The following is a 41,869-nucleotide window of genomic DNA, read 5'->3' on the forward strand; positions in this document are numbered from 1 at the left end:
AGTGAATATATAAAGAAACTTATTTGCTATGTATGTACAAAATGAAAGCCCTTTATTTTTATTACTTACTTCCGAGGCATATAATTCTCATCGTGCTTTGCAAATACTGTATCTGCTAAAAAGGTTCCATTGTCGAACATTTTACCTTGCACAACAACACCACTTTTTTCTGAAAACATTGGTGGAAGTACCCCTTGATATTTTATTAAAACGCTTTTATTAAAATCTGTCACCTGGAAGATTACTTCATTCTCGTTGTGTATTACACTATTCTCAACAACCATTCCACCGATACGAATTAACTTTTGATTGTTTGGTAAAACTATCGCTTCACTTACTGTATAAAAAAATGAGATATTTTCTTTGAGTGCTATTAAGATAAGAAAAACTACGCAGTTTAAAAAGAAGGAGATTCCTGAAGCTATAAGTAATCGCTTATGTTTTCTCTTCATTATTGTTTTTAAGGCCCTCCAAAGTTTCTTTACTCTTAATATAGCAAGAAATAGTAAAAATTAACTCCCCAGCAATTAATACAAAACTAATGAGGTAAGCAAAAATTACATACGTATTCATAGTGTATTACCAATAAACAATTTACCTGCGTCGAAATAAAGTAAACCTCCATCTTTTTGTTGTAGTGCCAACTTACCGTTTTTATCTATATCAATAAAAGTTCCCTCATACAACTTGCCAGCTAATTTTACGCTGATTTGCTTGTTCATTTTGAATGCTTTTTTTAACCACATGTTTCTTATAACACAAAACCCGTCAAATATCCACTGTTTTCTTAACTCATTAAAATTTATTATCAATTCTTTTAATAGATCTATGTTAGATGAAGACTCACCGTAACTGCTAATGCATGTTGTCCATGAAAACGGTGCATGATTAATGTTAATTCCAATTCCTATAACTAGCCAATATGAATTGGATTTTTTTTCAAGCAATATCCCGCTTATTTTCCTACCATCTACCAGAATGTCATTTGGCCATTTATATTGAATGTTACCGTCATCTATAGATGACGATAACGTGTTGCCAACAGCAAGAGCAGTAACAAAAGTTAATTCTGTCAATTTACTTAAGCTTTCTCTGTTATTCCAACATGTAATGTTGTAATTCATTATTGGAATGATACTAGTGTGATCATATAAAGAGTCTATGATTAAACTTACATAAAAATTGCCCTTTGGAGAAATCCAGCTTTTTCCAGTGCGTCCTCTACCATCTGTTTGCTTATCGGCAATAATAACGGCTTCGTTTGATATTCCTTTATCAATTAAGTCCAATGCTTTTCCATTGGTACTAGAGACTTCTTTATAATGATAAATATGAAAACCTTCAAATGTTTTAGGGAACACTTCATAATCCTTTAGTTACTAAATGAATTAACGAGTATAAATTTTCTATGTACATAAAAAGAACAATATTGATCAAGGAAGACGCTGAAGTGATGATTAATAGACCCTTAGGATAAGTAATCTTAATGTTACTAGCTTTATCAAAATACATAGCTTTTATAATACTTAAGTAATAGTAACATGATATAATACTTGCTACTACGAGGATCAAAGACAAACTGATAAAACCTGAGCTTATTAGACTTCTAAATATAAAAAGTTTAGCTAAAAAACCTGCAAGTGGTGGTATTCCCGCCATTGAAAGTAATAGTACAGAAAGATGAAAAGCCAAAATTGGGTGTTTTTTTCCAACACCAGCTAAATTAGCAACATTGCAATTGTCATCGTCAATTTGTATAAAACATGAGAATAACCCTATACTTGTAATGATGTATATCATTAAATACATCAAGGAACTATCTATTCCTGTCCGTGTAAAGGTAGAAAGTGAAACAATCATGAAACCAACATGACCAATTGAACTGTAAGCAAGCAGCCTTTTTAGGTTTTTTTGGCGCAAAGCCCCGAAAGTGGAGATAAGCACAGACAATGTTGAAAAGCATAAGAGAATAGGTTGAACATAATTTTTTACATTTGCCAACTCTTCATTCGTTAATCGAATTAAAAATGTTATAAGTGCAGCCTTTGGAGCGGTAGAAAAAAACATAGTTACTATGGTGGGTGCGCCTTGATATACATCTGGAGCCCACATATGAAAAGGAACAATGGCAAGTTTGAAACACAAACCAATGAGGATAAAAACTAACCCAAAAACTATTCCGTAAGTTACCTGATGGTTTTGTACAAATAAACTTAATTGAAAAAAATCGATTTTTCCTGTATATCCATAAAGTAGCGACATTCCATATAGCATAATACAAGAAGATAGTGCACTAAGTGTAAAATATTTTGCTCCTGCTTCAGATGAATATGCTGAATTTTTATTAAAGCTTGTAAGAACATATAGAGATATACTCATCAGCTCAAAAGCTAAATAAAAAGAAATTAAACTATTTGTTGAAACTAAAGTTATCATGCTGAATAGAGCAAAAAGAATCAGTACTGAAAACTCATACTTGTAGTTGTATTTTGATAAATCCAGTAGCAAAAGTACTAAAATTCCTATAATAAGGATTAACCCTTGGGCTGATCTGATATATAAATTAAGTTTTAATAATGAATTAAATGAAAAAACTTCACTGTTTTCTATTGAAAGAATTAAAATTATTAAAGTTGCCACTGTACAACTAAGTCCTAGTAAGTTAATAATGCGGCGGCTAGACATAATTCCAAGTAGCAGCAACACCAGTGAGGAGATAATAGAAAAAGTTTCTGGTAATACCTGTATGTAATTCATGGAGTATTATATTTGATTAATAAACTTGCCATACATGGCTTCAAATAATTTAGTGCAAAGGTTGGGTAAAATCCGAGCAAAACAATAAATACTGCAAGTAAAATTAGAATAGAAAATTCTATGTTATCTAGATGGTTATTTGACAATTTGGAACAGCTACTTCCCCATATTATCCGTTTGCATAAATTCAACATATAAACTGCGCTTAAAATAGTGCTAAGTGCAATAAGTCCTGTAAAAAACTTTATTTTTTTAAACATTCCAATCATAACCAAAAACTCACCTATAAATCCAGACGTTCCAGGTAGTCCTATTGAAGCCATTGAAAATAAAATGAACATAAAGCCAAATTTTGGCATTGTGTTTACTATGCCAAAATACTTTGCAATTTTTAGGGTTCCAGTTCTAGTATGTAGCATTCCTACGCATAAAAATAAAGCAGCAGAAATAAGACCATGGCTAACCATCTGGAATATAGCACCAAGTATACCCTCTTCGCAAAATGAAAAGAGACCAGCAGTAACAATTCCCATATGCGCTATCGAAGAATAAGCTATTAACTTTTTTATATCGTCTTGAGCAAACGCAACTAGTGAAGTATAGATTCCTGTAATAATGCTGAGTATAACAACGAAATTTGAAAAATATGAACTTGCCTGGGGAAGCATTGGAATAGAGAATCTTAAAAATCCGTATCCTCCCATTTTAATAAGCAAACCAGCTAAAACCACAGATCCAGAAGTTGGNGATTGTACATGCGCGTCAGGAAGCCAAGTATGAAATGGGAACATTGGTACTTTTATTGCAAAAGAAATAAAAAATGCGATCCATAACAATGATTGCACTCTAAAATCAAGGCTTGGCATTAACGTGATCAGTTTCTGTATGTCGTACGTTTCAAAAACGCTATAAATATATACTAACCCAAGCAGAAACAATAATGAACCGGTAAGTGTATAGAGGAACAATTTAAACGTTGCATATATTCTGTATTTCCCTCCCCAAATGCCAATAATAAAGAACATTGGTACTAAAACAGCCTCAAAGAATACATAAAAACTTATAGCATTTAGTGAAATAAAAAAACCGATTATAAAACTTTCAAGCAGTAAAAACAATGCCATATATGGCTTTAGAGTTTTATAACTTATTTTACAATTGTAGAGTATACAGATACCAAACAAGAAAGTTGTGAGTAGAAGGAAAAATAACGATATACCATCTACCCCTATTCCAACATTTCTAATCGGATAGCTAATAAACTGAAAACCAGCATTGGTATAATTGTATTTTATACAAGCCACAATGCTAAGCAAAAATGGAAGAGCAACAAAAAATAAGGCAAGGAACCTTAGGTATATAGATTTATGACTAATCTTTATTAAAGATAAAATTAATGCTCCCATTAGTGGAAGTAAGAATATACTAAGTAATAACACTTTCTATTTAATTCCAATAATATACAAAGCACTGATTATTAAAGCAATGAACATAATAAATGCATAATCAAATATGTAGCCAGTTTGTAATTTTATAGAATTCTTTGAACATTCATTAACTAATTTTACAACACCGCTTGGTCCGAGTGAATCAATGGTCTTGACATCAAATTTGTATAAAAGTTCAGATATAAGCCTCGTTGGTACAACTATAAAAAGTTCATATATCTCATCAAAGTACCATTTATTCTGCAGGAATTTAAGTAAAAATTCACTTTTAATTTGTTTAATCGTTTGATAATAATAGGTCAAGTACGCAAATGCTATCCCACTCAGGCTTATTAAAATTGGTAGTAGTTTTATAAAGAAATCATGAACTTCATGCTCATCAGCAACCACTAAGCTTGACCTCCAAAATACATTATTAGTTATGTTTAAAATATTTACTCCCCATATTCCAGAAAACGCCGACCCAAAAGTAAGTATTGATAACGGTATAAGCATAACTACTGGTGCTTCATGTATATCAATTTTACTTTGCTTGCGGCTATGAAATACCAGAAGTAATACTCTCCAAGAGTAAAGCGCTGTAAGGAATGCAACAACTAAACTTATTATAAAAGCAAAGCTGTCTGTATCATAAGCATGCTTAATTATCAAATCCTTTGAATAAAAACCTGCAAATGGAAATATTCCAGAAAGTGCAAGAGAGCCAATCCACATAGAAGCGTAGGTATAGGGAATTTTCTTCCAGCAATTTTTCATCTTTTGAATGTTCTGTTCATGATGCATTGCGTAAATCGCATTACCTGCGCTAAGGAATAGCAAAGCTTTTAAAAAAGCGTGTGTCATCAAATGAAAAACAGCAATATTGTAAGCAGAAAGGCCACACGCTATGAACATATAACCAAGTTGGCTACAGGTTGAATAAGCAATTACTTTCTTTATATTATTCTGAGTAATTGCAACGGTAGCTGCAAAAAAAGCAGTAAGTTCACCAACAATAACTATTAGTTCTCTTGCTACTTTTGATAGTTCAAACAGTGGAGAACATTTTGCTACTAAGAATACACCTGCTGTTACCATTGTTGCCGCATGAATAAGCGCAGAAACAGGAGTTGGCCCTTCCATTGCATCTGGTAACCAAACATGTAGGCCGAGCTGAGCAGATTTTCCCATACAGCCAATAAAAAGCAGTACACATATTACATCAATTATTTTTAGTTCACAGCAGAATGCCCTAATGTTCCTTGTACCAAGAAGATTAGCTGTATCAAAAATTTCAGTGAATCTCAAAGAATGAAATGTGTAATAAATTAGAAAAACTCCAATTAATAGTACAAAGTCTCCTACTCTATTTGTAACAAATGCTTTGAGTGCCGCATTATTCGCAGAATATTTTTGAAACCAAAACCCTATAAGCAAATAAGAGCATAAACCAACCCCTTCCCAACCAAAGAAAAGCTGTACGAAATTGTCACTTACAACTAACATAATCATACAAAATGTAAATAACGACAAATAAGAGAAAAACCTTGATTTTCCTTTATCGTGTTTCATATAACCGATAGAGTAGAGGTGAACTACTAGAGAAACAGTGGTAACAACAACCAGCATTAAAGATGAAAGAGCGTCCATATTAATTGCCCAATTCACTTTTAATTCACTTAATGAAAGTAGAGGAAATAAACTTAAGTGGTAATTTTCAGAGAAAGCAAGAAAAACATACCAAGATAAAACTGCAGACATTCCAACTCCTACAGTTGTAATTGACTGGCTAAAAGTATCCTTCTTAAAAAGGGCTGCAAACAATGAAGCAAAAAGTGGCAAAAACACTATTAATTTTAATATATTCGTCATATTTTTATTCCTTCATTAAGTTTACCTGCTCAACATCTATGTTGCCGTGATTTCTATAGTATACAACTAATATTGCAAGTCCTATTCCTGACTCAGCTGCTGCAACAGTTAATACAAACATGACAAAAATTTGCCCTATTATGTTATTCATAAAAGCAGAAAAAGCAACTAGATTGATGTTAATTGCTAGTAATAATATTTCTATTGATAATAATATGTTGATTATGCTCTTGCGGTTGATAAAAATACCACACACTCCAATAGTGAATAAAACAGCAGCAACTACCAAGAAATGATTTAATCCTATTTCCATTTCACTCCTTTTCCAAATTTAGCCTTAACTAATCTTACAGATGAGGACTGTGTTAATTGTTTCAACACATTTTGTCTTTTAATTCCTTTTTTCTTATCTTGCGAGGCAAGAGCAATTGTGCCTACAATTGCGGCGAGTAGCAGAATGCCAGAAAGATGAAAGGCGTACATGTAATCAGTATACAGCAAATCACCGATAGCTTTCACATTATTCATGCTATAGTTTATACCATTGTTTATATTTAACGCTGAGTTGAGAATTATAAAACTGATAACCAGAAAAAATACAACAGATAATATGGTACTAAGGACTAAGTGTTTCGTGAAACCCTGACGCAGTTTTATATAGTCAATATCGAGCATCATAACTACAAAGAGAAATAACACTGCAACTGCGCCTATATATACTATTAGTAGTATCATAGCAATAAACTCAGCTCCAAGAAGAATAAAAAGAACTGTAGAGTTAACAAAGGTGAAGATTAAAAATAACACTGCATGAACAGGATTCTTTACACTGATCACATAAATAGCAGATAGAATGCTGAGGATTGCAAAAAGATAAAAGAAAAAAGCCATTGATACTTTAATTGCAATAATAGTTACTAATTTAAAGTAACTATTATTATGAAGTCAATAAACTTTTCACATGGCATAAAGTTATTTCGTTTAACTTTTCAATTTTGGCAGATTAAAATGGTAAAAAGTTTATATTTAATGTATAACTGTTTAGTTTTTTATACTATATGTGCTTTTATGTTTTTATAAGTTCTTTTAGGTTTTGAGCTTTTATCTATATAAGCTAAAGTATACTTATTTATAAAGTGCTCAAGACATTATCTAACGCTAAATTTTAAATAGAGAATAAGATGATTAGCTTGTTGATTTTCTTTGCTTAGTAAGTTTCTTTTAATATTAGGGTTAGGGGCTAAAGGTCAGTTGCATTCAAATACAGTTGAATTGTAATATTAAAGGCTAAAAAAACGCTCTAAGTTTCTTCCTATTTTTTCTATTTAATAAATTTTTTAAATATTAATAACTAGAGTAGTACTAACAGCTTTTGCTTAGCTATTTATTAATGCCATAACGGCATAACATAAGAAAATTTAGCTACTAGTATAACATAAGATCAGCTGTTTTTTATGCTTGCTAAATCAAATCAGTTTACTTGTGAGCAAATAACCTTTTGGATACCTTCAGTAATTTAACTAGCTTTAACCTAATGTTTGGTTTTTTGTAATACAGAACAACTTTGAAATATTAAAAAAAATTGTGTTATTTTTTCAAATTCCTTACCATAATATTATTATCCATACCTTAAGCTACTACTCGATATGCTGAAATTTTTTTTTTAATGANNGCTTGATAGCGCTATAATGAACATTCAAAATACACACCATATCTAAAATATGGTGTGTATTTTCGCCAATTAGAATGAAAACCTTATACCAGTAAGGAAAAGCATTCCCTGATTAGACGCAGCGGTAAGCTTCTCTTTGTATCCTTTGTCATCAGTCATAAAATAATGAAGGACTGCATAAGGGACAAACTTACTTTTACTGCAAGTGGAGGAGAGATCATATTGAACGCCAAGTGCAATATCATGAAGCTTATTTCCATCACCTGCTTTACTACCAAAGTAAGTCAAGCTTGTGTAGAAGTTCTCATACTGATAACCAGTACCCGTAGTCCAATACATGGTGCTTTTATCATTTCTTTCAAATTTAGTCTCTGACTCTTCCATTTTTTCTCTATTGTCACCAATAGCACTTTCAATCTCAATTTTCTGGTAGTTACCATTAATTAGTTTTTTAATATTCTTTGGTTGGTCAGATTTGCCTAAATATGCAAAAGATGTAGCAAATTTTATATTTTTATCCTCATTAATTTTATAGTCAGCACTTACACCTAAATTAACGCCTATCAGGTTATTGTATTCTACATATTCATTATAAAAGAGTTGATTTTCATTTAGTTGTTTCGGTAGCCCATATTCACCAGTCATAGAAGTTTTAATTTTTACATTATATTTATTGAAATCATATTCATACGATACACCAGCACTTACTATATGCTCATAATTTGGACCGATATGTTTCTTATTCTCTATAACAAATAAACTACTATCATAGCGAGGTGAGTAGCCAATGCCGAGTTTTGCACCCATATAACTTGGCGAGTAATAAGCAACTCTAAACGGCAGTGTAGTCATAACATCTTTATGGTATTTTCCTGCCATGTAGAAAGAGAAAGTTTCACTTCCACTTGAAAAACTTTCAGTGTGAAGACGTGGTGTCACATAAAATGGAAAATTTTTGTTAATCCCTTCTAAGTTTACTTTTCTAAACCAATTACTATCTGCAGCTCCGTCAACGGTTGCAATTCTCGTTGCGTCAAGCCTCATCAAAGCTTCAGGACCAAACTGATAACCAAGTTTCAAGTCACCATATTTTGAATTCAAAAATAAGTGTGCACTTCTACCTCTTACCACATTAATACCTTGTGAAGCTCCTTTTCCTTCAGTAAGTGGAACTTGGAGTTGCACATCAGCACCATAAAGAAGTCCTAAATCCTCATTTTTATTTTCTGCTTTTAAGTGCAACATTGCATCTGTAATCATACCTGTATCATTGCTATAATCACCGATATTTTCTGTCTGCCCAAATATTGGATGCAACCCTGTTGTCTGATTATTAGGATTAGTATAGCAACTTGTCATATTGTTATAACACTTATAATCTTCACCACTTGGTCCTGTTTTGCCATAACCTTGGGCATCAACAGCACCACCGAAAGTTATTTTTAAACCACTTTTCCCTCGGTTGGTATTGACAATATCAACGTCACCGATTGAGACGACAGGATTTGCATTACCTTTTTCTCCTGTATGTTGATTAATAACTTTTATATTATCTTTTGTGACTTTTGCTTCGGTTTTAGTCTTCTTAGTTTTAGAGCTTTCTAAATTGGAATTCTCAACATTTATAACCTTTGCTTTTTTCTCATTTACTAGCTTTTCCTTCTCTTTCTTTTTTTTAGCTGCTAGCTTCAGTTCATCTCTCTTCTTAAGTTCTTCAGCTTCTTTTCTTGGATCAGAATTACATATCCGGTCCATTTTCTCTTTTAGTTTTTTATTTAATGTTTTCATAACCTCCATTCTTGCAGAAGTTGTTGTGCCCTCTTGCTTTTTTACTTCCTTCATATTTTCATTAGAAAAGTCAGCAGCAAAACTGCTGAAAGAATATAAAGCTAATAAAGAAGCTAGAGCAGTTTTAGTGTAGGTAGATTTTTTCATGAAAGTGCCCCCAAAAAATTTCAAAATCATTATTCTAAATGTAAAATAGTATAAAAGTGTTGAAAATTCAACTCAAAGCAACCTTATAGCTGAAACAAAAGTAAAATGCAACATCTTAAGAGCAACTTTTTTTAATATGCTAACGTAGTGTTAATCAAAATTCAATGTGAAGGTTAAATATTCTTTGCTTGTTATCTGTATTATAATCTAGCTGTCTACCTTGTAAAGTGAGACTTTTCATGATAGAATAATAGATTAAGAATGAAAAACTCTTATAAAGTACTTTAATAAGTATTAAAATATTAAAATAATTATTGATAATAACATAGGTTCATAGTCAGTAGGTAAAGTTACTTAGATAAATCCAGATATTTTATATAGGTTTTAAGCTTTTTATGAAATTAGTTTAATATTGCAAACACCAGTATAAGTTATGCAAGCTCCAAAATCAGATAATACTCAACAATCAAGCTCCATCTCATTAGATACCGGTAAATGCAAGATGAAAAATATGGTAATGAATTTGAGATTATTGAAGGTTATATATTTATAAATACTTATAACTTAAATCAAGTCATCCTTTACTTGTCTGGATTATTTATTGTAATAACAATCCGATATCTTCTAGCATAGGATACAAAATTAGAGCCAAGTTTATTGAAGAGGGATCATAATAGTATTATTCATTTTATTATAGTGGTGAAAAGTGTGCTAATTTTGTTTTTGTGAAAGATAGGAACATAATAGCCATAGCTTATTCTATTATGAAAAGTTTTAATTATATAATATCGATATAGGTGCATTTTTGCTATTCAGGACTTTCATCCGATTACAGAAGAATTCATTGTAATTTCTATAACTCACTTATAGATTTCCGGTCTAATTTCTTCATAATATCTTTAAATCTTAAGCTGAAGAATAAGGGTCAAAAATTAAAGATTTTAAAATGAATCTTATAGGAAGAGTGTTGCTAAAATAGCTGTTTTATATCTCAATGAAACCGAAGATGCTAAAAAGATGCTTATGTTGCAATTTTTGTAGATTTGATGGTTTTCGACTTTACTACTAGTGAATTTCATAATGACGTTCTTTTCAAGAACGAACTATTAGGTGGTAACTCAACACAGACAAGATCCAGTGCTAGTAGAGTAAATGCTTGGTTCACTTGATCACGCTTATGTAAAGTGTGTAATTAAGAAATTAACCTAAAATTAGAATAATATTTTACTTATAAGATAAATAATGGCCATTATAGAACTATTAAGATAATGCACGAAGGTGATTTTTAATCAAATAAATAGTGTGCCGTTTCTCTATTTACTAACCTCTGAGAATGCTAGGTAAAATTAACTGTCCGGCTTTGGGTAGTGCTTAATATTATGCATGCTATTAATTTAGTTGAATATGCTTTTGATTAATCAAATTTCTCTGAAAAAGTAAAAGGTAAGCACAAAAATTTCTTTCAAACTAGACAAGCAGAAGATAAACTTAAAAGTCTTGTTCAGACGGTAAGTAGAAGTTGAGTTACATAGAAGTTACCTGCTATGATGAGGCTAAATAATTAACATTTAAATATATGATTAAAATAACTCTTCAGAGGATGACATGGAGAGTTAAGTTTTTGTATCCTATGAAGGAAGGTAAAGCTTATTGTTTGCTTCTGTTGTGTATATGTTTAGCATAAGTTAGAAAATTGCACTATCTACCGTTCCAAGTTGAATAGGTATAAGTTTTTTCGTGGAATTTAGGGCACTGGAGGAAAAATTTTGTTTAGGTTGCCGTTCTCTATGGAAAATCTATATATCATTACCAATACTATAAGTGCTATATTATTATGCATTACAATATGCTCTCTAAAAATGTGCATGCTGCTTCATCAACATAACCTGAACGTTTGAGATCACATTCATATCAAAGTTTTTCATAGAGATCTCTCTATCTAAAAATCTATGGTTGTAAAAGTTACTATTTTACAGTATATTTCTCAATCCTAATCATAGGACTTTTTCATTAATTTCCTTTACCAGACTTTTTCCTATAACCTGGAATGCACCAGATCAGTATAAGTTGAGNNATAGGCAACAACACCGCTTGCAGCCTGTGATAATTTGTTTGGTATCACTATGAACAAAAAAAGTGAAAGATTATACGCACTTTTATTAGCTCTTTTTATTAATTGTTTAAGCAAGAATTCAATATCTCTATTATTTGTGGATTAGAGTGTTCAATTTTTACCTTTAGTTCCTCTATTTAAAGCACTTTAATTAAACAAACGTATGAAATCTTCTAGGGTTCATAAACTCGATATAATAAATCCACCTGGCACAGAGAGAGCTGCATGTCTTATATATCACAACTTTTTAAGTTATCCATAATAAGATGAGTCATCATTTAGCGATCATAGCAAGTTTCCTTCTTTATTTTTAATAATGAGGGGCTATGCTTCAGGCAATTTTCTGTTTAATGCTTTTGACCTGATTGATTGGCTAACCACACCATACAGAAAGCCAACTCTTAAACTCTTTTATGACACACTCTTAAGCTTTTTCTGTGTGACAATCACCATATAAACAATGTGAAAAACGTTAATGTAAGTCTACGTTAATTACTATAAGATCCTGATCTATTTTACACTAAGACCCATAGCTTTAGGTAGGTATCTTAAGCAATCAAAATTGTTTGATTTAACTTCCTCCAACATATTCTTTTGTATAGTTACAAAGTTATCTGGTACTGCATATTAATTTTTCTCTTTATTTTATACAAATTAATTAAATAGTGTGTATACAATATCCATACGACTAAAAAAAATGTTGCATAAAACATAGACATCACAACTAACGGCAATAGTAAGGAACCTTCTATTGCTATTCCACCACTTCTAAAAATGCTTGTTGGCTGATGGAGAGTAGCCCACAAGTTCACAGAAAATTTTACTACAGGAATATTTATAGTACTAAAGATGGCAAATACTGCTGCTGATTTTTCAGCTCTTTCTTCATTATCAAAAACACTCCATAGTGAAAGGTACCCAATATATAGAAAAAATAAGATTAACATTGAAGTAAGCCTTGCGTCCCATACCCACCAAGTACCCCAGGTTCCTTTTCCCCAGATACTCCCTGTGATTAAACATATTGCAGAAAAGACTGTTCCTGCGGGAGCAGCAGCATGTGCTAAAACACTAGCAATGCTATTATTCCATACTAAAGAGATAAAACTTAGCAATGCAACGAGTCCATATATTCCAAGAGAAAGCCATGCAGAAGGTACATGAAGGTACATAATTCGCACAATTTCTCCTTGTTTATAATCCTCTGGAGAGAAGATTAAAGCTAAAAATGCTCCAACTAAAAAACACGTGAAACACATAATCTCAAGCCAAGGTAGAGCTTTCTTAGAGAAATAAGAGAAATTTGTAGGCTTTAATAAAAACACTTGTTTCAATAATAATTATATTAAAAATTTATCAATTGGTTTAAGCTTTATCAACAAGTAGTTTTCCTCTATTTATGTAAACTAATAAATTAACACAATTTTAGTAGCAAGTTGTTTAAATCTGTACTATTATTTAGTATAATACCTATATAAATCATGGCTCTTAAAAAGAAGCTTAATCTATATTTAGTATCAGATTCAAGTGGTGAAACTGTTATATCAGTTGCAAAATCAGCTTTAAAGCACTTTCGTTCTGTAGAAACTATTGAATATGTTTGGTCTTTTGTGAAAAAAGAAGAACAAATCGATAAAATTTTGAAAGGAGTCAATAAGAAAAATGATGAATGCCATTTCGTTATATGCACTATTACTGATGATAAACTAAGAAAATATTTAAAAGATTATTGTATAAAATTATCAATTCCTTATAGAGCAATACTGTCACATATTATTAGAGAAATTTCCTCATATCTTGAAATTGAAAAAGAGGAGAAACTTGACTTGCATACTGAGATAAATAACGAGTATTTTCAGCGTATTGAAGTAATAAACTACACTATTAACCATGATGATGGGCAAAATATTCAAGACATCAATAAAGCAGATATAATTTTGGTTGGAGTTTCGCGTACATCAAAATCTCCTACTAGCATATATTTAGCTTATCGAGGCTATAGGGTTGCAAATATTCCTTTTGTTAGTGAGGTGCCTTTTCATGTCGACTTAACAAAATTAGAGAATAAACTGACAATAGGGTTAACAATAGACGTAAATAGGCTAGTAGAAATACGTAAAAATAGACTTACTTCAATCAATAACGAAGGTAATAATATATATGCTGATCCCAAGAAAGTAGAAAAGGAAATTAAAAAAGCAGAGGAACTTTTCAAACAAAATAACTGGCTAATTATTGATGTTACACAAAAGTCAATTGAAGAAGTATCAGCAACAATCATACAGCATTTTAATAAAATGCGAGGAATTTATTAATTGACTAATTTCTTGTAGGAATCCACAATGTAAGGTAAGCTATTTTAGTTCTTGTTATAGATATGAAAGTTAAAGGCTCACTAAAATCTCATCGCAGCAGGGATAGAAACTGTAAAGTTGTGAGAAGAGGTAGTAAAGTTTACATTATAAATAAAGTAAAGCCAAGATGCAAAGCTCGTCAGGGTTCTTAAATATGCTCCTTTGAAACAAGGAGGTAATTTACAATAATCACAAGTACAATGTGACAGCCCTATATGTTCTAATGTAAATGCCTACTGTGCAATAAAGTGGCTAAATTGCAGCAGATGTATTTAGTTTTTTGTTCATCTTCTTTTGTTACACGTTTTTTAGTTTATTATATGTAATAAGCACGGTAGTTATCTCTAGAAAAAAAAGAAAAAGTTGCTGTGTTTAGATACAGTTTTACTTATTTCTTCTTTTCACTATATTTCAGCATTAGTACAATTATAGGTAAACATAGCTTATTAGTATTAATGGACTTTTAAAAAAAATACAATAAGCTTTTGCTTAAGAATATCTCTTTTAAAAAGGAAAAGTTAAGTAATGAAGTGTTTTGCTTATATAAAAGAGCTCGGGTTTGGATTCACTTGATGAACAGGTAAAAAATACTTTAGGTTATGTGAGCTCTAAAGATTTAATGGTTATGCTTGTGATACGAAGTAGCAAAGAAGTTCTACCTTTAATGAAAGAAAAAAGCCGCTATAATCTAAATAAAAACATTATAAATGAGGTGAGAGTGAAAGATATTTTATTGGTGCTTTTAATACAGAGTATGTTTGGATTGTCATTGTTTGCGGCTGATCCTATTCTGATTAATTGTATTAAAACGCCAGAAATTTATAATCTTGACCCACAGCCGAGAAACTTTAATTTTTCAAATAACTTGAGAAGGAAACCTGGTTCTCCAGTTAGTGCAACAGGAGAATTAATAAATATAGTGGGTAGAGTTACTGATATAAACTGCCTACCAATACAAAATGCTGTGGTTTCTATATGGCATGCAAATTCATACGGCATGAGTCATTATGATGAAGATATAGAGGAAGATAAACTTGATCTGAATTTTGCTGAGTCAGGAAAATTTATAGTAAATAACCTTGGCTATTATAGTTTTATTACGATAGCACCTGGTAAATCTGGCGATAGAGCTCCACATGTTAACTTTTTGGTTCAGCATCCAGATTTTCCAGAATTCACAACTCAAATGTTTTTTGCTGACTATTATTGCAATAATTATGTTGATTCTGTCCTTAGTGATTTTATTGATAGTGGACTTGCGAACCTTTTAATAGCATCATTTGTTTATAATGACCAAGCTATTAAAACTTACACGTTTAATATTACTTTAGGTGGATATAATAGGTTTTCTGGTAAGAGATAAGACTTGTATTTTTCAGTCATTTTGGTAAATATTATCCTGGTTGTATAAAGCTATAAATAATGAAGATAATAATTTCTAGAATTCCACCTGATTTAAAAACAATAGTTACAGGTTTATTTGAAGGTAACGAAGTTGTGAATAGTAACTATAGTGTTTTGCAAGAAAAGTGGATTATAGACAGTATAAAACAATTTAGTGACTTCAATGGAGACTTTGGTGAATTTTTCTCCGTTACTTCATTAGAGGGGAAAAATATCATAATTATTGGTCTTGGTAAGAGGAGTGAATGGGACGAAAATAAAGAATTAAATATTGGTGGCAAGATATATTGTGAATTAAGCAAATTAAGAATTAAGCAAGCGGTGATTTCAATTGAAGGTAATGCAGCAAATATCGCATACGGTGCATTTTTACGTAGCTTTAAGTTTGATAAGTATAGAACTAAAAAGGATGGAAAAATTACAGAAGTAGAAAAGATCACAGTGTTAGTAAAAAATGAGCAATTAAGCAGTGCTGAAAAAGCGTTTGAATGTTTAAGACAAGAAGGTAAAGGTATATTTCTTGCGCGTTCTTTTATCACTGAGCCACCTAACGTTTTATATCCAGAGTTTTATGCTGACTGTATAAAAGCCGAACTTACTAAGCTTGGCCTTGAGGTTGAAGTACTTGGTAAAAAGCAGATAGAAGAGAAAAAAATGAAAGCATTGCTTGGAGTAGCACAAGGAAGTAGTAAGGAGCCAAAATTAGTAGTGATAAAATGGAATGGAGCTTTAGAACAAAAACCGATAGCTTTCGTGGGTAAAGGTATAACGTTTGATACCGGTGGAATATCACTTAAATCTTCACGCGGTATGGAGTCAATGAAATATGATATGGCAGGTTCTGCTGCTGTAGTTGGGGTAATGTGTGCTTTAGCAGGACGAAAAGCAAAAGTAAATGCAATTGGTGTAGTTGCGCTTGCAGAGAATTCAATAGGTGGTAATGCTCAAAGACCAAGTGATGTAGTTACCTCAATGTCCGGTCAGACAATAGAAGTGTTAAATACTGATGCAGAAGGAAGGCTCATGCTTGCAGATGCTTTATGGTATACGCAAGACAGGTTTTCGCCAAAGTTCATGATTGACATTGCAACTTTAACTGGTGCTATAGTAGTCGCACTTGGGAATAACGAGTATGCTGGTCTTTTTTCTAATAATGATGAATTAGCAAGTTATCTTATTAATGCAGGAAATGAAGTAAATGAAAAACTATGGCGTTTTCCTATGAACGAGACTTATAATAAAATTATTGATTCACCGATTGCTGATATGCAAAACATAGCCCCTGCAGGTTCTGGTGGGGATAGCATAATAGCTGCGCAGTTTTTACAGCGTTTTGTGAACGAAACTTGCTGGGCACATCTAGACATTGCAGGAACTGCTTGGCATGAAAAAGGCACTGACATTTCTCCAAGAGGGGCAGTAGGTTTTGGTGTAAGGTTGCTCAATAGATTGGTTGAGAAGTACTACGAAATGAGTAATTAACACCTTGGGTACTGGAAATTTAGGAAGGCTAAATTTCCAGTATGATTTTTTCATTGGTATCGTTTTTTAATAAAATGGTAAAATAAATTAGATAAGGTGACCTAAAAAGCTACTTATACAATAGCCTATCATATAACCAATTTTTTAGAATTTCTATTGCTAATCTATGACTAATTATTCATGGAGTTAAAAAAATCAGCATTACTTTTTGTTAAAAGTAGTTTATCACGCAAGAACTCCATTGCTTCAACTGATCCCATAGGATTAAGTATCCTACGCAGCACCCATATTTTATTTAATATAGCTTTATCAATTAATAGCTCTTCTTTCCTAGTTCCAGATTTTGTAATATCTATAGCTGGGAATATTCTCTTGTCTGCAAGTTTTCTATCGAGTATAATTTCAGCGTTACCTGTACCTTTAAACTCTTCGAAAATAACTTCATCCATTTTTGAGCCAGTTTCTATAAGAGCGGTGGCAATGATCGTTAAAGAACCGCCATTTTCAATGTTGCGAGCTGCTCCAAAAAAGCGCTTCGGCCTTTGCAGCGCGTTTGAGTCTACACCGCCAGTAAGAACCTTACCGGATGAAGGAATAACTGCATTATAGGCTCGTGCAAGGCGAGTTATGGAATCAAGCAAAATTACAACATTCTTTTTATGTTCAACCATTCTTTTGGCTTTTTCTATTACTATTTCAGCGAGTTGTACGTGCCGGTAGGCAGGTTCATCAAATGTGGAGCTCACTACCTCACCTTTTACAGAGCGTATCATATCTGTCACTTCCTCAGGTCTTTCATCTATAAGTAACACTATCAATTCTATCTCAGGATGATTTATAGCTATAGAATGGGCCATTTGCTGAAGCAATATTGTTTTTCCTGTACGAGGTGGAGCAACTATTAACGCCCTTTGTCCTTTTCCAAGGGGTGCAACTATGTCAACAGCACGCATATTTATATTTTTTTTATTGTCTTCACTGATGTTGTTTTCAAGAATTAAACTCTCTTCAGGGTAAAGGGGAAGCAAATTATCAAAATGGACGTACTTTCTTAGTTCATTTATCTCAGTAGAGTTTATGCTTTGAACCTTAGTTAAAGTAAAATATCTTTCTTTATCCCCAGGTGGCCTTATTTCTCCGCATACCATATCTCCAGTACGCAAGTTGAACTTTTTTATTTGTCCATTAGAAATATAAATATCATCAGTACTTGTAGCATAATTTGCACTTGCTGAGCGCAAGAATCCGAAACCATCAGGTAATATTTCTACCACCCCGCTTCCTGTAGTAACTCCTCCTTCTTCGCTCATTTTTTTCATTAAACTGAATATCATCTCTTGCTTCAGCATTCTGCCATTACTTTTACCATTAGTTGAGATTTTTCTTTCTTCAGCTAGACCCAATAGTTCTTCTGCTGTTTTTTTTCTTAGTTCACTCAAATCTAGCGTTTTTCTGTTTTCTTTTACACCTCCGTTTGTTGTTTGCTTTACTATATCATTGTTAGGAATTTGTTCACTTTTTTTTACTAGTTCTGGTTTAGCTGCAACCTTTTCCTTTGCTAAAATATCTTCATTGATTGTTACCATATACCATAGTCCTCCAAAAATTTTAATTGATGCTTACTAACTTAAAATGTGATACAAGATAATAAAATTAAGCTTAGTTAGCTTTTAGGAAGTATTAAACTTAATTGTCATTAAGTTTAATACTTTAGCTAGTTATACCAATATACATTAACAAGTCAAGTTAATTTGATGTTAACAAGGTATAAAAATAAATAAGCAATTTGAAGAGTGCTTCAATAATTTTCTTTTATATTCTTTAACCTTTCTCTTCTCTCTTCTTTTACTTTCGCTTTTTCTATTTCTGTCTCTAAATCTTCTTGGCTACATAAGCCAAGCAGCACAGGATCTTGAGGTTTTATATTTTGCATATTATAATGGGATCCATTTTTTACCTGCTCTACTGTATGACTTGTTGTACTGATTAATTTAGCTATGACATTATTATCCAAAATAGGAAATTTTCTTATTAAGTAATAAATTGCATCAGGTTTATCTTTACGTCTCACTACAGAGTTAAGCCTAAAAATGTTACCGATTGGTTTATTCCTCCTTTTTTTTAAGGTTTTTGTAACCAAGTTTGGAATACGGTCCAGATTTTTTTTGCAGTCATCAATTTCTTTTTCAGTTATTATTCCAGAGATAATAGGATTAAATCTTTCAGCATCTATTTTTTCATCAGCTATATCTTGCACTTCTCCAAGAGTTAACTCACAACATTGAGATATCTGGCTAAAAGTTAAAGCAGTGTTATCCACTAACCAAGCAGCAATTTGCATAAGAAGCTGTTTACTTTTATTATTATTTCTTTTAGAAAGTTCTGATGACATCAGGAAAACATCTACCATTTAAAATATTCTTTGCTGTTATATAGAGCTAAAATATAAGCTATTAAAATTAAAAAAGCATTAATTTTACCACTTAATAATTTCTTAATTTGCAATCCTTTGATTTGATCAAGTAACTAGGTTTCTTTTAAGAGACCTGAAAGAATATTAACTCTCTTTGGATGCAATTGCTTGACTTAAATGTATGTTTCAATTCGAGAAAAATTGAATTTTTAAGCTTAAGATATTATAATATTATACATTATAACTAATGAATTAGTAAATTTACAAGAACTAAATTTCTGTTATAATTAACATTAATTAACTTTTGCGTTTATGAGTGTTAAAAATTTTTTCACTAAAGTAACCATTGTCACTTTAGCCTGTTTATTAATCTTCATGGGGGTTGGTAGTTTTCTATTAGATAATAGTGAGAAAAAGGAAGTAGCGAGAGTTGGAAAAGAAGTTATAACATTAGATGAGTATAAGTTGTTATATAAAAATTATGAAAATAAAACTCCTGGGTCTGATATTAGTATAGAACAAACGAAAAGACTGAAATACGATTTACTTAATGCTCTTATAGAGCAAAAACTATTGTTCAACCTAACTGATGATCTGGGATTGGTAGTTGGAGAAGAATCTGTAAAAGACCATATTAGGAACATCAAGTACTTTCAAAACAATAAAGGGGAATTTGATAGAGAGAAATTTTATGGAATGCTAAATGATTTGCATATGATAGAGAAAGATTATATAGCAAAGCTGAAAAAAATTCTACCTGCAATGATGTTCATGACCTCATTATTTAAAAGTGATTATCCAATAACTTTTGGTGAGAAAATTGATGAACAGATATATAAAAGTCGCTATCAAACCAGGATAGTCGATGTTATTAAGATAACTAAAGATGCAGTTACAGATATTCCAAAGCCAAATGATGAAACTTTATTTAACTTGTATGAAGAAAATAAGTCCTACTTTTATTATCCTGAATATCGAACTGCACAATATATTTCTTTAGGTCAAAAATATTTTGAAGATCAAGTTCACATTTCAGATGAAGAGGTTAACAGTATAATAGAACAACAAGAGCTTAAAAATCAAAGAGATATATTTAATCTAGTATTTCATACTGAGGAAGAGGTTAAAGTAGTAAAAAAGGCACTTGATGATGGCAAAGTAAGCTTTGAACAGATAGTAGAAAAGTTTGGTAAAATAAAACTTGAGGAAATTAGAATAAATAATGTAACTAAGGATTTTCTACCAGAAGATATGAGAGAAAAGGTATTTGCTCTTAAAGCAGGTGAAGTAAGCGAAGTTTTAGTGAGCAATTTTGGCTGGCATATAATAAAGGTGGACAATGTGCATCAAATCTCTGATGAAAGCTTGGCTGATTTAAAGAGGGACATAAAATTAATTTTAATCAACCAAAAGTCTTTTGAAAAAGTTAATGATTTTATAAATCAAGTAAATTATAAGATATATAATGGTGCAACGATTGAAGAGATTTCCAGTGAGTACAGTTTGCCTATTCAAACCATCGGTCCAGTAGATGCTAGTGGAGAAGATCAAAGCGTAAATAGTGAGAGAAATTCTAATGATTTGATTTCCTTTATTTTTTCACGAAAAAAAGATCAAAAAGGTTATTTTAAGAAAATTGGAGATACCGTTGTTAGTGTAAAGATCATCGATATTATTCCATCTAAGATGCAAAGTTTTGAAGAAGGTAAGGCATCAGTGATAGATCTTTGGCGTAATGAGTTTATAAAAGAACAAATGTTTAAAATTGGACAAAGAATTATAACTCAATTAAAAGAGAAAGCGGATTTTGAGAAAACTGAAGGTGTAGAACTGATTAAAGACCAGCATGTACAACGCAATGATGTTGGGCAACAGAATTATCCCTCTTCTTTTATAGAAGAGATTTTTAATATGAAAACGACTAATTCAGTAACAGATCCTATTCAATATGATAATGATATTATAATAGGTCTTTTAAAAGAAATATATTCATCAAATGGCAAATTAAATATGTTTGATACTGGAAGAAGAGTGATGATATCACTAAAAGAGCAATTAATGAGTTATCTGAAGTCAAAATATAAAGTAGAGGTTAACCATGCTATACTTGATGACATATAATTAAAAACCTGTTTTACCTAAAGTGCACGATATTATTTTAGTGTCTACTACTCGAATAATAAAAAAGAAGCTCTGGAATAACAGGAAAAAATGAAAAAACATGGTTTTATAGTGATAGTTTAACCTATAGCCCTATAAGGAGGGGGCAAAGGCAAAAAACCTCACCTGCTCTGGCTTTTTTACTCTTGTTGATGTTTATATTTTAAGTATGATTTTGCTGAATGTAGAAAGGATTTAAAAGACATGCAGTTACTATACTTCATGCAGTCTATGAAGATTAAAAATAGGTTCTTAGTTAGAAATAACCTAATTGTCAAAACATGAGGTTGGTAAAATTTGTTGAGTAGCTTTATATACTATTTTAGTATAGAGAATATGCGGTTTTGTAGCCTAAGATATACAAAATTTCTTCAAGCGCTAAAAACAGAACCTAATATTACCTTACACACTGCTTTTGGGAAGCTTTTCTAAGAGGCTAGAGCTATAAAAAGTACTTAGGTATCTGTGCAGGAGCTTTTTTCAGATATATTTAGTTTATAACTCTGTCTAAAAGAATGCCGGAAAAAAGCAGTAGCCCCACGTAAGAATTGCTTTTGAATATAGACATACATTGACTAGGGTTATCAAGGTTAAGATTTTTATATTGGTAGTAAAACATGAATCCTATAGCAAGTAGAGCAATATAAAAAATGTTATTTAATGATGATAAGATACCAGCACATAGCCACATCATAAGAGACACTAGGTAAAACCTTTTCAACCAACATTTTGTTGCATTACCAAAATGCAATGCAGTTGACTTTATTCCTAATTTTTCATCATCTCTCTTATCTTGATGAGCATATATAGTGTCGTAACTCAGCGTCCAAAAGATGCATCCTGTATAAAAGAGTACAGGTTCTATACTGATCTTGTTTTTTACTACTGTCCAACCCATGAGTGATCCCATATTAAAAGTAAATCCTAGAAACAACTGTGGCCACCAAACATGACGTTTTAATAAGGGATAAATAATTATCATACATATAGAGATTATTCCCAACATAAGCGTAGTTTTATTGGTGAGTAATAGGATTACCAGTGCAATAGATAATAACAGAGAAAGTAAAGCCAAGGCTTGCTTTACGTTTAATGCATCGCTTGCAAGTGGCCTATGCTTTGTTCGCTCAACATGTATATCTATTTCTTTATCAAGAATGTCATTGATTACGCAACCTGCAGATCTCATTAAAAATGAGCCTATAGTGAACAAGATAAAGAGGAAAAAAGTCTGCCATAATATAGAAGTTGAGGCTAGAGTAATACCACTTAAACTCGGAAATAATATAAGCCATAAACCTGTTAAACTATGTAATCTAATCAATAAAAAGTAATGATTGAAATGCATCAATTAAGTGTGATTACTTAGTATTTTGTTTACATTAATAAAATTATCGAATGCTAAATCAGGTTTAAAAACTAACTTAGGTACAAACCGTAAATTAACATAACACAATATAGATTTGTGTATTAACCATGCAGATTGGTTAACTTCATTAATAATAGTATTAGTGCTGTAATTTTTTTCGTTTAATGAAGATGACACGATATATACATCCGCTTTTTTAAAATCTTTACTTAATTTTACGTAAGATACTATTATACCCTTATTACTGTACACTTTACCTTTCATTAAGATTCTAGATATTGCTCTATGCAATACAGATGCTATTTTCAGTCTTCTAATTTCTTTTTTCATACTTAACTACTACAATATCCTTTCTTCCTGAACTAATTGATAAACTTCTAGAATATCTCCAACTTTAACATCGACATTACCATCAAGAGACATTCCACACTCAAAATCTGTAACTACTTCTTTAACATCATCTTTAAATCTACGTAAAGCTTTTAACTTTCCTTTGCATATTAATTTACTGTTGCGTATTACCTTAATTAAAGAATCCTTTTTTGCGACTCCATCGCTTATATAACATCCAATGATATTGCTAGCTTTAGATGCACTAAATATCTGCCTCACAGATGCAGAGCCAATACGTACTTCTCGTGTTATAGGCTTCAACATTTTAGTTAAGTACATTTTCATATCATCAATAAGTTCGTATATTATATTATAAGTGTGTATCTCTACACCTTTTTGTTTTGCCATATCTCTTATTTTTGAATCTGTTTTAACGTTAAACGCTAAAATTATTGCATTTGATGCTTCTGCAAGCAGAACATCTGAATCTGTTATTCCTCCTACTGCTTTGTGTAGAATATTTAATTTTACTTGATTTTTACTAAGTTTATTAATTGAATTTGATATTGCTTCAATAGAACCAGTAACATCGCACTTTAAAAGTAAAGATATCTCTTCTATCTTGCTATCGCCATGACTAAATATATTTGGATTATTATCGTTTGAATTTCCTTTCTTTTTTCTGACTAGATCTAATCTATACTCAATAATTTCACGGGTCTGCTTTTCAGAACTTACAACGACAAACTTATCTCCAGCGTTTGGTATACCGTTTAGACCAGTAATTTCAACTGGAGTCGAAGGTAGAGCTATATTTTCTCTTTGTCCAAGATGATTGACCATATTACGTACTTTGCCATATGTTGTGCCTAGTACTAATATATCACCAACCTTTAGCGTTCCTTCTTCAACTATTAATGTTGCTGATATTCCTTTAGCTTTATCAATTTTAGATTCTATCACCCACCCAAGTGCTCGACAATCTTCTATTGCTTCAAGTTTCATTAACTCAGCAACTAACAAGATTGCTTCTTCTAACTTATCTAAGTTAATTCTCTTTTTTGCTGATACCGGTACAACTATAACGTCACCACCAAGTTCCTCAGGGATGAGACCATACCTAGGTAGACTACTAATTATCCTCTCTACATCTCCAGGCTGTGACTTATCAATTTTGTTAATAGCAACCATGATAGAAACATTTGCAGACTTTGCGTGATTTATAGCTTCAATTGTTTGTTTCATCACCCCATCATCGGCTGCAATCACTATTACGACTATGTCAGTAATGTTGGCACCACATGCACGCATTGCAGTGAACGCTTCATGCCCTGGTGTATCAATAAAAGTAATTTTCTGTTTATTTTTTGTAACTGTCTGATAAGCACCTATATGTTGAGTTATTCCACCTGATTCTTTTTCTGCGATATTAGAGTCACGAAATGCATCAAGCAATGAGGTTTTACCATGATCAACATGTCCCATAAATGTAACGACCGGTGGCTTAGGTTTTTTAGGTAAGCTTTTCTTATTTTCTACAAATAATAAATCCCTTTCCTTGTCAACATTACTTATTCGTTTAGCTACATGATTGAATTTCTCTACTATTTTACATGCTATATCTGGATTCACAAAATCATCCACTTTGCAAGACTCACCTATTTCTTCTTCTAACATTTTTAGCACACCTTTGCTCTCCTCTGCCATACGAATAGATAACTCTTTAATTGTAATCTTATCTGGTATAATAACTTCCCTTGATATATTTTTACCTTTGATAAACTTTGACCTTTTATTTCTTATACCAAACCTTTGTTTGAACATTAAAGTTTGTTCAACTTTGTCGTCTATTGACTGTGCAATTATTAGCTTAGTATATTTGGAATATACATCTTTATTAGTCTTTAAGGGCTTTTTGTTAACAAATTCGTCATCAATTCTCTCTTCCATCAGTTTAACTAAGCTAATACCACTTGAGCCTTTTTCTTTAGTCTCTTTAAGTAAAGAGCATGAAATGCTATCTTCATCAATTTTCCTATTATTATCTTCTTTCGTAATTACTTCCTTTTCTTTCTTTAGGTTTTTCTCTTTTAGCAAAACAGCATTTTGTACGGCATTAATACGAAAAATCTGCTCTTTTTCTGTTAAGGAGCCTAGTTTACTCTCGCTTTGCCCTTCTGGCTCACGGATTTTTCTTCTTCTTTTTTTTACTATTGTAGCCCCTATATTTGGACTTACTGGATAACTTAAATCAAGACCAAATTTAAGCTTGTTAAAGCCTTGAAGTGTTAGTTTCTTACTACTGATACCTTCTTCGTTATTCATATCATTTTGTTATATTAAACCTAGCTTCTTACGTGCTTCCATGATTATCAAGTCTACTGTATCTTTCAAATCTTTTTTACTGTTTTCTGAATTAGAAAGTATACTGCAAAACTCATAACTCGATAAATCTGCTATACTATCTAATGTTTTAATACCATGTTTGCTGAGAGCAATTTTACTATCTATTGATAAAGGTAGGTTGATTACATCATCTTCCATACCTGAAGCTCTTAACTCTTCTATTCTTTTATCATTTTTTACCTTTAGGTACTTAGCTGCTCTGCTACGTAGTTCATTTGCAATATCCTCATTAAAGCCTTCTATTGAAGCAAGCTCTTTAATTGAAGCATCGGATATATCTTCTACGCTTGAAAAGCCTTCTGTGACTAACAATTGACCCATGATCTCTTCTAAATTTAAAGCTTCAGCAAACAGAGCTGAACATTGATTAAGCTCTTTGCTCCGCCTTTCTGACTCTTGCTGAGTACTCAGTATCTCAATCTTCCATCCAACAAGCTCTGAGGCTAATCTTACATTTTGACCTTTTTTCCCTATAGCTAAGCTCAACTGATCTTCATGAACTATTAACTCTACGTAATTTTCATTCTCATCAATAATAACCTTTGATACTTCTGCAGGAGTAATTGCTTTAATAACAAACTGCCCCAGGTCTGAAGAGTAGTGTATGACATCAATTTTTTCTCCATTTAATTCATGTATTATAGTTTTTATCCTTTCTCCCTTAACTCCGACACAAGCACCTACTGGATCTATATTTTTATCAGGAGAAAAAACAGCAACTTTAGATCTTGAACCAGCATCTCTAGCTATACCTTTAATTATCACTAACCCATCAGCAATTTCCGGTATTTCTTGATTTAGCAATGCCTCTAAAAAACCCTCATGGGCTCTAGAAAGAATAATTTGACGTCCGTCATCAGAACGCTTAACAGTTTGTATATAAGCTTTAACCTTATCACCTTCGCGAAATGATTCACCACCAATTAAATTTCGAAATGGAAGGTATGCCCTAGTACCATTTATATCTATAATCAAGTCTGAATATTCTACTTGCTTAACAACACCATATCTTATCTCTCCTACTTTATCCCTAAATTCTCCATATTCTTTCTTTAATTCTTCATATTTAATTACTTGAGCAATTCTTTGTTGGGCAATTCTTGCTGAAGCAAGATCAGTATTAAGGGAGAGCAATTCATTAATGGTATCTCCAACTTTTGCATCTTCCTTTATTAACTTAGCCTGCGTAAGAGTAATTGATTCATATCCAGAATTTCCCTCTATATTTGGCTTATCATCAATGACCTTTAATTCTCTGTATGAAATAACCTTTCCTGTGTTCCTATCTATATTAACTACAATTTTATTCTTACTACCGTATTTTTGATAAGCAACTGCTTCTATTGCACTTTCTAATGCCTTTATTATCACTTCAAAATCTAGGCCTTTCTGAAGTGAAAGTTCCGCTGCTGTTTTTATTATATCAATGCTCCCAACTAAGTCACCTTTGTCACTTTTCTGTTTAGTACTACTCTTGCGATTAGCAATCATACAAATAAATCCTATACAATCAGTTATAACTATATTTTTAATGGAAAGAAACGCTATTTCTAATAGTAAATAATTACTAATTTAAGTCAAGTTTTTTCATATCTTTATATTACAAGCAATGCAAGAATAAAAATAAGGTTAAAACTGCTTGCAGTGGATATTCCACATGTCATAATCATTTAGAATTTCAACTTTATTACCGCTTGATGGCATGTCATATATAATTTTTAATGAAAAAATTAATATTTAGCTTGGTAACTATTACTATCACAAGGAATTGTAGTTGTAACGGTAAATAATGCTAGCATAATGCAAAAAACTAAAGCATTTACTATATATTCCTTAATATTAGCACCTAATACATCTTAACTTAGTGGTGAAAAGCATTAAGTAATAGTATATTATATTTCACCACTATAATTTTTCCAGCTAAAGCAATTCTCCTACCACACATATAACAATTATAAGAACTTTATTAACAAGGAAGAAAATAAAAAACTTACATGTATAGATAAAAATATTGCTGTTATTACAATAAATGCATGATGTACACTATTAATATAATTCTTAATATAAGAAAAGTCTCTAACAAAAAAAACTGACAATCTTTGCTGATTTCTTTTATTAACTTCAAAATTAACCTTTAGCTACTAGAACCTGTAGTCCTTTGCCTCTTTTATGAAACATAAGTTCACTCTTTATTGAAAGAGCTGATAGCTTTTCACCTATCTTCAACGAAAATTCTAAAAAAACACACTTAACTATAGGAATCTGTATGTCATGGTTGCTTTCATCTGATGCCTTTTATAGATAATATATGAATTAAAAATAAAATCACTACAGTTAATAATATTATTGTCATATTCTTTCTACAAGGAAGCTTTTCATATTAATACTTTATTGTATATTCATACTTTTGTGAACAGTATATCTGAGGTGCATTATATATTAATTAACTCTTGCAAAAAGGTTCTATATGTTAACTATAGTATAATAGTTAAGGGTTGCTATGAATGCAATTTTAAATATGATAAAAGGCAAAAGTAAAATAAGTTGAATCTACTTTAGCTAAAATTTTAATCTTTTAAAAACAAGAAAAATATCTGTAAATCAACCTAAACACATAAGTTTAGTATTACCACCAAATGCTGTAGTATTGATACTTATAACCTTTTCTGTAGAAAAACGTTGCAAATAATCAGGACCACCAGCTTTTGGTCCAGTNCCGGATAATCCCCTGCCGCCAAATGGTTGTACGCCAACTACTGCACCTATCTGATTGCGATTTATGTACACATTTCCAACTGATACTTTCTTACTTATTAAATTGATTTGGCTTTGTATGCGGCTCTGTAAAGAAAACGTAAGTCCATATCCTGTGCTGTTTATATCATTTATAACTTCACTTAATTGAGACTTGTCAAAGCGTATGATATGCAAAATTGGACCGAATATTTCCTGCTTTAATTGCGAAATTTTCTGCACCTCATAAATATATGGGGGAAAGAAATAACCACTATGAGAATTTATACTCATGGGTACTTTAGATAAAAGGTTTGAATTTTTGTCCATTGACATCTTTTCTGTGTATTTAGTTAGCATATCAACAGATGCTTTATCAATTACCGGACCAACATCAGTGCTAAGCTGCATTGGATCACCAATCTTTAATTCTTGAGCCGCATCGCATATCATCTTTATCTGTTTTTCTGCTATATCATCTTGAATAAATAGCACTCTAAGAGCAGAACAGCGTTGACCGCTACTTCGAAACGCGGAAAGTAAAACGTCTGAAGTTACTTGTTCTAGGAGAGCTGAGCTGTCAACAATCATAGCATTTAGTCCACTAGTTTCAGCGATAAGCGGTACAATAGGACCATCTCTGCTAGCAAGCATTCTATTGATTATCTGAGCAGTTTGTATTGAACCAGTAAAAGCTACACCGGAAATTCTATTATCTGGTACTAATATCTTACTTAAGTACTGACCGTCTCCTGGAATAAAATGCAGTACATTTTTAGGTATTTTAGCTTCGTGCAGTATTCTAACAGCTTCATAAGCAATAATTGGTGTTTGTTTCGCTGGCTTTGCTAGCACCACATTACCTGCTGCAAGTGCAGCTGAAACTTGTCCAATAAAGATAGAAAGTGGAAAACTCCACGGTGATATACATAAAAAAACTCCTCTACCTTCAAAAAAAATGAAATTATCTTCACCCGTTGGACCTGATAACTTTTTCCAGTTATTCAGTTTATTTTTTGCTATCATTGCATAGTAACGTAAAAAGTCAACTGCTTCTCTTACCTCTGCTATTGCATCAGGTAAAATCTTTCCTGTTTCCACAATTAGAATGTAAATCAGCTTTCTCATTCTTTCTTCAAGTAAATCTGCAGCTTTTTCAAGGTACTCAGCACGTTCTTCTGCTGAAACATTTTGCCACTTAGCAAAAGCATTATGTGCTATTTCAAGAGCGTTCAAAGCCTGATTATTTGTTGTATTAGACACTTTCCCGATTATATTTTCTAAATGTGCTGGATTAACTACTTTGGTAGACTCAGTACTGTCAAATAGTAATTCTCCGTTAATTACCGGTCCAACTTGCCATTTCTTTTTGCTAAGTTCTTTCATATCATTTGCAAGTTGTGAAATTGTAACTGAATCACTAATATCAATACCTAAGGAATTCTTTCTTTCCTTTCCAAAAATATCTTGTGGCAACGGAATGCTTGGATGAGGTTCATACTCTAAGCTTTTAGCTTTTTCTAATGGGTCTGAAATTAACTCTTCAATTTTAATATTGGAATCATTTATTTGATGGACAAATGAACTGTTAGCTCCATTTTCAAGAAGGCGTCTAATAAGGTACGGCAATAAATCACTATGTTTGCCAATTGGAGCGTATACACGGCAATTAATACTTGTTGCAAGTTCTGACATTGCATAATCATACAAGCGCTTACCCATTCCATGTAAGCGCTGAAACTCAAATCCAGGGTGGTTTTTATCGGCAAGTTCCATTATAGTAGCAAAAGTATAAGCGTTATGAGTTCCAAAGCATGGATAAAAATGACTTGCTTTGTTTAAAAGTTTCTGTGCGCAGGCAAGATAGCATACATCTGTATAGCTTTTTCTAGTAAACACTGGATACCCAATTAATCCTAATTCCTGCGTGTGCTTAATTTCTGAGTCCCAATATGCTCCTTTCACAAGCTTTACCATAATTTTATGTTTTGATCGAATAGCAATATCTTCAATAAAATCAAGAACAGATAAAGCACGTTTTTGATATGCTTGTACAGCAAAACCAAGTCCATTCCACTGAGAAAGTGATTCATCAAGACGTAATTGCTCGAATAAGACTAATGACATTTCGAGTCTTTCTGATTCTTCTGCATCTATACACAATGAAATGTTATACTTCTTTGCTTCATGACAAAGCTTCAATACCTTAATTCTTAGTTCTTCAGCTACATTATCAAATTGGCTGAATTCATAACGTGGGTGTAATGAAGACAACTTGATCGAAATTCCATGAGATTTAAAGCAATTACTAGTATCAGTAGACACGCCTATGGTTTTTATTGAATGCATACAGGAATTAAAATATTCTTCTGCATTCTCAGCTGTGCAAACAGTTTTACCAATCATATCAAAAGAGCATAAATATCTGCTGTGATCATCTAACTTTATACTTTCTAATGCTTTTTCTATACTCTCCCCAATAATAAAGTGCTTACCAAGCATTAACATCGCTTGTTTTACTGCTTTACGGATTACTGGCTCCCCTAAATTTTTAAGTAACCTAGAAATTGCATGATAGAATTTTGGATCTTCTCTGTTTCTTTTCAGAATATTGCTTCCTATTACTAAACTCCACGTAGAAGCATTGATAAACAATGAAGAAGAACGCCCTAAGTGCTTACTCCATTCTTGATTAGCAATTTTATCTTTGATTAGTTGGTTTATTGTATAATCGTCTGGTATTCTAAGTAGTGATTCAACAATACACATTAGCGCCACTCCTTCATCATTGGAAAATGAGTACTGCTGCATAAAAGAATCTATGATACCTAGCTTGCTACCTTTAATTTTCTCGATAACTTGTTTTGCAATATTGTAAATTCTGTTTCTCGAATCAGCCGAAAGTTCTATCTTTTCTACAAGATAACGCATACAGTTTCTTTCGTCAGTACGATAAAACCCCTGCAAACGCTTTCGCAGCTCGTTAGGTTCTTGTATAGAACTGATCATAATTACCTATAAAACACCTTTATTATATAAGGCAAAATTATACCATAACTCCGCATGGAATAAACCTTTATTTATATAAAAGGCTAGAACCGAATAAAGAAAGTTTAGTGATTACTCAATAACTTTGCTAAGTCGAGAAGAGTGTACAAGTATGTAGTTTAATATTCCACCACTCATTAAATACTTTAATTCAGTTGCAGTTTGCACGCAGCATTTGAGTTGAATTGATTGCTCTGAATTATCCTTTCTTTTGATAACGCATTCTAGATTTCCGTTTGGCACTATTTTACCTTCTATGTTTATTATTTCACTACCGCAAAATGCTTTTCTAGTTATTCCGTTTTGAAATATAAGTGGGAGAACACCCATACCAATTAAGTTGGACCTGTGTATGCGCTCGAAGCTCTCTGCAATTACAACTTTAACTCCCAATAATGCAGTACCCTTTGCTGCCCAATCTCTACTTGAACCTGTACCATATTCTTTTCCTGCAACAACAATTAATGGGACAGCTTCTTTCTTATAGCGCATTGCCACATCAAAAATTGGCATGGTTTCTTGAGAGGGAATATGCTTTGTGTATCCACCATTGATACTCACCATTTCATTTTTTATTTTGATATTAGCAAAGGTTGCACGCATCATCACGTTGTGGTTACCACGACGAGATCCATATGAATTAAAATCTTGTGGTTCAATCTCAAGATCTTTTAAATATATGCCCGCAGGACTATTTAAGGCAATATTTCCAGCAGGAGAAATGTGATCAGTGGTTATGCTATCACCAAATATTGCTAATATCTGCGCGTTTTTTATGTTAATTACATTGCTTTTATTACTCTTCATTGATAAACTAATAAAATAAGGAGGATTTTGTATATAAGTGCTTTTTGTGTCCCACCTATAGATTTTACTTTTTCGACATTTTACTTTTTGCCAATACTTGTTACCAGAAAAAACATTCTTATACTTTTGTATGAACATTTCACGTGTTACAACACTTCTAACACAGTTTTCGATTTCACTGTTTGTTGGCCATAAATCTTTTAGATAAACGTTGTTTCCATCTTTATTTTTACATATAGGATCTTTTGTTAGATCAATTCGTACAGTACCTGCAAGTGCATATATAACAACAAGCATCGGAGATGCTAAGTAGTTAGCTTTGGCTAAAGGATGAATTCTTCCTTCAAAATTACGATTACCAGATAAAACTGCAGTAACAGTTAAGTTTTTGCTTTTTATATCATCTTCTATATCTTTATCAAGTGGACCGGAATTTCCAATGCAAGTCGTGCATCCATATCCAACTAGATTAAAACCTAAAGCATTTAGATCTTCTTGTAATCCTGATTTTTCTAAGTACTCCGTTACAACTTGTGATCCTGGGGCAAGAGAAGTTTTAACCCAAGGTTTTGATTTTATTCCAAGTTTGACTGCATTACGTGCTACAAGACCAGCAGCAATCATCGTGCTTGGATTTGAGGTATTGGTGCAGCTGGTTATTGCTGCAATAACCACACTTCCGTCTTGAAGTTTATCGCTTTTCTCTAGTTTACTAACTGAAAACGATTGAGAAAAAGATTCTGAAATTTGTGGAAGAAAAATTTTATCTTGTGGTCTTTTAGGACCAGCCATTACTGGTTTTACGCTTGATAAATCAAGCTCCAAGATGTCAAAAAACGCTAACTCGTTACTGTTTCGCAACAATCCTTGTTCTTTTGCATAGACTTCAACTAATTTGATTAACTCTTCTGGCCTTCCAGTTAAATTTAAATAATCTAGTGTTTTTTGATCAATTGGGAAAAAACCACAAGTTGCACCATACTCTGGAGCCATATTAGCTATGGTTGCTCTGTCTTCTATAGATAAATGATCCAACCCACTACCATAAAATTCTACAAACTTACCAACAACACTTTTTCTTCTCAAGATATTTGTAATTGTCAGTACTAGATCAGTTGCAGTTACTCCTTCTGAGAGTTTTCCAGTTAATTTAAATCCCACTACCTCTGGGATCACCATACTAATTGGTTGATCAAGCATTACAGATTCAGCTTCTATTCCACCAACACCCCAACCAAGAATTGATAAACTATTAACCATAGTAGTGTGGCTATCTGTGCCGACTACAGTATCAGGGTACACAACCCCATTTTTGTTACACACAACTTGTGCCAAATACTCGATATTCACTTGGTGGCAAATTCCTGTTCCAGGTGGTACTACTCTAAAATTTTTGAAGGACGACTCTCCCCACTTCAAAAGCTTATACCTCTCCAAATTTCTTTTTACTTCCAATTCAACATTTTTATTAAATGCAGAAATGCTTCCGTAACTGTCTACTTGAACAGAATGGTCAATTACAAGATCAACAGGTATGGATGGATTTATTTTACTTGGGTCACCTCCACTTTTCTTTATATAACTACGCATTGAGGCTAAATCAACAATAGCAGGAACTCCTGTAAAATCTTGCATCAACACTCTTGCCGGTTTGTAGCTAATTTCATGATTAACGTGTTTTTCTACACAACTTGCTAGTATTTTTATGTCATCAAATCTTACATTCACTCCATCTTCGTTACGTAACAAATTCTCAAGTAAGACCTTTAGTGAGCAAGGTAATTTAGTTAGATCTATTCCTAAAAATTCACCAGCAGCGCTGAGGCTAAAGTAGCTATACAACTTTTTGTTGATGTTTAAAACTGTTTTTGAGTTTAAAGAATTATTCATCTCGTATAGCCATTATTTAAATGAAAAGGACCACAATCTTGATATCACTATAAAATGGTATAAATTTCTCTATATTGTAGTAAAATAAGTATAATCACCAATTTATGTCATACAGTTGGTGTTTAATAAGCCATTATTTGCTGCAAAAACTTTAGGAACAAATATCATGATTGTCAATAATAGACTGAGGTAGACCTTTCTAAAATAGGCATCACTTTATGTAAAGCTTGGTAAAGAAAAATTTTCATTGGCAGGATAGCATGGAAGTGTATTAGCTACGAAAGCTACTTAGTGAGTCTTATTGCTTCTTTCACCATAAAGTTGGAATTATTTACTTATTTTTATAATTTTGGTAAATTAGTGATAAAAAACTTAATGTATNGATGTATGTTATGTTTAATTTTTTACATTGTGTACGTCTTATATCTTTTAAAACACTAGACTTTTGCAAGCTGAAACATACTTGTATAGTGTTTTTGGACAGCAAAAACATTAAATAGATATAAATGAGAATTAGAGTACTAGTTGTTTTAGGTCCATTCTGTTTTTTTGCTTAGTAAGCTCCTTAATATCTATAATTTAGCTAGTTGTTATTTAAAATGTAGTTAAATATAGCGCTTAGAGCAAGAACGCCAATATTTTGAAGTTAATAAATAATTATCTGCCTATGATTTTTTTTTGCCTTTTTTCGTCTGGTAAATTTTTTAAAAGCAATTCATGAACGAATATTTGTTCTTATAATAAATAGTCATCTTTATGATAACAATATTTAGCAGTTAGATTTTGTATTCGAGACAAAATTATGTCTTGAAAAAGTTAAGTTTTAGTGTTATAAAGTATAGATTCCGCACTCAAATTTTTATAATAACTATGAATGTAAAAGATGAGAAAACACATAATATTGAGGTAAAGTTACCGATATTTCTTGATTACCAATCTACTACTAAAGTAGATCCTCGTGTCTTAGAGGTGATGATGCCTTATTTTGGTGAATTTAGTAATGCACATTCCCGTAGTCATTCGTTCGGTTGGATTGCTGAAGAAGCAGTGGGAAAAGCAAGGAAGCATATTGCAGATCTAGTGAACGCAGATAGTAAGGAAATTGTCTTCACCTCAGGTGCAACTGAGTCAAACAATATGGCGATTAAAGGTGTTGCTCACTTTTATAAAAATAAAGGGGATCATATAATAACTGTCTGCACAGAGCATAAGTGCGTTTTGGATTCTTGTCGGTACTTGGAAAGTGAAGGCTTTAAAGTTACATATTTACCTGTTAAGCAAAATGGAATTATCGATTTATCGAAGCTAAAAAAAGCAATTACTAACAGAACAATTCTGGTTTCAGTGATGATGGTAAACAATGAAATTGGAGTAGTGCAACCTGTTAAAGAAATTGGTGCGATATGTAGAAAGCATAATATATTTTTTCACACAGATGCTGCCCAAAGCTTTGGAAAAGTGCCAATTGATGTTAATGAAATGAACATTGATCTCATGAGCCTTTCTAGCCATAAAATTTATGGACCTATGGGAATAGGTGCATTATATGTTCGTAGAAAAAATCCTCGTGTTAGGTTAACACCATTGATTAGTGGTGGTGGGCAGGAAAGAGGTATGCGTTCTGGAACAGTTCCAACTCCTCTTTCGGTCGGTTTTGGTGAAGCAGCGCGTATTGCTAAAGAAGAAATGGAAATAGAAGCAACCAAGTTGGAAGAACTAAGAGATATTTTGTATAACAAGATAAAAGAAGCATTTCCTGATGTTGTTTTAAATGGCGATTATAAAAACAGAATTCCTGGCAATTTAAACTTAAGTTTTCCCTATGTTGAAGGTGAATCTCTCATCATGGCAATCAAGGATTTAGCGGTAAGTTCTGGTTCTGCATGTACATCTGCATCTCTTGAGCCTTCTTACGTTATACGATCACTAAATAATGGTCATGACCTTGAACATTCATCAATTAGATTTGGTCTTGGCCGATTTACAACTAAAGATGAAATTCTATATGCGGCGGATCTTGTTGCTAAGAATGTTGGGCGGCTAAGAGAAATGAGCCCGCTTTGGGAAATGGTGCAAGAAGGGGTAGATTTAAGCACAGTAAAATGGGACTTTCATTAAAATTCTATTTAGCAGAATAGCAAAATAGAGAAAATAAGAAATCTAATAGTAAAAAAGGTTGATTCTTTTTTTAAGGAACAAAAGTGATAAAAGTTCAAGAGACTTGGCTTAGGATAAAAAATGAGGGGGAGTAGTTTTTAAAGTACTGCTCTTAGCAGAGTAGTAAAATAGGTGTATAAATGAAGGTAAATAAAGGTTTAATGACATTGGGAAGTATTAAAAATGTGCTGTATAGGATTAATCTTTAAAAAATCTTCGATATGAGAAAAATAAGAATATTCTCACCTACCCTATTTTTCAAAACGACATCTTAGACTTCATTAGTGTTAAATTAACACAAAAAGTTGAATTCCCACAGCACCATTATAAATCCTAAAATCGCTTCTGTGATGAGCAGAGTATTATTAATACTTTTTGCAAGGTGGTTTTCACGAAAAACAGATAAATTGTGGAGATGCAGCTCTATGGGAATAAGAGCTTTGAAGACGTGTTTAACTTTACGCTGCTAAAGCTTATTCAAGACAGTCTGGCAATCACATTGGTCAAAAAGGTTTTTCTTTAATGAATATTATTTAAAGAACTTTTAATTTGTTTTTATTGAGTTGCCTAAATTTACAAAAAGTCGAGTAGAGTAATTAAAAAAGCTCAATGAAGAGGTAATTAGACAGGTTTTATTAAAATGAGAAGAATCAGTAACATATAAAGGTTAATGGAAGATAAGAATAAGTTAAAATAGTTGTGGCTAAAAACTTACTTAAGGCCGGTCTCTCTGTAAATATTATTGCTAAAATTACTGGCNTTTCAGTAGATGAAATAAAAAAATTGCATGAAATGGGAATGTATTATTGATATAAACGGATAAATTATATACTCCTTTTTCATAAGAATAAAATTTGAAGAGAAACTATAGAAATGCTATAGATACTTACTTTTGTTAAAACAATCTTAGAGAGAAGGTATGATGTTTAATTTTCCGAACACACGTTTAAGGCGTAGGCGCTCAAGTAAATGGATTCGTAATTTAACGAGTGAAAGCATTTTATCAGTAAATGATTTGATTTTCCCTCTTTTTGTTCATAATAGAAAAGAAACAACTGAATCAATTCCAGGTTTACCCGGCATGAAATGTTATTCAATAGATGAATTGGTTTCTGTAGCTCAAAAAGCTGAGGATTTGGGGATCAATGCTATTGCGATTTTTCCTGTAGTTGATAGTAAATTAAAATCTAAAAATGCTGAGGAAGCATATAATCAAGACAATTTAATCTGCAAAGCAATTTATGCTGTAAAACTAAAGGTACCTGGTATTGGTATTATTGCAGACGTTGCGCTAGATCCATATACTACTCATGGTCATGATGGCCTTTTAAAAGGGGATCTGATAGATGTGGAAAACGATGAAACTGTGTCAGTATTGTGTAAGCAAGCGCTCGCTTTAGCAAAAGCAGGATGTAATATAGTGGCTCCTTCTGATATGATGGATGGTAGAATAGGAAAAATAAGAAAGACATTGGATGATAATAACTTTCAAGATGTGTTGATATTGTCTTATGCAGTAAAATACTGCTCAAGTTTCTATGCACCATTTAGACAAATTGTTGGTTCATGCATACCATCAAATTTTATCGACAAAAGTAGTTATCAAATGGACTATAGAAATGCAAGAGAGACAATTTGTGAAATTGAAATGGATATAAACGAAGGTGCAGATCTTATTATGATAAAACCAGGTATGCCATACTTAGATATAATTAAAACAGCAAGTGATAAGTTTAATTTTCCGATTTTTGCTTATCAAGTAAGTGGTGAATATGCAATGATAAAAGCTGCAACAAATAACGGCTGGCTGAATTATGATAAAGTAATTTATGAGTCTTTGGTTGGTTTTAAGCGTGCTGGTGCAAGCGCAATAATCACCTATGCAGCGCTTGATGTTGTAAAAATTTTAATGACACAAAAGACCTAATGTGAACTGTGTTTGCTGTAATAAATTAAGTGGACTTCTTATGTAGTTTTTGGCAGCACACTAGGTCTATATTTAAATAGAAACAAAAAACTACTTGGCAAACCTTCGTTTTATCTTCCTTTACTTCAAACTAAGGTTATTTAGTTATTTTCAATTTATGCAAGTTAAAGTAACAAAAATATTGTGTAGTTGATATATCTTATGTTTAATTCTTTACACTATATATGCCTAATATCTTTGTTAATTTCACCTGATTTCTAGGTTTTTATCTGTATGAGCTAAAGCGCACTTATAAAACATTTAAGGCAGTGTAGAATGCTAGTGTTTTTAAGCAGGCATTAATCAGGTTTTACCTTATCTTTTTTTTCATTTGGTAAGCTTTTAAAGTAGTTTGTAGCTAAAGCAATTTAAAAGGCTCTGTAAAAAATGTCATTTCACAGTGTTCACCATTTAAATGACATCTATGAAGATTTTTCAAGTCATCAATAAACTTAAGTTTCGGTTCAGCTGAAGATTAGACATATCCGGTAGTTTAAGACATCAGAGCTGTACAGACTATAGCGCGTTGAAAACTAATTAAAAAACCTCAATTGTATGATTGACATTGGCCACAGAATAAGGATTATCGTGTTTGATTAAAAAAGGCTTAAGTTGTTGCTTTTATTTTAGTTATTAATTAATTTTTTCCATTTGGAAACCATTACATTGGCCTGCCTTAGTGCTTCAATAGAAGATAAGTCTTCTGTGCTGAGCGGTAGGCGGACAGTTTTGTGTTTTATGATCCCAATATCGTGCAAGAGTGCTTTAGTGGGTATTGGATTACTAGCAATACACAGTGTTTTACAGACTTGCTGCCAGATACTTGTTGAACTTTTTACTTCATTTTCTATTGCTTTAGTATTTGCTTCCTTTTTAGATTCCAGCGCTATGCGCTGGAATAACAGTAAGCATTGCTTAACATACTTATGTACTATACATGGCCAAAGATTAGAAGCAACAGAAACTAAGCCAGCTGCACCATAAGTAGCCATATCAAGTATCATATTATCATCACCACAAAAAACTTCAATATTTGGTGCAACTTTTTTGTACTTGATTAAAGTATCAATAGTTCCACTTGAATCTTTAATAGCCCAAAACTTTTCGTGGCTAGACAAATTACGTACAGTTTCTACATGAAGACTTACTCCTGCTCTTGATGGAATATTATAAAGCATAGCTGGTACATGTGCTTTTTCGAGTAGCTTTTCAAACCATAAAGTCTGCCCCATAATTCCAGGCTTTGTATAAATTGGGGTGGTTATTAAATAGCCGTAAATGGGCATGCCTTTGCAAAAATCAAGCCATTCAAGGGTTTGATATAAATTTACTCCTGGTACACCAATTATGATTTTCGTACTTAATTTGAGTCCACATAGAAAGTTAACTAATGCACGCCTTTCATGATCAGTAAGTGACAAATTTTCACCAGTGCTACCTAATAACACCACACCGTTTTCGGCTTCAGCTTGCATTGTAAGTAAAAGCTGTAAACTGCTATAATCTATACTATCTCCTTTGTCATTAAAAGGAGTAACACAGGCAGTCCATAAAAATGGAGATAATAATTTCAATTGAAGTTATTAAAATGGTATTTCATCGTCAATTAGTTCTTCCTTTATTTCACTGTCAAAAAAATCTCTATGCTGATTTTTTTGTTCTACTTCACGTTGCTTATATTCGTTTGATTTACAATCAGAATTTGACCGTGAATCTAAGAGTGCAAGAGTGCTGTTAAAATTCTGCAACATTACCTCTGTGGTATATCTTTCACTTCCATTTTGGTCAGTATATTTTCTAGTTCTTAAAGAACCTTCAATGTAAACTTTACTGCCTTTACGTACGAGATCTTTGATGATTTTTACTAATCCTTCACTAAACACTACAATATTATGCCACTCCGTTTTTTCAGAACGTATACCAGAAAACTTATCTGTCCAATTTTCAGATGTAGCTATTGAAAAACTTGCCATTTCTTTCCCATTCTGCATAGTTCTAATTTCAGGATCTCTTCCTAAATTACCAACTAATATAACTTTGTTTACTGTACCAGCGGACATNTTGTACTTTAAAATAAACTCCCTATATTATCTTATGTTAAAATACAATTGTCAAATCTGATAGGAAATGCGCTTGGAGGGATTCGAACCCTCTACCTTTGCCTCCGGAGGGCAACGCTCTATCCAACTGAACTACAAGCGCACATATATTAAATTACCTAATAGATAAGCTAACTAAGTTAAATTTTAGATTCGGATAAATCACAAACATAGCATTTTCATGCTGTCAATACACATATCTTTTGAATTACTTGTTTGGTTTTTCATTATGTTCTGATCTACAGTACACATAAAAATTATGTAGTTTCCGGTTATTGAGTGAATTTTTAAGTCCTTAATGCCTGTAAACAGTTTCCCCGTTTTACTCACATTTTCAGTGTATTAGAAAAAAATATAAAATTTAACTAAACTCACTGTCTTATGATAAAAATCATCTAATATCATTTCTCTTGAAGAACGTAAGTAAAACTTTTCCATTTTGCTGACTATCTTACTAACCAATTTCTCATTAAAAGAATACTTTTTATATTATAATATCGTGATAAAACATCAAAATCACTCTCTACTGCTTCCCTTATTATCTCATTCTGATTTATATGACTCTATACATACCTTTATCTTTCGGATGCTTATAAAGAAACATTCCTTTATAAGTAAATTTCGTATATATCAGTAAAATTATCGATTTCTTGATTGTTAATTTTGAAAATACTTTCGAAATATTTTTTTTCATTGTCACTTCCGCTTAGAATAATGATAAACTATTTCATCATTATCTTGTTTTTCTAATATACATATAAACTTCTACTATTTAATTATAGCATTCTATGCTAGATGAGGTCTTCATCATTAATAATATATTACCGACAGACATATTTTTTACAAGTTTCTATATTTTCTACACTGCTTTTACAGTCGGAATACGCATTAACCTTGAAAAATAGTATTGTAAAAACAAAAGATAGCTCTTTTACCTTCATTATTTCATCTACTTCATTATAGCGTACCAGTTAAGAACTATATTAGCTCTCACTATTTTACCATATTACCGTCCAAAATCTAATTCATAGTTACAGTATCAATATTCCTCTCTTTTTTCAGAAATAAGAGGTTTAATCATGACATAACCAGGCAAACTTAGAAGAGANTTGTAAAAATAAAAAATATGTTTATTTCTAGTTGAACTAAAACTTAGGTAATTTCACTTTTTTATTACTTTTGTGTGTTCACTTTTACTGTGTAATCTTGCTTTCTCAGGTATAGAAATCGACACTTCAGGTTTCAAGCATTGTAGTATCTTTTATGCAACTTACTGAGCTCAAAACTCAAATTTGCAATGTATCCGCTGCTGTGTAAACTTGAAGAAGGAATTTTTCTACAAATTTAGGCTTTTACTTAAAATAACTTCCTTTTTTTAACCATTTGCTGAAGACTGTTCACTTTCTGTAGTGTTGTTTGACGATGAAGCAACTAATTTGCTTAAAATCTCGTCTTTTGGTCCCATACTATAA

Annotated in this window: 27 protein-coding genes and 1 tRNA gene; 7 read left to right on the forward strand and 21 right to left on the reverse strand. The window is 32.1% G+C overall.

The genetic code is table 11. The annotated features are described in order from the left end of the window. Positions 1-65: 65 nt before the first annotated feature. The 10 genes from ccmE to ccmC form a co-directional block, all read right to left on the reverse strand. On the reverse strand, positions 66-452 hold the full coding sequence (ccmE, locus tag HSX44_RS01385) for a cytochrome c maturation protein CcmE (protein WP_014869141.1): 387 nt from the start codon (positions 450-452) through the stop codon (positions 66-68). Further along, on the reverse strand, positions 436-573 hold the full coding sequence (locus HSX44_RS04025; RefSeq protein WP_014869142.1) for a CcmD-like small membrane protein: 138 nt from the start codon (positions 571-573) through the stop codon (positions 436-438). The genes ccmE and HSX44_RS04025 overlap by 17 nt, the downstream gene beginning before the upstream one ends. Beyond that, positions 570-1,361 carry a biotin--[acetyl-CoA-carboxylase] ligase gene (locus HSX44_RS01390; protein WP_275601986.1) on the reverse strand — a complete coding sequence of 264 codons (792 nt, stop codon included), beginning with the start codon at positions 1,359-1,361 and terminating at the stop codon, positions 570-572. The genes HSX44_RS04025 and HSX44_RS01390 overlap by 4 nt, the downstream gene beginning before the upstream one ends. 1 nt (position 1,362) lies before the next feature. Then, complete coding sequence (locus HSX44_RS01395) at positions 1,363-2,757, reverse strand: NADH-quinone oxidoreductase subunit N (RefSeq protein ID WP_275601987.1); 1,395 nt, start codon at positions 2,755-2,757, stop codon at positions 1,363-1,365. Then, positions 2,754-4,196 (reverse strand): complex I subunit 4 family protein, encoded by a 1,443-nt coding sequence (locus tag HSX44_RS01400; RefSeq protein ID WP_275601988.1) that lies wholly within the window; start codon positions 4,194-4,196, stop codon positions 2,754-2,756. The genes HSX44_RS01395 and HSX44_RS01400 overlap by 4 nt, the downstream gene beginning before the upstream one ends. Before the next feature lie 3 nt (positions 4,197-4,199). Further along, positions 4,200-6,056 carry an NADH-quinone oxidoreductase subunit L gene (gene nuoL, locus HSX44_RS01405; protein ID WP_275601989.1) on the reverse strand — a complete coding sequence of 619 codons (1,857 nt, stop codon included), beginning with the start codon at positions 6,054-6,056 and terminating at the stop codon, positions 4,200-4,202. Between the two features lie 4 nt (positions 6,057-6,060). Beyond that, the gene (nuoK, locus tag HSX44_RS01410) at positions 6,061-6,369 is read right to left on the reverse strand and encodes an NADH-quinone oxidoreductase subunit NuoK (protein WP_275601990.1); all 309 of its coding nucleotides are present in this window, start codon (positions 6,367-6,369) and stop codon (positions 6,061-6,063) included. Beyond that, positions 6,360-6,947 (reverse strand): NADH-quinone oxidoreductase subunit J, encoded by a 588-nt coding sequence (locus HSX44_RS01415; RefSeq protein ID WP_275601991.1) that lies wholly within the window; start codon positions 6,945-6,947, stop codon positions 6,360-6,362. The genes nuoK and HSX44_RS01415 overlap by 10 nt, the downstream gene beginning before the upstream one ends. A gap of 850 nt (positions 6,948-7,797) precedes the next feature. Beyond that, positions 7,798-9,663, reverse strand: a complete 1,866-nt coding sequence (locus HSX44_RS01420; protein ID WP_275601992.1) for a WD0745 family porin — start codon at positions 9,661-9,663, stop codon at positions 7,798-7,800. A gap of 2,715 nt (positions 9,664-12,378) precedes the next feature. After that, positions 12,379-13,101 (reverse strand): heme ABC transporter permease CcmC, encoded by a 723-nt coding sequence (gene ccmC / locus HSX44_RS01425; RefSeq protein WP_275601993.1) that lies wholly within the window; start codon positions 13,099-13,101, stop codon positions 12,379-12,381. A gap of 156 nt (positions 13,102-13,257) precedes the next feature. Here ccmC and HSX44_RS01430 point away from each other — a divergent pair, with 156 nt between their 5' ends. The 4 genes from HSX44_RS01430 (at position 13,258) to HSX44_RS01445 (ending at position 17,016) form a co-directional block, all read left to right on the forward strand. Further along, positions 13,258-14,091 carry a pyruvate, water dikinase regulatory protein gene (locus tag HSX44_RS01430; protein WP_275601994.1) on the forward strand — a complete coding sequence of 278 codons (834 nt, stop codon included), beginning with the start codon at positions 13,258-13,260 and terminating at the stop codon, positions 14,089-14,091. A gap of 62 nt (positions 14,092-14,153) precedes the next feature. Beyond that, positions 14,154-14,282 (forward strand): ribosomal protein bL36, encoded by a 129-nt coding sequence (locus tag HSX44_RS01435; RefSeq protein ID WP_275601995.1) that lies wholly within the window; start codon positions 14,154-14,156, stop codon positions 14,280-14,282. 560 nt (positions 14,283-14,842) lie between these two features. Next, a complete protein-coding gene (locus HSX44_RS01440) occupies positions 14,843-15,493 on the forward strand; it encodes a protocatechuate 3,4-dioxygenase (RefSeq protein ID WP_275602405.1) in 651 nt (216 codons plus the stop codon). A gap of 59 nt (positions 15,494-15,552) precedes the next feature. Further along, on the forward strand, positions 15,553-17,016 hold the full coding sequence (locus HSX44_RS01445; protein ID WP_275601996.1) for a leucyl aminopeptidase: 1,464 nt from the start codon (positions 15,553-15,555) through the stop codon (positions 17,014-17,016). Between the two features lie 170 nt (positions 17,017-17,186). On the opposite strand, the gene rho is transcribed toward HSX44_RS01445, so the two are convergent. Together rho and HSX44_RS01455 are read right to left on the reverse strand one after the other, a co-directional pair. After that, positions 17,187-18,602: a transcription termination factor Rho gene (gene rho, locus HSX44_RS01450; RefSeq protein WP_275601997.1), complete on the reverse strand. Its 1,416-nt coding sequence runs from the start codon at positions 18,600-18,602 to the stop codon at positions 17,187-17,189. Positions 18,603-18,814: 212 nt separating this feature from the next. Then, positions 18,815-19,426 carry a cell cycle transcriptional regulator TrcR gene (locus tag HSX44_RS01455; RefSeq protein ID WP_275601998.1) on the reverse strand — a complete coding sequence of 204 codons (612 nt, stop codon included), beginning with the start codon at positions 19,424-19,426 and terminating at the stop codon, positions 18,815-18,817. A 315-nt stretch (positions 19,427-19,741) separates the two neighbouring features. Here HSX44_RS01455 and HSX44_RS01460 point away from each other — a divergent pair, with 315 nt between their 5' ends. After that, entirely contained in the window at positions 19,742-21,550 is a 1,809-nt protein-coding gene (locus HSX44_RS01460; RefSeq protein ID WP_275601999.1) for a peptidylprolyl isomerase, read from the forward strand. 529 nt (positions 21,551-22,079) lie between these two features. Here the strand turns inward: HSX44_RS01460 and ubiA are convergent. The 6 genes from ubiA to acnA form a co-directional block, all read right to left on the reverse strand. Next, positions 22,080-22,937 (reverse strand): 4-hydroxybenzoate octaprenyltransferase, encoded by an 858-nt coding sequence (gene ubiA / locus HSX44_RS01465; RefSeq protein WP_275602000.1) that lies wholly within the window; start codon positions 22,935-22,937, stop codon positions 22,080-22,082. A 3-nt stretch (positions 22,938-22,940) separates the two neighbouring features. Further along, on the reverse strand, positions 22,941-23,288 hold the full coding sequence (locus HSX44_RS01470; RefSeq protein WP_014869158.1) for a ribosome-binding factor A: 348 nt from the start codon (positions 23,286-23,288) through the stop codon (positions 22,941-22,943). Between the two features lie 9 nt (positions 23,289-23,297). Then, a complete protein-coding gene (infB, locus tag HSX44_RS01475) occupies positions 23,298-25,616 on the reverse strand; it encodes a translation initiation factor IF-2 (RefSeq protein WP_275602001.1) in 2,319 nt (772 codons plus the stop codon). A 9-nt stretch (positions 25,617-25,625) separates the two neighbouring features. Next, entirely contained in the window at positions 25,626-27,188 is a 1,563-nt protein-coding gene (nusA, locus tag HSX44_RS01480; protein ID WP_275602002.1) for a transcription termination factor NusA, read from the reverse strand. Between the two features lie 1,110 nt (positions 27,189-28,298). After that, positions 28,299-31,439: a bifunctional proline dehydrogenase/L-glutamate gamma-semialdehyde dehydrogenase PutA gene (putA, locus tag HSX44_RS01485; protein WP_275602003.1), complete on the reverse strand. Its 3,141-nt coding sequence runs from the start codon at positions 31,437-31,439 to the stop codon at positions 28,299-28,301. 111 nt (positions 31,440-31,550) lie between these two features. Next, complete coding sequence (gene acnA / locus HSX44_RS01490) at positions 31,551-34,175, reverse strand: aconitate hydratase AcnA (RefSeq protein WP_275602004.1); 2,625 nt, start codon at positions 34,173-34,175, stop codon at positions 31,551-31,553. Between the two features lie 870 nt (positions 34,176-35,045). Here acnA and HSX44_RS01495 point away from each other — a divergent pair. Further along, positions 35,046-36,293: an IscS subfamily cysteine desulfurase gene (locus HSX44_RS01495; protein ID WP_275602005.1), complete on the forward strand. Its 1,248-nt coding sequence runs from the start codon at positions 35,046-35,048 to the stop codon at positions 36,291-36,293. A 961-nt stretch (positions 36,294-37,254) separates the two neighbouring features. Further along, on the forward strand, positions 37,255-38,259 hold the full coding sequence (hemB, locus tag HSX44_RS01500) for a porphobilinogen synthase (protein ID WP_275602006.1): 1,005 nt from the start codon (positions 37,255-37,257) through the stop codon (positions 38,257-38,259). Between the two features lie 665 nt (positions 38,260-38,924). On the opposite strand, the gene dapA is transcribed toward hemB, so the two are convergent. The 3 genes from dapA to HSX44_RS01515 all read right to left on the reverse strand — a co-directional run bounded on the left by dapA (position 38,925) and on the right by HSX44_RS01515 (position 40,500). Next, a complete protein-coding gene (gene dapA, locus HSX44_RS01505; protein WP_275602007.1) occupies positions 38,925-39,872 on the reverse strand; it encodes a 4-hydroxy-tetrahydrodipicolinate synthase in 948 nt (315 codons plus the stop codon). Between the two features lie 9 nt (positions 39,873-39,881). Beyond that, positions 39,882-40,358, reverse strand: a complete 477-nt coding sequence (ssb, locus tag HSX44_RS01510; protein ID WP_275602008.1) for a single-stranded DNA-binding protein — start codon at positions 40,356-40,358, stop codon at positions 39,882-39,884. 68 nt (positions 40,359-40,426) lie between these two features. Further along, positions 40,427-40,500: transfer RNA gene (locus HSX44_RS01515), tRNA-Arg, on the reverse strand. Between the last annotated feature and the right edge of the window lie 1,369 nt (positions 40,501-41,869).

Source organism: Wolbachia endosymbiont of Onchocerca gibsoni, from assembly GCF_029169405.1.
Classification (GTDB): Bacteria; Pseudomonadota; Alphaproteobacteria; order Rickettsiales; family Anaplasmataceae; genus Wolbachia.

Bases quoted from the DNA above. Each gene is read 5' to 3' on its own strand.
- HSX44_RS01435 (WP_275601995.1), top strand. From the start codon at position 14,154: ATGAAAGTTAAAGGCTCACTAAAATCTCATCGCAGCAGGGATAGAAAC.
- ccmE (WP_014869141.1), bottom strand. From the start codon at position 452: ATGAAGAGAAAACATAAGCGATTACTTATAGCTTCAGGAATCTCCTTC.
- ubiA (WP_275602000.1), bottom strand. From the start codon at position 22,937: ATGCATTTCAATCATTACTTTTTATTGATTAGATTACATAGTTTAACA.
- HSX44_RS01420 (WP_275601992.1), bottom strand. From the start codon at position 9,663: ATGAAAAAATCTACCTACACTAAAACTGCTCTAGCTTCTTTATTAGCT.
- HSX44_RS01415 (WP_275601991.1), bottom strand. From the start codon at position 6,947: ATGGCTTTTTTCTTTTATCTTTTTGCAATCCTCAGCATTCTATCTGCT.
- nuoK (WP_275601990.1), bottom strand. From the start codon at position 6,369: ATGGAAATAGGATTAAATCATTTCTTGGTAGTTGCTGCTGTTTTATTC.
- HSX44_RS01430 (WP_275601994.1), top strand. From the start codon at position 13,258: ATGGCTCTTAAAAAGAAGCTTAATCTATATTTAGTATCAGATTCAAGT.
- HSX44_RS01455 (WP_275601998.1), bottom strand. From the start codon at position 19,426: ATGGTAGATGTTTTCCTGATGTCATCAGAACTTTCTAAAAGAAATAAT.
- rho (WP_275601997.1), bottom strand. From the start codon at position 18,602: ATGGTAACAATCAATGAAGATATTTTAGCAAAGGAAAAGGTTGCAGCT.
- HSX44_RS01495 (WP_275602005.1), top strand. From the start codon at position 35,046: ATGAATGTAAAAGATGAGAAAACACATAATATTGAGGTAAAGTTACCG.
- HSX44_RS01470 (WP_014869158.1), bottom strand. From the start codon at position 23,288: ATGAAAAAAGAAATTAGAAGACTGAAAATAGCATCTGTATTGCATAGA.
- HSX44_RS04025 (WP_014869142.1), bottom strand. From the start codon at position 573: ATGAATACGTATGTAATTTTTGCTTACCTCATTAGTTTTGTATTAATT.
- HSX44_RS01395 (WP_275601987.1), bottom strand. From the start codon at position 2,757: ATGAATTACATACAGGTATTACCAGAAACTTTTTCTATTATCTCCTCA.
- HSX44_RS01460 (WP_275601999.1), top strand. From the start codon at position 19,742: ATGAGTGTTAAAAATTTTTTCACTAAAGTAACCATTGTCACTTTAGCC.
- infB (WP_275602001.1), bottom strand. From the start codon at position 25,616: ATGAATAACGAAGAAGGTATCAGTAGTAAGAAACTAACACTTCAAGGC.
- acnA (WP_275602004.1), bottom strand. From the start codon at position 34,175: ATGAATAATTCTTTAAACTCAAAAACAGTTTTAAACATCAACAAAAAG.
- nuoL (WP_275601989.1), bottom strand. From the start codon at position 6,056: ATGACGAATATATTAAAATTAATAGTGTTTTTGCCACTTTTTGCTTCA.
- ssb (WP_275602008.1), bottom strand. From the start codon at position 40,358: ATGTCCGCTGGTACAGTAAACAAAGTTATATTAGTTGGTAATTTAGGA.
- nusA (WP_275602002.1), bottom strand. From the start codon at position 27,188: ATGATTGCTAATCGCAAGAGTAGTACTAAACAGAAAAGTGACAAAGGT.
- hemB (WP_275602006.1), top strand. From the start codon at position 37,255: ATGTTTAATTTTCCGAACACACGTTTAAGGCGTAGGCGCTCAAGTAAA.
- HSX44_RS01445 (WP_275601996.1), top strand. From the start codon at position 15,553: ATGAAGATAATAATTTCTAGAATTCCACCTGATTTAAAAACAATAGTT.